Origin of the sequence: Colwellia sp. 20A7, assembly GCF_009832865.1 — a bacterium.
GTDB lineage: Bacteria > Pseudomonadota > Gammaproteobacteria > Enterobacterales > Alteromonadaceae > Colwellia.
Window position 1 is genome coordinate 4,267,694 of sequence record NZ_CP047130.1, and the last position, 57,671, is coordinate 4,325,364.

The 57,671-nt window shown below is 36.3% G+C and carries 47 protein-coding genes and 1 pseudogene (2 of these 48 running past the window's edge); 25 read left to right on the top strand and 23 right to left on the bottom strand.

Going from position 1 to position 57,671, the window contains the following annotated elements; translation table 11 throughout:
* The 11 genes from GQS55_RS18440 to GQS55_RS18490 form a co-directional block, all read left to right on the top strand.
* Positions 1–109 carry the end of an ATP-binding protein gene (locus GQS55_RS18440; RefSeq protein WP_159821962.1) on the top strand. 1,325 nt of this gene lie to the left of the window's left edge, so only the last 109 of its 1,434 coding nucleotides appear in the window; the start codon falls outside the window, past its left edge; it ends in the stop codon at positions 107–109.
* Between the two features lie 34 nt (positions 110–143).
* Complete coding sequence (locus tag GQS55_RS18445) at positions 144–2,564, top strand: DUF748 domain-containing protein (protein ID WP_159821964.1); 2,421 nt, start codon at positions 144–146, stop codon at positions 2,562–2,564.
* A 217-nt stretch (positions 2,565–2,781) separates the two neighbouring features.
* Positions 2,782–5,853, top strand: a complete 3,072-nt coding sequence (locus GQS55_RS18450) for a ligand-binding sensor domain-containing diguanylate cyclase (RefSeq protein WP_159821966.1) — start codon at positions 2,782–2,784, stop codon at positions 5,851–5,853.
* A gap of 232 nt (positions 5,854–6,085) precedes the next feature.
* Positions 6,086–7,567 carry an ATP-binding protein gene (locus tag GQS55_RS18455; RefSeq protein ID WP_159821968.1) on the top strand — a complete coding sequence of 494 codons (1,482 nt, stop codon included), beginning with the start codon at positions 6,086–6,088 and terminating at the stop codon, positions 7,565–7,567.
* Between the two features lie 45 nt (positions 7,568–7,612).
* Positions 7,613–8,278, top strand: coding sequence for a response regulator (locus GQS55_RS18460; RefSeq protein WP_159821970.1), 666 nt, complete (start codon positions 7,613–7,615; stop codon positions 8,276–8,278).
* Positions 8,279–8,528: 250 nt separating this feature from the next.
* Positions 8,529–8,825 (top strand): EF-hand domain-containing protein, encoded by a 297-nt coding sequence (locus tag GQS55_RS18465; RefSeq protein ID WP_159821972.1) that lies wholly within the window; start codon positions 8,529–8,531, stop codon positions 8,823–8,825.
* A gap of 2 nt (positions 8,826–8,827) precedes the next feature.
* A complete protein-coding gene (locus tag GQS55_RS18470; protein ID WP_159821974.1) occupies positions 8,828–9,289 on the top strand; it encodes a hypothetical protein in 462 nt (153 codons plus the stop codon).
* Between the two features lie 173 nt (positions 9,290–9,462).
* Positions 9,463–12,060 carry a CotH kinase family protein gene (locus GQS55_RS18475; RefSeq protein WP_159821976.1) on the top strand — a complete coding sequence of 866 codons (2,598 nt, stop codon included), beginning with the start codon at positions 9,463–9,465 and terminating at the stop codon, positions 12,058–12,060.
* A 102-nt stretch (positions 12,061–12,162) separates the two neighbouring features.
* On the top strand, positions 12,163–13,077 hold the full coding sequence (locus tag GQS55_RS18480) for a polyphosphate polymerase domain-containing protein (protein ID WP_159821978.1): 915 nt from the start codon (positions 12,163–12,165) through the stop codon (positions 13,075–13,077).
* 1 nt (position 13,078) lies between these two features.
* The gene (locus GQS55_RS18485) at positions 13,079–13,696 is read left to right on the top strand and encodes a DUF4956 domain-containing protein (protein ID WP_159821980.1); all 618 of its coding nucleotides are present in this window, start codon (positions 13,079–13,081) and stop codon (positions 13,694–13,696) included.
* A 10-nt stretch (positions 13,697–13,706) separates the two neighbouring features.
* Positions 13,707–14,792, top strand: a complete 1,086-nt coding sequence (locus GQS55_RS18490; protein ID WP_159821982.1) for an OprO/OprP family phosphate-selective porin — start codon at positions 13,707–13,709, stop codon at positions 14,790–14,792.
* Between the two features lie 101 nt (positions 14,793–14,893).
* Here GQS55_RS18490 and GQS55_RS18495 read toward each other — a convergent pair whose 3' ends face one another.
* Positions 14,894–18,211 carry a DEAD/DEAH box helicase gene (locus GQS55_RS18495; protein ID WP_159821984.1) on the bottom strand — a complete coding sequence of 1,106 codons (3,318 nt, stop codon included), beginning with the start codon at positions 18,209–18,211 and terminating at the stop codon, positions 14,894–14,896.
* A gap of 443 nt (positions 18,212–18,654) precedes the next feature.
* On the opposite strand from GQS55_RS18495, the gene GQS55_RS18500 reads away from it, so the two are divergent.
* From GQS55_RS18500 to GQS55_RS18520, 5 genes are all read left to right on the top strand, one after another.
* Positions 18,655–20,790: a TonB-dependent siderophore receptor gene (locus tag GQS55_RS18500; RefSeq protein ID WP_159821986.1), complete on the top strand. Its 2,136-nt coding sequence runs from the start codon at positions 18,655–18,657 to the stop codon at positions 20,788–20,790.
* A gap of 50 nt (positions 20,791–20,840) precedes the next feature.
* Positions 20,841–22,100, top strand: a complete 1,260-nt coding sequence (locus tag GQS55_RS18505) for a PepSY-associated TM helix domain-containing protein (protein ID WP_159821988.1) — start codon at positions 20,841–20,843, stop codon at positions 22,098–22,100.
* Between the two features lie 428 nt (positions 22,101–22,528).
* Positions 22,529–23,773, top strand: coding sequence for an IS110 family transposase (locus tag GQS55_RS18510; RefSeq protein WP_159821990.1), 1,245 nt, complete (start codon positions 22,529–22,531; stop codon positions 23,771–23,773).
* Between the two features lie 340 nt (positions 23,774–24,113).
* A complete protein-coding gene (locus tag GQS55_RS18515; protein WP_159821992.1) occupies positions 24,114–24,728 on the top strand; it encodes a DUF6795 domain-containing protein in 615 nt (204 codons plus the stop codon).
* Between the two features lie 45 nt (positions 24,729–24,773).
* Positions 24,774–25,922 carry a lipase family protein gene (locus tag GQS55_RS18520; protein ID WP_159821994.1) on the top strand — a complete coding sequence of 383 codons (1,149 nt, stop codon included), beginning with the start codon at positions 24,774–24,776 and terminating at the stop codon, positions 25,920–25,922.
* Positions 25,923–26,554: 632 nt separating this feature from the next.
* Here the strand turns inward: GQS55_RS18520 and GQS55_RS18525 are convergent.
* From GQS55_RS18525 to GQS55_RS18535, 3 genes and pseudogenes are all read right to left on the bottom strand, one after another.
* Positions 26,555–27,754 carry an IS91 family transposase gene (locus GQS55_RS18525; RefSeq protein WP_159820673.1) on the bottom strand — a complete coding sequence of 400 codons (1,200 nt, stop codon included), beginning with the start codon at positions 27,752–27,754 and terminating at the stop codon, positions 26,555–26,557.
* A 9-nt stretch (positions 27,755–27,763) separates the two neighbouring features.
* Positions 27,764–28,489: pseudogene (locus tag GQS55_RS18530) on the bottom strand (tyrosine-type recombinase/integrase).
* A gap of 543 nt (positions 28,490–29,032) precedes the next feature.
* Complete coding sequence (locus GQS55_RS18535) at positions 29,033–29,896, bottom strand: YicC/YloC family endoribonuclease (protein WP_159821996.1); 864 nt, start codon at positions 29,894–29,896, stop codon at positions 29,033–29,035.
* A gap of 557 nt (positions 29,897–30,453) precedes the next feature.
* Between GQS55_RS18535 and ppc the strand changes: the two genes are divergently transcribed.
* Positions 30,454–33,015, top strand: a complete 2,562-nt coding sequence (ppc, locus tag GQS55_RS18540; RefSeq protein ID WP_159821998.1) for a phosphoenolpyruvate carboxylase — start codon at positions 30,454–30,456, stop codon at positions 33,013–33,015.
* A 120-nt stretch (positions 33,016–33,135) separates the two neighbouring features.
* Here ppc and GQS55_RS18545 read toward each other — a convergent pair whose 3' ends face one another.
* Both GQS55_RS18545 and GQS55_RS18550 read right to left on the bottom strand, forming a co-directional pair.
* The gene (locus tag GQS55_RS18545) at positions 33,136–33,666 is read right to left on the bottom strand and encodes a DUF6436 domain-containing protein (RefSeq protein WP_159822000.1); all 531 of its coding nucleotides are present in this window, start codon (positions 33,664–33,666) and stop codon (positions 33,136–33,138) included.
* Between the two features lie 20 nt (positions 33,667–33,686).
* On the bottom strand, positions 33,687–35,153 hold the full coding sequence (locus tag GQS55_RS18550) for a methyl-accepting chemotaxis protein (RefSeq protein ID WP_159822002.1): 1,467 nt from the start codon (positions 35,151–35,153) through the stop codon (positions 33,687–33,689).
* Between the two features lie 404 nt (positions 35,154–35,557).
* Between GQS55_RS18550 and rph the strand changes: the two genes are divergently transcribed.
* Both rph and pyrE read left to right on the top strand, forming a co-directional pair.
* Positions 35,558–36,271: a ribonuclease PH gene (gene rph / locus GQS55_RS18555; RefSeq protein ID WP_159822004.1), complete on the top strand. Its 714-nt coding sequence runs from the start codon at positions 35,558–35,560 to the stop codon at positions 36,269–36,271.
* A gap of 58 nt (positions 36,272–36,329) precedes the next feature.
* Complete coding sequence (gene pyrE / locus GQS55_RS18560; RefSeq protein WP_159822006.1) at positions 36,330–37,007, top strand: orotate phosphoribosyltransferase; 678 nt, start codon at positions 36,330–36,332, stop codon at positions 37,005–37,007.
* Positions 37,008–37,123: 116 nt separating this feature from the next.
* Here the strand turns inward: pyrE and GQS55_RS18565 are convergent, their stop codons facing one another.
* The 3 genes from GQS55_RS18565 to bioH form a co-directional block, all read right to left on the bottom strand.
* Entirely contained in the window at positions 37,124–38,026 is a 903-nt protein-coding gene (locus GQS55_RS18565; protein WP_159822008.1) for a putative metalloprotease CJM1_0395 family protein, read from the bottom strand.
* 65 nt (positions 38,027–38,091) lie between these two features.
* Complete coding sequence (locus GQS55_RS18570) at positions 38,092–38,397, bottom strand: hypothetical protein (RefSeq protein WP_159822010.1); 306 nt, start codon at positions 38,395–38,397, stop codon at positions 38,092–38,094.
* A 77-nt stretch (positions 38,398–38,474) separates the two neighbouring features.
* Entirely contained in the window at positions 38,475–39,341 is an 867-nt protein-coding gene (gene bioH / locus GQS55_RS18575; protein WP_159822012.1) for a pimeloyl-ACP methyl ester esterase BioH, read from the bottom strand.
* Positions 39,342–39,397: 56 nt separating this feature from the next.
* Here bioH and GQS55_RS18580 point away from each other — a divergent pair, with 56 nt between their 5' ends.
* The gene (locus tag GQS55_RS18580; protein ID WP_236559697.1) at positions 39,398–40,141 is read left to right on the top strand and encodes a ComF family protein; all 744 of its coding nucleotides are present in this window, start codon (positions 39,398–39,400) and stop codon (positions 40,139–40,141) included.
* Between the two features lie 7 nt (positions 40,142–40,148).
* On the opposite strand, the gene GQS55_RS18585 is transcribed toward GQS55_RS18580, so the two are convergent.
* Complete coding sequence (locus tag GQS55_RS18585) at positions 40,149–42,719, bottom strand: M14 family zinc carboxypeptidase (RefSeq protein ID WP_159822016.1); 2,571 nt, start codon at positions 42,717–42,719, stop codon at positions 40,149–40,151.
* 208 nt (positions 42,720–42,927) lie between these two features.
* Between GQS55_RS18585 and nfuA the strand changes: the two genes are divergently transcribed.
* The 4 genes from nfuA to GQS55_RS18605 all read left to right on the top strand — a co-directional run bounded on the left by nfuA (position 42,928) and on the right by GQS55_RS18605 (position 45,235).
* Positions 42,928–43,506 (top strand): Fe-S biogenesis protein NfuA, encoded by a 579-nt coding sequence (gene nfuA / locus GQS55_RS18590; protein WP_159822018.1) that lies wholly within the window; start codon positions 42,928–42,930, stop codon positions 43,504–43,506.
* Positions 43,507–43,514: 8 nt separating this feature from the next.
* Entirely contained in the window at positions 43,515–43,766 is a 252-nt protein-coding gene (locus tag GQS55_RS18595; protein ID WP_159822020.1) for a hypothetical protein, read from the top strand.
* Positions 43,766–44,116 carry a VanZ family protein gene (locus tag GQS55_RS18600; protein WP_236559698.1) on the top strand — a complete coding sequence of 117 codons (351 nt, stop codon included), beginning with the start codon at positions 43,766–43,768 and terminating at the stop codon, positions 44,114–44,116. The genes GQS55_RS18595 and GQS55_RS18600 overlap by 1 nt, the downstream gene beginning before the upstream one ends.
* 69 nt (positions 44,117–44,185) lie before the next feature.
* Entirely contained in the window at positions 44,186–45,235 is a 1,050-nt protein-coding gene (locus GQS55_RS18605; protein ID WP_159822022.1) for a polysaccharide deacetylase family protein, read from the top strand.
* On the opposite strand, the gene GQS55_RS18610 is transcribed toward GQS55_RS18605, so the two are convergent.
* Genes GQS55_RS18610 through GQS55_RS18630 form a run of 5 tightly spaced genes read right to left on the bottom strand, consistent with a single transcriptional unit; the run spans position 45,232 to position 49,204 of the window.
* Entirely contained in the window at positions 45,232–45,852 is a 621-nt protein-coding gene (locus GQS55_RS18610) for an SCO family protein (protein ID WP_159822024.1), read from the bottom strand. The two genes, GQS55_RS18605 and GQS55_RS18610, sit on opposite strands and share 4 nt — an antisense overlap.
* A gap of 12 nt (positions 45,853–45,864) precedes the next feature.
* Positions 45,865–46,779: a heme o synthase gene (gene cyoE / locus GQS55_RS18615; RefSeq protein ID WP_159822026.1), complete on the bottom strand. Its 915-nt coding sequence runs from the start codon at positions 46,777–46,779 to the stop codon at positions 45,865–45,867.
* A 14-nt stretch (positions 46,780–46,793) separates the two neighbouring features.
* The gene (locus GQS55_RS18620) at positions 46,794–47,816 is read right to left on the bottom strand and encodes a COX15/CtaA family protein (RefSeq protein ID WP_159822028.1); all 1,023 of its coding nucleotides are present in this window, start codon (positions 47,814–47,816) and stop codon (positions 46,794–46,796) included.
* A gap of 1 nt (position 47,817) precedes the next feature.
* Positions 47,818–48,411, bottom strand: coding sequence for a hypothetical protein (locus GQS55_RS18625; protein ID WP_159822030.1), 594 nt, complete (start codon positions 48,409–48,411; stop codon positions 47,818–47,820).
* A gap of 1 nt (position 48,412) precedes the next feature.
* Entirely contained in the window at positions 48,413–49,204 is a 792-nt protein-coding gene (locus tag GQS55_RS18630; protein ID WP_159822032.1) for an SURF1 family protein, read from the bottom strand.
* A 47-nt stretch (positions 49,205–49,251) separates the two neighbouring features.
* Here GQS55_RS18630 and GQS55_RS18635 point away from each other — a divergent pair, with 47 nt between their 5' ends.
* Positions 49,252–49,464, top strand: coding sequence for a DUF2909 domain-containing protein (locus GQS55_RS18635; protein WP_159822034.1), 213 nt, complete (start codon positions 49,252–49,254; stop codon positions 49,462–49,464).
* A 133-nt stretch (positions 49,465–49,597) separates the two neighbouring features.
* On the opposite strand, the gene GQS55_RS18640 is transcribed toward GQS55_RS18635, so the two are convergent.
* From GQS55_RS18640 to gspL, 8 genes are all read right to left on the bottom strand, one after another.
* A complete protein-coding gene (locus GQS55_RS18640; RefSeq protein WP_159822036.1) occupies positions 49,598–50,482 on the bottom strand; it encodes a cytochrome c oxidase subunit 3 in 885 nt (294 codons plus the stop codon).
* A 46-nt stretch (positions 50,483–50,528) separates the two neighbouring features.
* Complete coding sequence (locus tag GQS55_RS18645; protein WP_159822038.1) at positions 50,529–51,086, bottom strand: cytochrome c oxidase assembly protein; 558 nt, start codon at positions 51,084–51,086, stop codon at positions 50,529–50,531.
* Positions 51,087–51,088: 2 nt separating this feature from the next.
* Entirely contained in the window at positions 51,089–52,678 is a 1,590-nt protein-coding gene (gene ctaD / locus GQS55_RS18650) for a cytochrome c oxidase subunit I (protein WP_159822040.1), read from the bottom strand.
* A gap of 3 nt (positions 52,679–52,681) precedes the next feature.
* A complete protein-coding gene (coxB, locus tag GQS55_RS18655; RefSeq protein WP_236559699.1) occupies positions 52,682–53,845 on the bottom strand; it encodes a cytochrome c oxidase subunit II in 1,164 nt (387 codons plus the stop codon).
* Positions 53,846–54,432: 587 nt separating this feature from the next.
* A complete protein-coding gene (lexA, locus tag GQS55_RS18660; protein ID WP_159822042.1) occupies positions 54,433–55,065 on the bottom strand; it encodes a transcriptional repressor LexA in 633 nt (210 codons plus the stop codon).
* A gap of 786 nt (positions 55,066–55,851) precedes the next feature.
* A complete protein-coding gene (locus GQS55_RS18665) occupies positions 55,852–56,616 on the bottom strand; it encodes a type II secretion system protein N (RefSeq protein WP_159821367.1) in 765 nt (254 codons plus the stop codon).
* An 83-nt stretch (positions 56,617–56,699) separates the two neighbouring features.
* A complete protein-coding gene (gene gspM / locus GQS55_RS18670; RefSeq protein WP_159821366.1) occupies positions 56,700–57,185 on the bottom strand; it encodes a type II secretion system protein GspM in 486 nt (161 codons plus the stop codon).
* Positions 57,185–57,671 carry the end of a type II secretion system protein GspL gene (gene gspL / locus GQS55_RS18675; RefSeq protein ID WP_159821365.1) on the bottom strand. 956 nt of this gene lie beyond the right edge of the window, so the window shows 487 of its 1,443 coding nt (coding positions 957–1,443); its start codon lies off the right edge, out of view; the stop codon is at positions 57,185–57,187. The genes gspM and gspL overlap by 1 nt, the downstream gene beginning before the upstream one ends.

Genomic DNA, 57,671 nt, shown 5'->3' on the forward strand with positions numbered 1-57,671 from the left:
TTTAGCAATAGCGAAACAAGCTGTTATCACGCACCAAGGTGAAATTCTTGCTAAAAATAACGCAGATAATGGATTATCTGTTATTATCGAACTTCCTTATTTTGAATAAAATAATATATTAACAAAGACGTATTTACTTATCTATGAACACATCTGCTTCTACTCAAAAAAAGTCACTTTTTTCACATAAATTATTAAAAATAATTCCGGCAATATTTATAAGTATCTACCTGATTATTTGGGGTATTTCATCGCCTCTTAGTAAGTATTTTATTGAGCCTTTATTACAAGAACAAGGATTAACACTATCATCTGAGGCGAGTATTTACTACAACCCCTTTTTAAGCCAATTAACGATTAGTGATTTTGCTCTATACAGCAATAATGCAAATGAAGCAGAAAAAGTACTTTCTTTAAATAAATTAACCGTTCGTTTAACGTTATATCGTTTATTGTTTGACGAAATAGTCGTCAGCGAATTTGAATTAAATGACGTTTATCTTAAAGTAGTCAAAACCCCTTCTCAGTTAATCATTGCGGGTATTGATTTAAATAAAGAAAGCGATACGGCACCTGAAGAAAAAACGCCTGAAACTGTATCAGAGCCACTTCCGTATCAACTGATATTACCGCGACTATCATTAAATAAAGTCAATATTGATATAAATAATAACGAAATACCTCATCAAATAGATATCAATGAACTATTAATTAGCGAAATAAAAGCAAACCTAGAATCTCAAACTGCACGAGTAAGTTTCCAGAGCGCTATAGATGGCACAGCACTAGAAATAGTTGCTGATGCAGTATTTGATAATGGACAAGGTGAAGTTAATAGTCAGTTATCAATAAACGATTACCCAATTCAAAAAATACAGCCTTACGTCACTGAACTCTCTGAACTTAGCGGTTTTCTTTCATTTACAAGTCAGCAAAAAGTAACTATCGCGTCAGATATAGTTACTTTACATGTTAATAAAGCGGAACTGAGTAACAAAGATCTTATCGTTGGTTATCAAGAACAATTTTTTAACCTTAAATACTTTAAAACAAGTATCGATGATTTACTACTTACGCTTAATGGCGATAAGATCACTGAACTAAGTGGTATGAGCCAACTAACGCTAAATGATGCAGAGGTTCATTATGAAAAAACAAGTCAAAAGTTGGCTTATATTAAGCAATTAGCATTACAAGATATTAGCTTTTATTTAACTGACGGCGAGCCGCAAGTAAAAATAGCAAACCTTATTATTGACGAAATTTATGGCTCAAAAAATGAAGAGACAACATACCCACCTATCGTTGCTTTAAAACAATTTAGTGTTAAAGATGTTTTTGCCAATGCAAAACAACTCTCTATCGATACGATAATTTTAGATAGTTTACAAAGTAACTTAATTTTAAATGAAGAAAGTGCGATAGCTAATTTAGTTTCATTACCTATATCAGAAGCCGAACCTGAAAAAGATGAGGTGCTAGAAGAAGTGGTAACAGTTGAAGTTGAAACCTCACCACAAGAAATCCCCTTCATTATTTCATTAAACAAGTTTTCATTAATAAGCGATAACCAGCTAACTCTCATAGATAATAGTGTTGAGCCTATGATGCAAAGTAAAGTGATTATAGACACACTAACGTTAGGTGCATTAAGTAATGCAGCGAACAAACAAGAAGAGCAAACACCATTTGAATTAAAAGGCCGTATTAATAAATATGCGCATTTTGACTTTAAGGGCTTCAGCCTGCCCTTTTCTCAAACACAGAAACACCATTTAGAAGGATCTTTACAAGAGCTTTCGTTGCCAGCAGTCTCTCGCTACATGAAAAAAGCGGTAAATATGGAACTAAAAAGTGGACAACTCAATACTGACATAAAGGTGACGCTAACTGGCGAAGAACTTAATGGCAAAGTGCTTATTCTCTTACGGAGTTTAGAAACAGCCGTAGCAGGAAATGATGAAGCGGGCTCTTTAATTGATCAAGGTGCATTACCTTTTAATATGGCACTTGGTATGCTGAAAGATGGTCATGGTGATGTAGAGCTTGACGTAGATCTATCGGGTTCAACCTCAGATCCAAGCTTTGGTATGAGTAGTATAGTAACGTTAATAACCCAAAAAGCAATTTGGATGGCTACAAAAGACTATGTTATGACTACATTCGTCCCTTACGCTAATGTTGTTTCTGTTGCGATGAGTGTAGGTGAATTTGCCTTAAAATTACGCTTTGATGATTTGATATATCAAACTAAACAAATTGAGCCAAACGAAGCACAGCAAGCCTACTTGCAAGGCTTTATCGCGCTAATGCAAGATAAAGAAAAAACCCGAGTAAATATTTGCGGCATTAGTGTTCCAGCCGATATAAACTTAAATGCCGGCACTAAAGTAACTGATATAAAACACATCAATCAACTAAAAGAGATTGCTGAACAACGAGAAGCCACGTTTAAAGATTATATTATTGAGCATGGTGGCATTGCCTCATCAAGGCTATTATTATGTGCACCTAAAATAGATAGCAGCGAAAACGCACAACCGCGTATAGAGTTGTCTGTTTAATCCCATTTATTATCATAAAATTAGCTCTGTCTTAGCAGAGCTAATTTCTGCGTAAATCAATCTCCGCAAGTATAAATAGTGTCGATATAACTTTACGAGTAACCGTATGGAATATTGATCGTAGATATACCTAGTTAAATAAACTAAGATAATAATATTATTATATTTTAAACGCTCTTTTACTGTTAAAGCTCTTACGTTTAGAGGATATGTTTTATTGTTTTTTATTAAGTTTACCTATTTTATTATTTTTCTTGTTGGCCTTATTACGCCTGCCTTCAGTCATGAGCATTCTTCAAAATTCACTAACGAATATTCTGTTGAAATGTTAACGTCTGAAGATGGTTTTGTTGCGTCAGAAATCTATTCAATTATTCAAGATAATAAAGGGTTACTTTGGTTTGGCACCGGTGAAAATGGTGTTATGCGTTATGATGGCCGTAAAGTTACTCTTTTTGAATTTGACGGTATTAGTACTAACAGCTTATCCCATAATTATGCTGGCAACCTGATGTTAGACCGTGAAGGGAAAATATGGATAGGCACTTGGGGAGGTGGCGCTAACCTATATGAACCTAAGACAGGAAAATTTGAGCACTTTGTTCATGAACCCGAACGAGCTGACTCTATTTCATCTAACCGTATACAAAGCTTACACCATGATAAAGAAGGAGCTATTTGGTTAGGCTCATATGAACATGGTTTAAATAAATACCTTGGAGATAATAGTTTTGAGCACGTTCAAAATATTGAAGGCGTCGACTCGAGTTTATCTCATAATAGAATATGGGATATTGAAGACAACGATAGTAATAGCCTTTGGGTGGCGACTAGCTTTGGTTTAAATTTATATAATAAACGTAATCATACTTTTTCCCATTTTCTCCCTGAGCCAGCCAACTTAACGCCCACAGGCGCAAACGAAATTAGAAGCATTTTAAAGACGTCACAAAATAAAATTTATATTGGCACTCAAAAAGGTCCATTTATATTTGATACAGTGAATAATGTTTTTACCCCCTTAGAAACTTTAATCGATGAAACCTTAGGTCAAGTCAACTCAATGATTGAAGATCATGAAGGTAATATTTGGTTTGTAACGAGTAAAGGCTTATTTCATCAATCACAAACAAGTTCTCACATTGAAAGATTTGAGCTTGAATACAGTCATGGTTTAAGAATAGTTTTTGAAGATAGCTCCCAAACACTCTGGGTTACTAATGAGAATCACGGTATTTACAAAATAATACCAAAACGAAAATTTAAAACTATTAATAGTGATAATTTAACAGCCCCCAATGGCATCATTGTTGATCCTAATGGCGATGTATTAATCGCATCATCATTATCTGCATTGTATAAATGGCATGTATCAGCACAAAAGTTAGAAACATTATCCCCAAATATTTTTAGTAATGAGAATAGTTATGAAGGAAATCGCTTATTCGATAAGCCTATTATGATTTCGGATGGAGTAAACAGCTTATGGCTTGGACAAGATGATGGGTTAGCTAAATTTAACTTCATAACCCAACAAGTTCAATTATTAAAATATCCTCCTTCAGATCCTCATTACAAACAGTTCAGAGAGATACGAGCACTTAACATTGATCGCCATGGAACCCTTTGGATTGGAACATATAAAAACGGTATATATCACTATAATCCATCGACTAAAACCTTTACTCACTTAGATGATTCTTTGGGCCTATCTCACCCTGAAGTATTAAAAATATATAAAGATAATGAACAAAAAATTTGGGTTGGGACCGGAGATGGCTTAAACCTATGGGATGAAGATAATCATAAATTTGTAGTATTTAAAAATGATATAAATAAAACGGGCAGTTTATTAGGAAAAATAGTACAAGATATACATCAGTCCAAAGATGGTAAATTATGGATTGCCACGCAAAAAGGGCTCAATTTATATTTACCTGAAACCAAAACTTTCCAATATTTTGATAAAAACAATGGTTTACCCACATCGTTAATTCGTGCAATTACCGATGATAATATGGGAAATTTGTGGCTAACAACCAACAAAGGAATTTCAAAATTAGATCCTCTATCTGGAGATATTACCAACTTTGACCGCTATAGTGGCTTATTAGGCTTAAACTATTATCCGGGCAGCCTAGTAAAAGCTGATGACGGAACATTATTTACCAGTAGTCAACGAGGAGTTGAGTTTTTTAGTACCTCACCTATTGAAACAAATGATTATGAATTTAATATTGTTTTAACGGGTTTTAATAAAATGGGAAAGCCCATAAAGCTTGATACCCCATACGCTTATGTTACCGAGATGCAACTGTCTTATCGTGATTACTTTTTCTCTTTTGAATTCTCTGTTTTAGACTTTATTTCTCCTAACAAAAATATGTACGCTTATAAATTGGAAGGATACGATGAAAACTGGATTGATATGGGTAATAGAAATATAGTTTCATTTACTAATTTAGATGGTGGTACTTATAAATTATTAGTTAAAGCAACAAACAGTAGTGGTAAGTGGGGTGATAAAATATTATCCATTGATCTTATTGTATCTAACCCTCCCTGGAAAACGTGGTGGGCTTATAGTTTATATGTATTAGTCTCTATTCTAACTATATTTGTCTTTATTTATTTGAGAACACGACTACAACAGAAAGAAATTGATATTCAGAAAAAATTTGTTGTTGTACTTGAGGAGCAAGTCATGGAAAAAACGGCATCATTGAACGCCCAAGCTAAAGATTTAATAGCAGTAAATAAACAATTGAAGATACTTACTTATCAAGATGGGTTAACCGGTTTATATAATCGACGATATTTTGATAAGAGGTTAAATGAAGAAATAAGCAGGCATCACCGTCAGCAACAACCCCTTTCTCTTATTATTGGCGATATAGATCACTTTAAACTTTTTAATGATTTTTATGGTCATCAAAAAGGTGATGATTGCCTTAAAAAAGTAGCACAATGCATTATTGATAATGTGGCCCGTATCACAGATGCCAATTGTCGTTATGGAGGCGAAGAGTTTGCCATTATTCTGCCAAACACCGCTGTTGCAGAATCGACACTTATTGCTGAGCGCTTATGCTCAGCCATAGAAAATATGAAAATTATCCATGAAAAATCAAGAACTAGTGAATTTATTACATTAACACTAGGCGTGGTAACTGTACTTCAAGAGCAAAAGACATCCGTAGACTCAATCGTACTAAGCGCCGACAAAGCCCTTTATCTTGGCAAATCCAATGGTAGAAATAACATAACTCGCGCTGAGTATAAGTCATAAAAAAAATTGATAAAATAGGTTCTTTATTTAACTTTCACTATTTCTGGGTTATGCACATATTTTGCACATTGTTTAGTTATGCTTATACATCGCTAAGTTATTTTAAGCCTTAGCAGTGTATAAGTCTTAAGTTATGCTTAAACCTTAAGTTATGTTTAAACATTATTGATAATCACAAATATTGCAATGTCACTCGTTATTTATCCAGATTAGATTAGGATCTTCCTTTCAAATGAAAATTCAAAATAAACTATTTTTGATCTTATTTAGCTTTAGTTTTTTACTCGTCACTTTATTAGTCTTCCTAATGCAATGGAGCATTGGCAAAGGCATGATTAACTATGTAAATACCAAAGAGGTAGAAGCGCTTAAACCCGTGGTGATAGAGCTAGCTAAAGAATATCAGATAGAAAATAACTGGGTTAGCATGACTGGACGTCATGATAAATTTATTCGTTTAATTTCAGAACAACTTGCTGCAAGCGAATTTTCCCCAAAACAAAAAAAACGCTCATCTGAACACTTAGCTTTTCGTCAACCTCCACCAACTCGTCCTTCATCAGAGCAAGGTTCTCGTCCACCTAGAAATGACTTACATGAAGGAAGAACACCACCACCATCGCGAGAAAATGAAGCCTTTTATGCTTTACTTGATCGCAACCAAAATCTTGTGGTTGGTAGATATATTGAGGAAATAGATTACAGTAAAACAGAAATAGTAGTTAAAGAGATTATCGTTGGTTATTTTGCTGTTTCTAAGCGTAATCAGCTTACCCAAGGCTATGAAGTCGACTTTATTGAGCAACAACAATATTACTTATGGATTATAGCCCTATTTGTTATGAGTTTAGTTGCTTTAGTAACTCTGCCATTAGCTCGGCATTTAGTTGAACCTCTAAAGCTAATAACTCAAGGAATGCACAAACTCACCCAAGGTGACTATCAACAATCTATTAATTTAAACAGAGAAGATGAACTTGGAAGACTAAGTAGAGATTATAATGAATTAGCGCATTCTTTGGCAGAGAGTGAAACGACTAGAAAGCGTTGGTTAGCTAATATATCCCATGAACTACGCACACCTGTAGCTATCTTACGTGGCGAATTAGAAGCGATGTTAGATGAAGTGAGACCATTGAATAAAAAAAATATTGCTTCAGCAAATGACGAGGTAAAGCATCTTCAGCGATTAATTGATGACTTAAATTTACTGACCAGTGCTGACATTGGCGGTATGCGCTATCGTAAAAAAAATGAAGAATTAACACAGTTAATGCATGGCGTGATAGATAAATATCGTAGTTATTTGAATGATGCTAATATCACACTTGATATTGAAATCATTGAACAAAGTATTAATGTTTACGTCGATAAAACTCGCCTTTGCCAATCATTTGAAAATATTATTAATAATGCGATCAAATATTCATCCGCATCATGCTTTAAAATATCCTTGAGCATTGAAAATTCTCATCATCACTCAAACGTATTGATTAAATTTGAAGACAATGGTGTCGGCGTAGACGATATTCATTTGAGTCATTTATTTGAACATTTATACCGTGTTGAAGATTCTCGAAATAGAAAAACAGGCGGTTCAGGTTTAGGTTTATCGATATGCCGACATATTGTCATGGCACATCAGGGAGAAATTACCGCTGAAAACTCGCCTCTTGGTGGTTTAGCTATTATTATTAAGTTACCTATAGTTTAATAATACATAATATACTTATACTTATTCCTGCTTTAGAGTACTAGAATGTCAAATTCAATATTGATTGTAGAAGATGAAATTAAGCTTGCAGAGCTATTAGCTGATTATTTCAAACTAACAGAATATGAACCTCATTTAATTCATCATGGCGATGAAGTTATTGATTGGGTAAAAAAACACCAGCCTAGCGCAATTTTACTCGATATCATGTTGCCAGGTAAAAATGGCATAGATATATGCAAAGAAATTCGCCAATTTTCGAATATCCCTATTTTACTCGTTACTGCAAAAGTTGATGAAATCGATCGATTATTAGGACTAGAGTTAGGTGCTGATGACTATATATGTAAACCTTTTAGCCCGCGTGAAGTTGTTGCTCGAGTTAAAGCCGTTTTAAGAAGAACCCAAACGATTCAATATGCTACTGAGATATTAAAACTTGATGAACATCGTTTTACCGTTGAATATCATAATCAAGAAGTAACACTAACCTCGGTAGAGTTTCAATTATTAAAACCTTTGGCTAACAAACCAGAAAGAATTTTTACCCGTGAACAGTTAATGCAAAACATGTATTCGGATCAACGCATTGTAAACAACCGTACAATTGACAGTCACATTAAAAAACTTCGCAAGAAGCTTGCTGATATTAGTGAAGGAAAAGACTGGATTCAATCCGTTTATGGCACGGGTTATCGCTTAATGTTGTAGCTTACTTGAAACTATAAGCTTTACAGTATTAATACCGTGCCTTAATTAACGGAACTTCTGCGTAATAAATACCCTTTTAATTTTGTTATATTAATGATACCAATTCTAAAATTTCCTCTTTTCTTGCACATTATTTGCTATTTCTATTGTTAACATTACTTTGAAAATTAGCGTTGAACAATAGCTTTACATAGTAATTTTGAACATGGTTATTCACAATAATAGTAACCATGCAGCAACAGGAGATCTTATGAATATATATATCAAGCAGGCAATAGTCGTTACATTATTAGTCTTAGCCTCAAGCCAAGTATTAGCAAAAAGTAATCAAAACAGTGAAGATAGACCATCTCGCCCTACTTTTGAATCAATAGACAGTAATAGTGATGGTGATATCGATTTTGACGAATTTTCATCTCATGAACTGCCGCATGGTGATCATCAAACTGTATTTGATGAAATGGATACTGACAATAATGGCGTAATCAGTAATGAAGAATTTACTAATCATAAACCACCAAGACCAAAAGGTCGTAAGGATAATTAATAATGATTAATAACATTGGCTCAAGCATGCAAATGCCACAACAAAGAACTGAGCAAAGTTTAACTGAAGAGCAACAAAGTATCCTCACCGAAACGTTATCGCAATATGACGCGGAAAATTTGAGCGAATCAGATGCCCTTAGTATTGTCGAGACTTTGTCACAAGCTGGCATTTCACCTAGTGCCGCAGTTGAAAAATCTATGTCTGATTTAGGTTTTGATGCAAAAAGTATTGGTGATTCAGCGAAAGTATCTGAAAGCGGTAGCAGACCACCGCCACCACCGAAACAAAGTACGGAAGAAATCACTTCAATGGTTGATTACTTAGCAGAGCTGATGGAAGAAAAGTTAGCGGCAAGTAACAGCAACGAATTAAGCGATGAAGATAAGGAATCTATCTTAACGCAAGTTTTTGAAAAATTTGATATTGAAGATGGTGAATCCATTATTAATACGACTGCATAAAATTTAATTAGCTTGTTTTATTTCGTGTTGTTCTGAAAAAAGCGTTGCCCTTATAAAGGCAACGCTTTTTTTAGTTTTGTCATACTATTGTAATATTCCTCATTTGTTGCACATTGTTTGCACCATCACTTAATAAAGTGTACTTCTCGTATGATTTTTTAAGAAGCTAACAAATGAAATCCTCATATCTCTTATCTTATACTTTATTACTCAGTAGTAGCTTGTTATTCGGCTGTGGTGGTTCAAGTAGTGAAGATGATTCCACTGAAAGTGACCCAACCGAAGTAACACAACCCTCAACTTCTTCAAGTTTGATTATCAATGAAATTGTTGCCAGCGCAGCAGATGGTGGTAACGACTGGATTGAACTTTATGCACTTGAAGGTCCTGTCGACTTATCAAGCTATAGCATTGTAGATGATAATGAAGAACACAATGCTCAGGCTTTGCCTGATATCACACTAGCACAAGGTGACTTTATTGTTATTCAAGCCATTGATGAAGCCGACACTCCACCTAGCGATGGATACTATGTAACTTTTAAACTGGGTAGTGATGATGCTGTCACCTTATTTAAAGATGATGTGCAAGTAGATCAACTAGACTGGGAAGAAGACGATGCACTCGAAGGCACTAGTTACGGATTATTCGTTGATGGTTCGGGTAGTGAGCAAACGTTATCACCAACCCCTGGAGAGGCTAATATAGAATACACTGCCACTGAAGTAGTTATTCGCGATGTAATACTTAACGAAGATGCACCACTACGTATTAATGAAGTTGTCGCTAATGATAGTGACGGAGGTTATGACTGGTTTGAGCTTTATGCTACTGGAGATACTGCTGTTTATTTAGGTGACTACACCATAGCAGATGAAAATGATGAATTATTTTCTCTGCCTGGCATAACACTCAATCCAGGAGAGTTTTATCAGATATATGCAACAAGTGATGAAGTCGAAAATAGCGAAACCGTTAACTTAAAATTAGGTTCAAGTGACCAATTAAGCTTGTATCAAGGAGACGATCTTGTTGACCAACTTAAATGGAGTAAAGGACAAGCATTAATTAATTATAGTTATGGTCGCTTCCCTGATGGCAGTGATGGTACTCAAACACTAACACCTTCACCTAGAACCAGTAATAGCACTGCACTTCATGGACCATTATTAATCAATGAGATTATGGCAAGTGATATTGATGGCGGTAATGATTGGTTTGAACTATATAACAATGGCAGTACAAATATTTCTTTAGCCGATTATCAAGTCCTTGATGAAAGTGATGACATTGATCCTGTAACTCTTCCTGATATTGTTTTAGCGCCTAATGAATATATTGTTATTTACGCAACAGATGAAGATCCTAATGATTATTACGTTCCTTTTAAACTAGGTAAAACAGACGAATTAAGTCTTATATTAAATGATGAAACCGTCGACTATATCGATTGGGACGATAGTGATGTTATTGCTGGCTTTAGTTATGGATTAAGTGATAGTTCAAGTACTAGCGAAACTAGTTGGGATAAAGACTTTTTAACGCCAACACCAGGCAGTGAAAATGAACTATCAACAGCATTTAATTCAAATATTGTTAATAATTTATACATTAATATCAGTACCGAAAATTGGCAGGATATTTTATATAACCCACTTGACGAAGAATATCATGAAACCAGTATTACCTTTAACGGTGTAACATTAGACAGTGTTGCTATTCGTACCAAAGGCGGCTCAAGTTTAAGCAGTGTTGCGCAATCAAGTAGTGATAGATATAGCTTTAAACTTGATATTAATGAATATGTTGACGGACAGAAATTCTTTGGTTTGAAAAAGTTTACCTTACAAAACTCTTTCAACGACCCTTCTTATATGCGTGAAGTGATTGCCTACGAATTACTGGATGAGATGGGTGTAGCAACACCAAAAAATTCTTATGTTAACTTCTACGTAAATGGTGAATTATTTGGCTTATATCTTATGGTTGAAGCGATTGACGGTGAATTTTTAGAAAACAACTTCGCCAACTCGAATGGTGACCTTTATAAGCCAGACGGGACTGGTAGCGATCTTATCTGGATAAATGATGATATTAACAGCTACAGTGATATTAATTTACAAACCAATGAAGATACCACTGACAACGGCGCCTTTATCAACTTTGTTGAACAAATGGATAATGGCTCTACTGACGTAATTGATACTGATAGTTTACTTAGATATATGTCGGTTAGCGTTGCCCTATCAAACCTCGATAGCTATCACGGTACTTTAGCGCATAACTACTACATTTATGAACAAGATGGCGTATTTAGTTTCCTACCTTGGGATTTCAATGAATCTTTTGGCACATTCTCAATGAACTGTAATGCAGATATGAGAGAGCTTTATATCGACGAGCCAACCAGTGGTGCTCTGGCTGATAGACCTATGATTGCTAATGTATTCGCCGATGATGACAGCTTAGCTATTTACCATGAATATTTATGGCAATTAATCGACGGGCCTTTATCGAGTGGTAATTTTAGTGCACGTGTCACAGAAATTGCGGACTTAATTCGTGAGCATGTAGCTAACGACCCAAGTGCTTTTTATGGTGAAGCTGCATTCGAGCAAAACCTTAATTCGACAGTGAGTAACTTCTTTGGCTTAACCGAGTTTGTCGACTACCGTGTAGAGAATATGACTAAGCAATTGCTAGGTGATCTTCCTTCAACCAATAATGGTAGTGGTTTTTGTAGTAGCTCAGCTGGTGGTCCACCGCGTTAAGGCTCAATAATAATTATAGTGACAGAAGTGAGCATCGCCATATAACGCTCAATTCTGTCTCTGTATTCCCATCTATCACTATTAATTTTGAGCGAGAAACCAATGGAAACTATGCAACCTAATTTTGATCATGGTAACAACAATGATTTTTTTCAAAACCCCGATTTACATCTAAAAAACAAAATAAATCTTGATGAAGAGAGCGTATTAGCAGATACAAAAATTTCGCCCCATCCATCGTTAGAAGAAGCATTAAGTTTATTTAACAGTCATGGACTTAATGACCTTGATGCGGCTAATTTAATGAATAGAGTGGATAGTAAATTTATTCTGCCATTAGCATTTTTACCTGATTTACTTATACAGTTAAAAAGCTCATATACCGTACTTGAAATAAACAGTAATCGAGTTTCTAGTTACCACAATCAGTATTTTGACACACCCAATATGTCACTGTACCACGATCACCATAATGGTAAATTAAACCGCTATAAAGTACGTCGTCGTCGTTATGTTGATACGAATACTGAATTTTTAGAAGTAAAACTAAAAAACAATAAAAAACGTACTATCAAAAGTCGAATTAAGCTTTCTGGTGAAGAAAATGAGTATGCTCGATGTGCGCAATTTATTGATAAAAAAATGCACATCAACGTTAATACCTTAGATATCAGCCAGCAAGGTGGTTACAAGCGTATTGCACTAGCCAACGAAGCACAGGCAGAACGACTAACGCTAGACTTTGAACTTTGGTATCAAGACCGTAGAGGAAATAACAACGTTAAACTTCCTGGTTTTTTTATTGCAGAGCTTAAACAGAATAAAAAGTCTAAACGTTCAACTTTTTATCAACTAATGAGCACCAATAATATTTTTCCTACTTCTTTTAGTAAGTACTGTATTGGCTGCGCATTGCTATACAACACGTCAATAAAATCGAATCAATTTAAAGCCATTTTGTCACATATAGAAAAACTTAACCGCATTGAGCAAACTTCATTTTTAAAGAGTAATTAGTATGACTGAATTAGACATCATTTTTATCACCCGTTTTTTCATAAACTTAGCGTCATTATTTCTATTATGTTACGCCTGTTATTATCGTGTTAACAAAAACTCAACCGTAGCAAGTTCCTTTGTTTTATTTGGTGTGGGTATTTTTGTGATCACTTACCTTCTGCATGGCGTTGATATGTCTATGGAGTTTTCTTTCGGACTATTTGCTGTTTTCACTATGCTCAGATACCGAACTGAATCTATTTCTATTAAAGAAATGACTTACTTGTTTTTAGTAACCGCGATTGCTTTATTAACATCGGTTGGTCAAATGAACTTAATGGATTTAATGACACTTAACATTGTGATTTGTCTCCTCGCTTTTGTAATGGACTCCAAACTATTTAGCAAAGGTTATCTAACACAAAGTATTTGTTATGAACGTATAGAAAATATAACGCCTGCAAATAGAAATATATTAATTAACGACTTAAGGATAAGAACGGGGTTACAAGTTGAAACTGTAGAAATTGAACATATCGACTTTCTGCGTGATACCGCTCAATTAATGGTGAGTTATAGCCCGCAGGCCCGCAATGCGGCTCATGCAGCTTCACAAACTCTAATTAAAACAAGCTAGAGGTAATACTATGAACCAGACTCCCTTACTTGCAAAATTAATAACATTTACATTATCTTGCTGTGTACTTAGCCCAATATTACAAGCAAAAAGTAATGATGTTGATATCAGTGGTTACGTTATGATTGATCATAATGATTTTGACGATTCCTTTTTAGAAAATGAGGGCGAGCCAACAAGCGAAACAGCTATTCGTCGCGCTCGACTTAGCTTTAAAAATAAAATTAATGATAATTGGAAAACAAAACTACAATTAGGGTTTTCCGATGACACAGCAGAGATTAAAGACGCGTATCTAAAATATAGCGGCTGGCAATGGGCGGATCTTACCTTAGGACAACAAAAAGAAGGCTTTGGCTTAGAAAAGTTAACCAGTTCACGTAACACCATGATGATGGAGCGCAGCTTAGTTACCGAAGCCCTTAGTCCTGGACGTTCTATCGGGGCCAATTTATCGGGTGATTTCTCATCGTTTACATGGCAACTTGGTTATTTTAGACCCGACGAAACTCAAAGTAGCTCAGCCGTAACAGGGAGATTGACTTGGCTTCCTTGGCAACAAGATAATAATCTGATTCACCTGGGTGTCGCATTTAGTGAGCGCGATCTTGATGGGAGTGAATATCGTATTAATGAACCCCTTGAAGTCAATTTTTCTGACTCTTTATTTGAGGGTACAGATCTATTAGCTGAAGATGTTTCTTTACAAGGAATAGAATTTCTATGGCAACAACATGGTTTTACGACAACGGCAGAATGGCAGAAAGCCCGAGTAACTGATGTTAATTCACAAGAGTATGATTATGAAGGTGGCTACTTACAAGTAAGCTATCAATTGTCGGGTGACAACCGAGAATATAAAAAAGGTGAATTGGGTAGTGTTGTTACACCGGGCTGGGAATTAACGAGCAGATATAGTGAATTAGAATTAGTTAACGAAGCAGAGAAAGCACAAATTTATTCAGTCGGCGTAAACTATACCATGGACAAAAACCTTAAATTCATGGCTGACTATATAAAAACCAAGCAATTGAAAAACAGTACTGAATTTGACGCAGGGAATGCTATTACTTTAAGAGCACAATATACTTTCTAATTTCAAGTTCATTAATTACATAACGTTTTAACTAGTAGTGAATACTAGTTAAAACGCATTCAAATTGGTACAAATATAGCGTAGTTAGGTTTACTTATATGCTAACTTAACGGCGCAAGCAGCGAACTTAGAATATCATCAGTTAAACTCAGTTTGTTATCACTTACTTCTTCCGACAATAATGCTTTAGCTAACTCTGCTTTATTTTTTTGTATTTTTTGAATCTTTTCTTCAATTGAATTTTCAATAATATACTTGTAAACAAAAACAGGTTTATTTTGTCCAATACGATAAGCTCTATCTGTCGCTTGATTCTCTACCGCAGGGTTCCACCAAGGATCAAAATGTATAACCGTATCTGCCGCAGTTAAGTTTAAGCCAACACCACCTGCTCTTAAGCTAATTAAAAATACCGGTACTTCACCTGCTTGGAATTTATCAACAACTTCTTGTCTGTTTTTGGTTGATCCTGTTAACTTAACATAACCAATATCTTCTTTTATTAATTCATCTTCTATTAACGCCAGCATACTGGTGAACTGTGAAAAAATAAGTATCTTACGACCTTCAGCAATTTGCTCAGGCAGTGTTTCCATTAAGTAATCAAGCTTAGCTGATTGATTAACCTTGTCAGCCCCTTTAAGAGACAACAATTTAGGATGATTACAAACTTGTCTTAGCTTTAATAAAGCGTCTAATACTTCAATTTGACTACGCTTTAAGCCTTTATCAGCAATAATATCTTTTAAACGACTATCCATTGCTAAACGTACCGACTCATAAAGTTCAGCTTGTTTGCCTTCAATACGTAAAGTCTGAATAATTTCTGTTTTCTTCGGTAATTCAGTTGCTATTTTGTCTTTAGTTCTACGTAAAATAAACGGCTTAATACGTTGATTTAATAACTGTTTACGCTCTTGTTCACCATGTTTCTCTATTGGCGTTCTAAAAAGCTTAGTAAACTGTTTTTGTCCGCCTAAAAATCCAGGCAGTAAAAAGTTAAATTGTGCCCAGAATTCGCCTAAATGATTTTCCATTGGCGTGCCTGTCAAACATAATTTATGTTTGGCTTTAAGCAACATAAACGCTTGATATAATTTAGTTTTGGTGTTTTTTATATAATGCGCTTCATCAAGAATTAGGTAATAAAATTGTTGTTCGCAATAATGTTCTAAATCTTTAGTTATTAAAGCGTAACTGGTTATAATAATATCAACCGATTGTTCAAGCCCTTCATCACCTTCAAGACAACCAAAGTGCTGTTTACGTTTTGTACCATGTAATATTTGATAAGAAAGCTCTGGTGTGAATTTCTCTATTTCATTTGCCCAGTTAAAAATAACACTTGTTGGCGCCACAATTAATACAGGTTTAGTCATTCGACCTTGCTGCTTTTCAATTAATAAGTGCGCCAAGGTTTGAATGGTTTTTCCTAGCCCCATATCATCGGCCAAAATACCATTTAATTGATACTCTCGCAAAAACTGCAACCAATTTAACCCTTGATGCTGATAAGCTCTTAACGTTGCATTTAAGCCTTCTGGTACGGTAACTGAATCAACTTGTTGAAAGTTTTTCAATTTATCAGCAAGTGCTCTTAACTTAGTTGTGCCTGTTGCTACCATTCCTTGATCATCTAACATTGATAAAGTTTGATGACTTTGAAAACGTGACAACTCCATAGTGCCGTCTTTGTTTAACGCATTAGGCATAAACAATTCAATAAATTGTTTTAAAATTGGTTGTACACTTTTATAGCGTAAAGCAACAAACTCACCATTTTCTAAATCAACATAAATTGGTGCATCAGGCTCTATTTGCAGTTCTTTTTCTTTAGCATCTGTTTCACTATCATCTATTTCCTGATTAAAAAGTGCGGATCTAGGCAACTGCTCAATCGCGCTAATCAAAATAGGAAATGCTGGCATTTTTTTGCCATCAATCGTTAAGTTTAGTCCTAATGAGAAAAAATCATGATCACCAGTTTCAATTACTTCTGCATCAAATACGCTATCGGTAGTTAGTGCTTTATAATGAAAATCGTCCGTAAAAGTTATATGCCACCCTAATTCTTTCAACAAGGGTAGTTTTTGATCTAAAAAGCGATGCCAAAAATAGCGACCTTGCATTAACATTAAAAATTCAGCTGGTTTTTCTTTTTTTAAAAAACCTTGGTGAGTATAAGCCTTACGCTTAGGCTGAGTTAAAAAATGCAAGGTATCTAGTTTATCAATAACCGATTGTTCAAAAGATAAATCACGATAAAGCTTGGTGTTATTGTCAGGGTCACTAACAGTAGCATCTTCATTATGCGGATTAACTAAATGGCCTTGATAAGAAAAATTAACTTTGACATAGCCCGACTGAGGCTCTGCTCTTGCAGGTGTAGAAAAATGTAAATACACCTCAGGCTTTGTTAATTCTTGTGAAAATTGTGTTTTAGGCTTAGGTAAACGCTGAACAGCATCTCCCAAAGACATGGATAATTTATTCATTACCCAAGGTAATTTATCTTCTTCAAAAATAGGAGAATTAAGTAAATCAGCTTCAAAATCACATTGCGTATTGGTTTTAATTTCTCCAAAGCAATTATGTTCTTCATCGTAATAGCACAGTGGTTGTGCTTTAATAATATGTATACTCGTTGAAGGCTCTTTTAAAACCAGTTGTAGAGTATGTAAGCTGTTATCTAGTGATAACCATTGCCAGTTTGCCTCTAACGGCTCACCTAAAGTAATCGCTTGATCTAAGTCATAATTGGCATGCCAAAAACAACGATTGGTGTTAATAATACGTTCAAACAAATCAAAATATTTAATATTTTCACCAAATTGATTCGTTCGCATCAGTTCAGTAAGAATAGCAACATCATCATTATTTGCATAAGAACTATTAATGAGAGAGGTTGTAGAATATTCACTAATAAGTGATTTGCTCCAGCCACCACTTTTCTTTGGCCGCGTAGACTTAACTTCTAAGGTAAGGTAGTCGTCTTCGTTATAACTGTTTGGTTGTAAGAAATAGACGAGTGATTTTTGTTGGCTATTAGACTGATAACGACTCGGTTGTGCTTGAAAACGATTAATCCATTTTTCAATAACTTTCTCAGAAGAAGCGGTACTACTCTCATCAAAGTTCTGCAGAATGAAACACTGGGCTAATGCCGCGCCATGTTTACAATCGCGGCCAATATAACAATCACAATAACTGGCAATAACACCCGACTTATTATTAAAAATTAAACGTGTTAAATAACTGTCCTGACGAGAACGTTCACTAAAAACGACACCTCGAATAGTTTCTCCATCAAGGGCGCAAGTTTTAACACCTTTGTTTTGAAAAATCCTTGTTCCTTTTTTCCACTCATTCAGGGTAAAATTTTGTTCAAGTAATTCAGGTGTAAATGTATTGTTAGTCATAAATTTTTATTATTAACTCTTCGACTTAGCCACACTTATAGAAAAGTGTCTTTGAAATATGATGTTAATTTTCCATGTGATATATCATGGTAGCACTAAAGCCTTAGAAGCATCTAGTCCCCCATTATCATACATGTTGTATTGTTATTCAGTATAATTATCGGTTAAGTGGCCAATTATTTACCACTTGCCAATCAAACGCTACTCAAAAAAAAATAAGTCAATTAAAAACATATGGTTACAATTTTTACATATAAATACCATCACAAAAGTAAGCATTACTATGTAAATATTTATGCCGACAAAACGATCAACCTAATGTAAAAATCGTCTATTAATACTGATTACTTTAAAGTATATACACTATTTAATTGCTTATAATAATGATAATAGTTACCATTTACACAATTATTACCAGTGATTTTGTTCTTTAAGGCGTTGTGATGTTTACAAGAAAAAAAATATTAGTTTGTTTATCCCTGTCTACTTTTATCATTTCAGATAATTTATCCGCTGCAACAAATGAAAAAATTGAGACAATTGAAGTTGTTGGCCGAGCGCAGCAGTTTTACCTAGAAACTGAAAGTAAAATTGGTACTAAAACTGACTTATCTTTACTTGAATTACCGCAATCAGCACAGGTATTAACTGAACAACTTATTATTGACCAAGCTGCACGAGATATTACCGATCTTTATCGTTCTATTGCTGGTGTGAGTGAATTTAGCTACTCAGGTGTAACTTTCCGTGGATTTCGTGATGATGCTAATGTGTTTTACGATGGCGTTAGAGGCGACCCTTATTCAGGTTTTGGTGTACCACAACTTTTCAATGTTAATCGTGTAGAAGTGCTTAAAGGTCCTGCCTCAGCACTGTACGGTGGCGGTGAACCCGGTGGTATGATTAATTACGTCACTAAAAAACCAAGTTTCAATGATAAGCGTATAGTAAAGCTTACCCTTGGTGATAACGCTACACGCGGTGCATCATTAGACTTAACCGGTGGATTGTCGGAAGATGTTGCTTACCGATTAGGTGGGTTTTACGAGCAAGAAGATAGCTTTAGAAATAATGCTGACGCTAAAAACACCGAAATAGTCGGTGGTTTAACCTTTAACCTTGCCGATGCAACGACATTAACAACCAGTGTTGACTGGATTAAACAAGACTTAGGCGGTAATCGCTTACGTGGTGTACCTACCGATGATCAAGGTAATTTCCTTGTTGATCCATCGTATAACGCTAACGAAAAATTCGACTACCAAAATATGGAAGCCTTAGTGTTACAAGCAAACTTAAATCATTATTTTACTGATGATTTTTATGTTGATACAACATTTCGTTATTTAGATAACGAACGTGACCAAGCATATCATGAGTCTCGTGAATGGGTAGATGTAAACGGTGATGGTGAAGCAAATATTGACGACCAAACAATTAAACGTGAATACCGTAAACAATACCGTGCCAATAAAGAAAGCAGCTTAACGACAGATTTTGTTTATTTGCTTGATACAGACAGCATAGATCATCAGTTATTATTCGGGGCAGATATTCATCACGTTGACACAGAATATGACTATTTACGTGCTCGATACGAAGCGGATGGCGTAGAAAATCTTAATATTTTCACACTAAATTATGGCTTAACAGACCCTTCAACATACAACTTAACAGATCAAGGTGGCGACGGTGTCAATACTGATCGTTATGGTATCTATGTACAAGATGTGATGAAATTTAATGAACAATGGACATTTATAGCAGGTCTTCGTTACGACAATTTTAAAGAATATAATCAAGCCACAGGTTATAGCTACTCTGACCATGGTGTAACACCACGCGTTGCGTTAACGTATCAACCACAAGAAAACTTATCTGTTTATATCAACTACTCTGAGAGTTTCAATCCTGTATCTTCAAGCGATCAAGAAGGCGTTGCTAGTGAAGGGTTACTAGAGCCAGAAACAGGTAAACAAACAGAAATTGGTATAAAAAATTCGTGGTTCGACGGAAAAATGATGAGTACTTTCGCTATTTATCGCATTAATAAGCAAAATGTAGTGATGTCAAATCCAGATGAAAATGCCGGTGATAGCGGAATTCCTGAATTACTTAATGTTGGAGAAGTAGAAAGTAACGGATTTGAATCCACCTTAGTCGGTGATATTAATGACAATATCACGATTACAGCTAACTATGCATACAACGACACTTCGGTTATTAAAGGTGTCACTGGCGATACAATTACTAATGCCTTTGGTGATGGAAGCAAATTTACTAACGCACCTAAGCATCAAGCAGGATTATGGACTCGATATGCAATAAGCACTATTGATTCATCAATTGCCTTTGGTGTAAATTATGTTAGTAAACAATATAGTTTAGATGGGCAAACGGTTAAACCTTTTACCGTGTTTGATATGAGTTGGACAACAAGATGGGACGATTTACTGCTAAGCATTAATATCGATAACCTACTAGATAAAGAATATGCTGTTAGCGGTTTCAGTCAGCGTAATGGCCACTTTCCTGGAAGTCCGCGCAGTGTTATCGGCCAATTAACTTACCAATTTTAATCCCTTAAGGAAATGACGCTTAAATTTATTTAAACTCACCCTTCTATTTTATGACACAAAAAAATTGGTTTTCGCTACATCACTGGGCAGGCTTTCATTTAAGTCTGCTGCTTTCTTTTGTGTTAGTAACCGGAACATTCGCAACCATTTCAACTGATTTAGATTGGTTAACTAACTCCGCTATTAGAGCTGAACACCAAGTAACCGATGACCAAAAATTAAATTGGCCAGCATTATTAACGCGAGTTAATTATCACTTCCCTGAAACCAAAATAGACAGTATTAATAGGCCTCAATTACCATGGCATAATATTGAAGTGATCGCGCGTGATATTGAAGGTGAACGATTTAGAATTTATCTCGATGCATTTGATCATCGCATTACAGGTGAAGGTCTATGGCTTAATTGGCAACGCTTTTTTCGACAGGTACACCGACATTTAATGCTACCGACCCAATGGGGGATTACTATTGTTGGTCTACTAGGCCTAGCAATGCTATTACTATTCATTACTTCATTTTATATATATCGACATTGGTGGCGATATTTCTTTGCATTTGGTCGTATAAAATCAAGCTTCAATGCAAGTAAAACATTAGCACCTGCCACAACACCACGAAAAGAAGCCAGTACAAAACGCCTATTTTGGGCTGAATTACATAAACTTATTGGTTTGTGGAGTTTATGGCTTGTGTTGATCATTAGCCTCACTGGTACTTGGTACTTAGCTGAAAAATGGGGGGCTAACGCTAGTTATCCAACCATAGAAAATAGTGTAACAACAGTTTCATCAACTGATATAACGTCATCATCAACAACAGCATTATCAAAGGCTGTTGAATATCTATCAACGCATAATCCTCACTATATTATTAACCAAATACGTTTTACTCCTGATCAACAACGGATTGAAATTGACGGACAAGAACATGCTTTATTAGTAAGAGATCGTGCTAATAAAAAAGTATTTGATAGCCTTAGTGGTGAGTACATTGGTGGCCGAGAAGGCGATAAGTTAAATTGGCACCTTCGAATATCTGAAGCCGCAGACCCACTACATTTTGGTACATTTTCAAGTTGGATATACCGGTATGTTTGGTTTGTCTTTGGTCTTGCCTTAAGCTTTCTTAGCTTTAGTGGCATTTATATGTACTTCTTACGATTAAGACAAACCGGAAAATTGAAAAACGTAGAAGAAACGAGTGCTTTGCGCATTTTATGGCTTAAAACTCACTGGGTAAAATGGCCTTCTATTACTTTACTGATTATTTGTACTGCTCTCGTTTTTATCGACTTTGTTATTCGCTAAACGTATAAAATTCTAGTTTATCCATATATCTTGAAACTGAGGAATAATTAACTGATTTTTGAACTCAACTCAGTGTACTATCCCAGACATTAATCATATCATAAACAGTCTATTCATTGACTCATCTGATGGCTATTCAGAACCTAAATCGGTCAAAAATAATGGCTATACTTACCTAAAGTTAAGTCGGCTAGGATACGAATATAGTCCTTTCAGTCTGAATAAGTCTATAATTAGGGTGTTCAGATCATGTGCCTATTTCATACGAATATTGATACGATATCATTTCGATGGTTACCGCTTTACTTTCGATGTCATAGGGACGCCTTAGCTTAAAAACGAATACTCAGGGCTTGCCCATAAACGCTATCTATATCGCTTTCGAAAAGCTTTGGCATACATGCTGACAATAACAATTGGAGGTAATTATGACTAAGTTTTCAGTTTATATTGGTATTGATTGGGCAAATGATAAGCACGATGTATGTGTTCAAGTGGCTAATTCAAGTACACGAAAGTTTGAAGTAATTAAGCACTCACCTAAGTCGATCAACGAATGGATAAGCAGTCTTCATAAGCAATACAAAGGACAAATAGCTGTTGCTATTGAACTATCCAAAGGGCCTATAGTTTACGCACTTCAAAAGTTTGATTTTGTCACTATTCATCCCGTTAACACTTCAATGTTAGCTCAATACCGTAAAGCTTTTTCACCCAGCGGTGCAAAAGACGACCCAACGGACGCCGAGCTTGCTTTAGATTTAATGCTGAGATATCCCAATAAAATTAAAGCATTAAAAATGGAAAGTGAATCGGTTAGGAAGTTGACGTATCTAGTCGAACAGCGTCGTAAGTTAGTTGAAGACAAAAGGCGGTTTAGCAACCGATTAATCATTACACTTAAAGAATATTACCCTCATTTACTCGATTGGTTTTCACATCGAGGGTCTGGGATGTTTTGTGATTTCATTACACGTTGGCCCAACCTACAAAAACTTAAAAGAGCTAGAGCTGATACATTGAAAAAGTTCTTTGGTTCATACCCAGGACGCACTGCGGCATATAGCGTTAAGCGTATTCAGTCTATTAGTGAAGCAGAGCCACTCACGCTCGATAACGCAGTCATCGAGTCGCACCAACTGCTTGCAGTTGCATTAGCTAATCAAATGCTTGTTGCTGTGAAGGTTATTAAGGTCTTTGATAAAGAAATTAGTGAGTTGTTTAATGCTGTGCCTGATGCAGAGCTTTACAACTCATTGCCGGGTACTGGCCCATGTTTAGCACCTAGGCTATTAGTGGCTATTGGGGAAAACCGTAGTCGATTCAATAGCGCATCGGAAATTCAAATGTATGCAGGGATAGCGCCCGTAACGGTGCGTAGTGGTCAAAAGAGCTGGATCCATTGGCGATATCAGTGTAGTAAATTTACTCGCCAATCATTTATAGAGTGGGCGGCTAAAAGCATAAGGCAATCTTATTGGGCGGAAATTTATTATCAGCAGCAAAGGGAAAAAGGTAATACCCACCAGGCAGCTGTGCGTTCGTTAGCATTTAAGTGGATACGGATCGTATATCGTTGCTGGAAAACTAAAGAGCCATACAATGAAGCTAAGTATTTAAAAGCATTGAGCGACAGGAATTCCCCATTACTTTTTAAAGAAAAAGCTTGTTAAAGGTCTCAGGGCGTAGAGCAGACGTTAGATAAAATACTTAATTCACTGTTTTATCTTTGTAAAGTCAGTCAAAGATTTAATCTCGTCGTTGACCAACAACCAATACCCACGCGTAATTCTCGCCTAGATAATTATTTGTACCATTTTGGTGAACTCTTCATATTAGTTATAGGGACAATGTTTTGCTTAACACTGCATGAATTATTAGTTTGTTATCCTGATTGCTTTATATATTACTACTGAGCAAACTTATATTATAAGCGACTTATTGATTTACTTTAAATAGCTTAATATAATCTTCAACCTATTATTAAGCATAACGTCAAAGGAGGGTGTTATTATGTTGAAGGATCAATCGTATCGTAAATTACTTTCTCCTATCAGCTTATTTATTCTGTGTTTAACCCTTATAGCTCTATTTATTTACTCTATGGAGAGTCAAGCCATGTTTGGTTTTTTTAAACGTCATACGGTAGAAATGTCCCCAGAAGTACGTGGTCGTATTACCGACGGTGGTAAACCTATCGTGGGGATGCAAGTCGCACGCAGCCTTTCGTATGAAGGGTATGAAAAAGGAAAAGAACAATTAGAGCATACTTTTACCAATGAAAATGGTGAGTTTTCTTTTAAGCCTATGATAATAAAATCTCGTATGCCCGGTGATTTGTTTGGTCAGAATATGTTAGTTAAACAATCGGTTTATGTTGAGCGTGGTGAGGATTTATATTCATTATGGTTCACTCGAAAACCTTGGGATCCAATACAGCCGATGTCTGATTTATTGTTACAACTTAATGCTGACTTACAAAATAAAGAAGTACAGCATCAAATAGATACAACAGATTTCGGTGGAATGCCTTCTCAAGGAGTCATATCTATTTGCTACTGGCAAAGCGAGTTAATTTCGACCTATTACAATAATGAATTAATTACCTCATACGCTGAAGTTAATTAAAGCAAAATTATTACTTTTTATAAATACATAACGTAAGGAAACATTATGACAGCAATATCACCACGAGTGGCTTCTGATCTAGCTTTAGTATCATACAGTATAAAAGGTCCTCTAAATAAAAGTGATAAATTAATACTTAACCCTGAAACAAAAAGCAATTTTAAATTTAACCTATCTAAAAATGTTCATAAAGGCACTTCGGGCGGCTTTTTTTGGCGTCAAGAAACAGGTTTTGCTTTAATTGGCCAAGGACATAGCACACTACACAAACAAGATCATGTTGTTGCTTTTCGAGGAACCGACTCTTTAGCGGATGCACTGACAGATGTTACTTGTCATAGTACTAATAGCGATAATAGTCAGGCAGTACATACGGGATTTCAACGCAGTTTTGCCTCGTTAAGACCTTCTCTTTATGACTACTTTAATCAACCCGAAGTCAGAAAGCAGCAAGGCATTGTACATTGTGTGGGGCATAGTTTAGGTGGCGGTTTAGCAACATTGGCCGCAGACTGGATAAAAACAGAATTTAAGAAAACAGTTTATTTATACACTTTTGGCGCGCCGCGCGTAGGCAAAAAAGACTTTGTCATACACCACAGTGCTCGTGTTGATAAAATGTTTAGATGTGTACACGGAGCCGATCCCGTACCTAAAGTACCGCTGTGGCCGTTTTATCATGCGCCATTAAATGGTAATGAATATGTATTGTCTCGCGCTCAAGGTATCGACACTTCAGCTCATTCAATGATAAAAGGACCTGCATATATTAAAACGGCGAACCACAGTAGTTGGGATGGCTTATACCGCCAATCTGCAACTTCGGTTAGCCAACGGGTAGTACTCAATTATAACAACCGTTTGCATACTACATACTCTACTCATTGGGCTGATAAAATAGCCGCAGCGGTAATGATAGACGGTGGCGCTACCGGTATTATTGCCAGCCTACAAGTTGCTGGTACCGCTATTGGCACTGTTTACGATGTTATGGCGCGCACTCTCGCGGATATTGCAAAAATAAAAACAGAGCAAACAGAGCCATTAAGAGGGTTGCTTGCGTGCATGTTAGCTTTTGCAGGCAAAGGTGTCAGTATACCTATTGAGTTCACCGAAAAATTTATTCGATGGGTGTTTAGTGTCACTATCGGCCGTTTACAAAAAGCAGCAAGACAAGCAATCAAGCAGAATTAACAGGAGGCTCTATCAAAATAAGGTTATCAAGGACATGGGCACAAAGCCTCTTTTAGGTCATGTGTTACTATTTTCAGGTGAATATGGCTCGATTCCAATTGTACTTATAAATTTATTCGGTGAGTATTTGATATCACGTTAGGTCGATTAACTAAAACCGCTAAAATGGTACTAAAAGCAACATAGTGTTCATTTGGATAATTGCATAAAAAACCGCCAATAACATATTTTATCGACGGTTTTTTAATTTTATTTTTTCCCTTTTTAGGCTCAATGAACTGACGTTAGTAACTCAAAAGCTAAGGTCAGCTGTTGTTTAGGTTTGTTAGATACCAGTCGCGACAAAACACCATAAGATCCACAAGCTTCACTCCTCAGACGGGTGTATAACAAACTCCAGAGAACGAAACCGCGTGACACAAACACTTACTATGGGGATTGCTATATCGTGGTTGAGGGTTTTATTGGGTAATTTTGAATTAACGCTTGATGTTGCTTGGTTTTAGTTGGCATAAGCGACTTATTAACGAGTAAAAACTCAATGAAGTATAGCGCCATATTCGCTATTGTGGTGTTTTTGGCAAAGCGATCCCTTATCAACATTCGATAATATTAACACTTATTTCTATTTGCTAATTTACACGCTTGATTGGTGGTGCGCGAGGCTTCAACTGACAAAGTAGAATCTCACTAATAATCATTGGCCCACTACATTTTGGGCAGGTAAATACAATACCTTTTGCAGGTGGAAGTGATTTACCCTCAACTAATTCCCTTGTGGTTACTTCCGGCACTTTTACATTGAGTAGGCCCTTAATTTTAGTTAAATTCTTCTTACAAGTCGTATTTGCAATCAAGCCATAATGTCTAATACGTTGAAACCCTGAAGGTAAAGCATGTAATAAAAAGCGCCGTATAAATTCACCATGGCTTAATGTCATCGTTCGGTATCGCTTTGACGCTTTAGCACGATAGTTTTTACAACGAAACGTGACATCCTTTTCATCACTTTTAACCAAGCGACTATTGGATATGGCTACGCGGTGTGTATAACGAGCAAGGTAAGCGAAAACAGCTTTAGGCCCTGCAAAAGGTCTTTTAGCATAAACGACCCATTCCTTTTTTCGTAATGGCGTAAGCCATTGCGTAAACGACACTTCATCTTCAAGCTGCTTACTTTTACCAAAGAATACCAGTTGGTTTTGTTGATAAGCTTGCGCTAATTTCTCAAGATATAGTCGACGAAACAATCGAGATAACACACGAACAGGCAGGAAGAAGCCTGATTTACTCGATACCCATTTCTCCCCATCAAGAGACAAACCACCGCCTGGTACAATACCATGCACATGTGGATGATGAGTCATCGCAGATCCCCATGTATGTAGGACAAAAGTAACCCCTAATTTAGCGCCGAGTCGCTTTTCATCAGCGCCTATCGTTAGAAGCGTTTGTGCAGCAGTTTTCAGTAATAAACCATACATTATCGACTTGTTGTAGTAGGCTATGTCTGCGATTTCTTTTGGTAAGGTAAAAACCAAATGATAATAATCGACAGGTAGTAGTTGCGCTTGTCTCGCTTCAAGCCATCTTTTTGCTGAGCTTGCTTGGCATTTTGGGCAATGTCTATTACGACATGAGTTATAAGAAATATGCGTCTTATGACATGATTGGCAATAAAGTTGATGGCCACCTAACACCTCTGTTCGACAATTTTCAATGGCTGACATGATTTTCAATTGACTGAGGTTAATATGTCCTTGATTGTGTTCACGCCATTGTTGACCATGATGTCGAAATATATCAGATATTTCTAATTGAGGACGAGTCATGGTGAATACTCACGACTTGTCCTTATCTTTTGTCTTATCCTTGTTTTCTAAAGCATCAAGTGGACTGATAACTTCGCGTAATAAGCTTGTTGCGACCTGAGCATATAAAGCCGTGGTACCTAATTTAGCATGCCCAAGCAATACCTGTATGACACGTATATCAACATGCGCTTCAAGTAAATGTGTCGCAAAGCTGTGACGTCAGGTATGCATCGATACCCTTTTATTAATACCAGCATTATTGGCTGTAGCTGTACAAACTCTAGAAAGCTGACGACTCGTCATATGATTAATTGGATTAAGTCCTGGGAACAACCAACCTTCACGGTGCATTTGCCCATGTTTATTAGCAAACAACCACCATTGTCGTAAATGCGCGAGTAGCGCAGGAGATAACATAGCGTATCTATCTCGGCTTCCTTTACCTTGTTCAACGCGAAGCACCATACGCTCACTGTCTATATCTGAGACTTTAAGCGAAACAACTTCGCTAACGCGAAGCCCCGCACCATAAGCAACAGAAAATGCAGCATGGTATTTGGGGTGAGCAGCGCTTGCAAGAAACAGCTTTATCTCTTCTAGACTTAAAATAATAGGTAACTTACGTGCGACCGAAACAGTGGTTAATTTGGTGAGTAGCTGTGGTTTATCTAACGTAACATTATATAAAAACCTTAAACCAGAAAGGGTGCTATTAATCGTTGGTCCTGTTGCGCCGTCTTTAACTAAAAACAATTGGAACTCGCGTAAATTGTCACGGGTAGCATGTTCAGGTGAATGTTTGTGTTTTCACAAAAACGATTTAGTGCTCGGACATAATCTATTTGTGTTTTAGCTGTAAGATTACGGATAACCATGTCTTCAGTGAAACGTTGGCTCAGCTCAGGATTAAAATAAGTAGAAAAAATCATGTTAAAACCCCTCGTTAATTGAGACGAAATGCCTCAATACTAAGAGTAGAAAAGAATATGAAAATTAGAAGGTAATACAGAGCTAGCCAAGTACGCCATTACCGCGGAGCGGTTTAGTTCTTTGGCTAATATTTGTCGTAATGGGCAGCTAATGCCGAATGTCCACTTTGTCGACTTACCATCCTCAAACTCTCAAATCAGCTTTATAAAGTGTTAACAATTAAACCTGATCATATTTGATCAATTTATTAGCGACTAGCTTTTTTAAGTGTGAATCATTGTTAAACCTGACACAAACATCCATAAAGAAAGCCTCGATTATCGAGGCTTTCTTAGAAATATAGAACTAAATTAAACTGAAAAAAAATTATTCAATATTTGCTATCTGCTCTCGCATTTGTTCAATTAATACTTTTAACTCAACTGCACTAGCAGTAATGTCGGTATTAATCGATTTTGAGCCAAGGGTATTCGCTTCACGATTAAATTCTTGCATCATGAAGTCTAAACGACGGCCTTGAGCGCCACCCTTCTCTAATATTTTTTTAGTTTCGCCAACATGACTATTTAAGCGGTCAAGTTCTTCGGCAACATCCATTTTTTGAGCAAGTAAAACTAACTCTTGTTCAACGCGCCCTGAATCGAGATCAATCTTCGCATCAGTAAATTTTTCAATAATACGATTACGCTGCCAAGCAATAATTTCAGGCATAAAGTTTTGTACTTTATTAGCTTCTGTGGTTATTGCATCTAAACGTTGAGCTATCATACCTTTAAGGTTTTCACCTTCACTAGCACGTGCGGCAATAAAATCTTTAAGGGCTTGATCAAAAGCGGCAAGTAATTCAGCCTGAATAGCAGACATATCAGATTCAGGGGCTTCCATAACGCCTGGCCAACGCATTACTTCAAATGGGTTTACTTGGCTGTTAAGTGTTTGCTCATTAATCCAATTGGCATGTTGTAAAAGTTGTAGCGCAAGGTTTTCATTTAATGCTAATTCACTTTTATTAGCTACATTGGCATTAAAACGTAAATTACATTCAACTTTACCGCGATTAAGTTGTTTACGAAAACGTTCGCGTAACACAGGTTCTATACCGCGAAACTGTTCAGGTAAACGAAAATAGGTTTCTAAAAAGCGTTGATTAACTGAGCGAATTTCCCAAACGGCGTTTCCCCAATCACCTTTAACTTCTACACGAGAGAAAGCAGTCATGCTGTAAATCATAGTTAACCCTTGTTCATATTGTTACAAATAAAGGTAAATTATGCCTGAGCTTGTTTAATCTAGCTAGAGCTTCACTTAGTTAAGCTTATTATTAAAATCACAATAATACCAATCTCACTAGCTATCTGATCATTTCTACTTGCTAAAATCACCAACTACATCGTTATTTATTTAATAATTAGAACAACTAGTTATTGAAATAAATGCCTTGTATTAGGCAATTTTTTCTACGTATAAAATTGTTCACCTAATTAATGAAACTGGTATAAGCTAAAGCCAACTAAAACAACTTTGATTTCAATAAATTACGACACTACAGCAAGTGATTGTAATATCGCTTGTTTTCAGAAGATATAATGTTGCATTCTGCATAATGTAACCTTATATCTATATTTATTATAAAAATTATATATATGTTATCTTTGTTATAACTTTAATTTTGATGATAATGATAATATCAATTAGTGTTTATTACTTAACCTCGACTCTATTTTGTAATTTTCCAAGTCAAATAGAGGTTACTTCTTTAGCCGTAAACTAATCATTAAGAGGACTCTATGCTAGAACCTATACAACAAAATGTACGCGACTTAGGTACCCTATTAGGTAAAACTATTGCTGTAGATCAAGGTCAGCAATGGCTACAAAGAATAGAAACTGTGCGTTTAGAAGGCAGAGAAATAGCTGCTGGCGATGTTGCTGCTATCGCTGCATTACAAGAGAAATTTGCTAATAGTGGTGAGAAAGAGCTGCTTATTTATGCTAGAGCTTTCAGTCAATTTTTAAATTTATTAAATGTAGCCGAACAGCAATACACTACAAGTGAAGAAGGTTTGAGTGAATTAGATCTTGCTCATCCACTTGAAGACCTTGAAAATCATATTACTAAAGTTAGCCCTGATGTAATCACAGCGGCACTGAAAAAATTAAAAATTGAGCTAGTACTAACGGCACATCCTACAGAAATTAACCGTAGAACCTTTATTCACAAATACAATCAAATCGGCCAAGCGTTAAATACGCCCGATAATGCATTATCTCCTCGCATTGAAGAGTTAATTGAACAAGCTTGGCACACTGATGAAATTAGACAACAACGCCCAAGTCCACTCGATGAATCCCGCTGGGGCTTAAATAATATTTCAGACAATTTTTGGTATGCTATTCCTCATTTTATGAGAGAGCTAGATGATTTTTCTTATAAAGTCACTGGCCAGCGTTTACCTGAAGAATATACACCGATCACTATGGCTAGTTGGATGGCAGGTGATCGTGACGGCAACCCTTTCGTTACCGCAAATTTAAGTAAAGAAGCCTTAATTAATGCTAGGTTAATGGCATGTACGTTATATTTACGCGATTTTGAAGCGCTCTATTTAGAGCTTTCCATGTCAAAAGCAACGACAGAATTAACGCAAGCAGATACCAATTCACGTGGTCCTTACCGACAACAAATAGTACCTGTAATTCAACTGTTAAAAACCTCTATTGAACAGTTGAAAGAGGGCTATACAGAAAGCGTATTATCAAACTCTGATCAATTACGCCAGCCATTACAAGCATGTCGTAATAGCTTACTAGCAGTAGGGCTAACCAATGTCGCCAATTCGTTAATACTTGATTTAATTCGTAAGGTAAATAGCTTTGGTATTTCGTTAGTTAAACTCGATATTAGACAACATAGTGAACGGCACGACAGTGCATTAGCTGAGGTAACAGAATTATTAAACCTTGGCAGTTACACCGACTGGGACGAAACCAAACGACGTGAGTTTTTACTCGCCGAACTTAAAAATCCACGCCCTTTATTACCAAAACATAATTGGACCGCAGACACACAAGAGGTATTTGATACTTATGCATTAATTGCCGAACAACCTGCAGAACTTTTTGGTATTTATATTATTTCAATGGCGAGTCAAGCTAGTGATGTTTTAGCGGTTAAATTATTACTTAAATCCTTAGGTGTACAATGGAATATGCCAATAGCGCCATTATTCGAAACACTTGATGATTTAGATAACGCACCACAAGTCATGGCAGAGCTATTAAGTATTGAAAGCTATCATAATACTTGTGATGGGCAACATAACGTAATGATTGGTTATAGTGATTCATCTAAAGATGCAGGCGTGCTTGCTGCAACTTGGGGTCAATATAAATGCCAAGAAAAACTCGTTGAGGTGTTTTTTGAGAAAAACATCGAGCTAAAATTATTTCATGGTCGCGGTGGTACAATTGGTCGTGGTGGTGGTCCAGCTCATGCAGCAATCGCATCACAACCTCCAGGTACATTAGATGGTGGATTACGTGTAACCGAGCAAGGCGAAACTATCAGACATAAATTTGGTACGCCAAACTTAGCTAACCGTAGTTTACATTTATACGCGTCAGCCATTTTAGAATGTTTAATTAATCCACCGCCAGTGCCAACACAAGCATGGCGAGATATTATGGAGACAATGTCTGAGACAAGCTGCCAAGCTTATCGTAAATATGTACAAGGTAATGACGACTTTGTTAAGTACTTCCGTCAAGCGACACCAGAGCAGGAGCTGTCGTCTTTACCGTTAGGGTCACGTCCAAGTAAACGTAAGTCAGATGGCGGAATTGAATCGTTGCGTGCTATCCCTTGGATTTTTGCTTGGAGTCAAAACCGCTTAGTTATTCCTAGCTGGCTTGGTTTAGGAACTGCGATTAAAGAGGCTTATCAAGACAACGAAGCTCTCATTAAAGAAATGTTACAACAATGGCCTTACTTCAACTCTCGTATTTCATTAACTGAAATGGTCTACTTTAAATCAGACAGTAAAATGTCTGCCTTATACGACAATTCTTTGGTCGATAATTCACTTAAATCTATGGGTGATGAATTACGTGAGCAACTTGTACAAGACAAGCGAACCGTCTTGGCTATATTGGGACAAAATGAAGCCTTAGAAAATGACCCTTGGAACAAGAACTCTTTTGAGCTTCGTCGTCCTTACTTAGCACCTTTGCACCTTTTACAAATTGAAGCCCTTAAGCGCTTAAGAGCACAACCTGAAAATACAGAAAACGAAAAAGTATTAATGGTGAGCATGGCGGGTATTGCTACAGGAATGCGTAATACAGGTTAAATTAAAATAGTTGCTTATTGGTAACCTATATTTTATCAAAAAGGGCATAGTGTTCACTATGCCCTTCTTTCAAAAAATTATAGATAATAATTAAGCTTAGCTTAATTAAGTTAAGTTAAGTTAAAGATTACAATAACAGCCCTTGGCATTATTCATAATTAAATTAGCATTAAAGCCTTTAACATAATTTTTTAGCACTATATCAACAATAGAGCTCCCTGCTGAGCATTCAAGACCTTTAGCATAAGGGCCTAAATAAATTAACTCTCCATACTCATCTAAAACTAATACTGCTGGCGTTGATGGAATAATATGACGTTGTTTATCTGAAAGTTCTATATTTCTTATTTCAAAACCATTCTCTATAGAATACTGATTAGTCGCTTTTTTATGATCTTCGCTATAAACAGCACAAGCGCAATCTTGACTGGTGAAATGTATGATAGTTTTCTTAGACAGCTTATTCTCTAATACTAAATCTGATTTTATTTTATTAACAATGCCCGCCGAATCTCCATTTAATCTGTTTTCTGGATCAAACAAGCTTAAGCTGTCATAGAGGAAATATTTGGCAGCAATCACAACAAAAATCAACCAAACAATAAAGACGATATATTGATATCGTCCCACATTATTATTTACTTGGCTCATTAAATTAGTAATTTATACAATTAAGAAAAGCGTTTCACACTATCATTCAGCACAAGAGCTGAGTGATTAATATGGTCTGATTCTTCTTTAAGTTGTTCTATACCTTTTACATCATCTAACGCAAGGTTTTTCATGTTCTCTGTATTCTGAGAAATACCATTAATCACGGAAGATTGTTCTTCAACTGAGGTAGCAACTAATGTGGCAATATCAGTTGAATTAGTAACCAAGGCAACAGCACTCAATATTTTTTCACTCGTCATTTCTGAGATTTTAATTATTGAATTTACCGCTTCAATACATTGGTGCATAGATTCTGTCGATGATTTAGAAGAGCGATTAAGTTTTATCAATGTATCGGTGATTTTATCGGTACTTTCCTTGGTTCGGTTAGCTAAAGCTCTAACTTCACCTGCAACTACAGCAAAACCTCTACCTTGCTCTCCTGCCCTAGCAGCTTCAATTGCTGCATTTAATGCCAATAAATTTGTTTGATCGGCAATACCAGTAATTTCATTCAATACAGTGGTAATCATTAAACTGGATTCTGCTAACGCTTCTATTTCGGTATTCGTTCGATTAAGTGATGAAGCAAGCTCATGATTATGTTGATTTATATTATTAATATTGCTGTTTGTTTCTTGCGTTAAGTCATTGACTTGATTCATTTGATCACTCAACTCTGCCGTTTCATTGGCAATTGAATTTATAGTGCCGACAATTTCGTCAATAGAAGAGGCTATCATGTCCGTTTCTTGCTTACGCGAAGCAGCAGATAGTGTTAATTCTGCTTGAGTTTTCAGTAAATTATTTGAATGGTCAACTAATTCACCGGTTTGATTTTTAACTTCAGTAATCACATTTTCGAGACGTGATAAAAGTTTATTAAAACTGCCTAATACTTTATTGCTTTTATCATTCGATCTAACGGATAAATCAATCGAGTCTTCGTGCGCGGTTAATTGTTCGGTTACTGTTGATAACTCTGTTCCAACAAAACTATCATCATATAAAGCTTTAGCAATAAACGCTGCAATAACAGCTTCGACTATCGCATAAACGGCATGAATAATAACGGTAGAAAACATCATCCTGTCTTGGTCAAAGATATATATAGGCATATTATTGCTTTGCATAAAATAAAATGAAAAATGATGAACAGCAATGACAATAATGGCTGAAATAAACACCCGCCAATCTCTAAAGATTACCAATATAGCCATTAAAATGAATATTTCGAAATGGACTTCGATCAAGCCGTTCAGTTGATGAATATGTAAAGCGGCATAGATCATCGCACCAATTGCTGCAGTATGTTTGGTTAATGTGGCTTCTGGCGCTGTTTTTATCAGCCACAAAACAATTAAAGTAGTAGGTAAACCTATAACAAGTGCTGCTAAGAAAGTATTGTAGACAAACGCTATCGCGAGTGATTCTAAAAAAAGAATTGAAAATAATGCTGTAAAAAGTTTACTTGTATTAGTCATAAATAATTACCTACTACCTACTCAAAAAATAAAAAATAAAAAATAAAAAATCATTTAATATAGTCAACTGTATAAATCCATATAAAACAAAGACCCAAATAGAACCTAATTAAAAATTTACGTTACTTTCAGTATAGAGTGTTTCTATAAAATGGAGAATACCTTCTTTTAAATAAAAAATTCTATTCTTGCCAATAAAATAAAAATACTTTATTCGGTTGTCGTAAATAACCCTTCGATTGCTATTAAAATTCAAGCCAATATATTTTCTTCGCTAATTAACTATGCCACTGCAAATAGCTTCAATAAGCAGGCCAAGTTTTCATTAACTATATTTCAAATTCGCCCTTGCTGCATTATAATAGCGACCTTAATAAATAGAATTTACACTTTAGGAATACAACATGCGCCCAAGCGGTAGAACATTAGGACAAATTCGTCCAGTAACTATAACTCGTCAATTCACTAGTCATGCAGAAGGTTCAGTATTAATTGAATTTGGCGATACCAAGGTTATTTGTACTGCCTCGGTTGAAGAAGGGGTACCGCGTTTTTTAAAGGGTAAAGGAAAAGGTTGGATTACCGCTGAATATGGTATGTTACCTCGCTCTACTCACACACGTATGCGCCGCGAAGCATCTACAGGTAAACAAAGTGGTCGCACGTTAGAGATTTCTCGCCTAATTGCCCGTGCTTTACGTGCTGCTGTAGATTTAAAAGCTTTAGGCGAAAATACAATTTCTGTTGACTGTGATGTTATTCAGGCCGACGGTGGCACTCGAACAGCTTCTATTACAGGTGCTTGTGTAGCACTTGTTGATGCGCTTAACTATATGCGCGCCAAAGATATTATTAAAACTAATCCACTTAAACATATGATTGCCGCTGTATCTGTTGGTATTTATAAAGGTGAGCCAGTATCTGATTTAGATTATGCTGAGGATTCAAATGCTGAAACCGATATGAATGTTGTTATGACTGACACAGGTAAGTTAATTGAAGTTCAAGGTACAGCTGAAGAAGAACCTTTTAGCTTTGAAGAAATGCAAGCGATGTTAAGTCTTGCTAAAAACAGTATTAATGAGTTATTTGAATTACAAAAAGCAGCTTTAATTTAAGGCGCTTGGTTAATTTAAATCACTGAATTCAAGCCACATGTCAGTAGGAAAGAATAAAATGAAAGATTATCAACGTGACTTTATTGAGTTTGCTTTAGAAAAACAAGTATTACGTTTTGGCGAATTTACTTTAAAGTCTGGCCGCACCAGCCCGTATTTTTTTAACGCAGGTTTATTTAAAACCGGTGGTGATTTAGCTCGTTTAGGACGTTTTTATGCTGCAGCATTAGTCGATGCTAAAATTGATTTTGATCTAGTATTTGGTCCCGCATATAAAGGTATTCCTATTGCTACAACAACGACTGTTGCATTGTTTGATCACCATAACGTAGATGTTCCTTATTGCTTTAACCGTAAAGAAGCAAAAACGCATGGCGAAGGTGGTTCATTAGTAGGTGCTGAGCTAAAGGGTAAAATAATGTTAGTTGATGATGTTATTACTGCAGGTACTGCTATTCGTGAATCTATGGAAATTATTAAAAGCCATAATGCTGAACTGTCGGGTGTATTAATTGCGCTTGATCGCCAAGAAAAAGGACAAGGTGAATTATCTGCTATTCAAGAAGTTGAACGTGACTTTGGCACGCAGGTTATTTCAATTGTAACGTTGGCCGATGTAGTAACCTTCCTTGAAGAAAAGTTGGCAACTAACTCGGAACATGCTCAAAACACTAAGTCTGAGCTAACAGCTAGCTTGGCTAGTATTACTCAATATCGCCAAGCTTACGGTATTTGATTTTTTAGCCATTTAGTAAAAAAAAAAGCCTACACATCTGTAGGCTTTTTATATTTTAATGAGCGGGGTTCTTAACGACTTACCAACAATAGCTACATACAGAGTTAACGGTGTAATTACGCTGTAAGTTCAAAGTTGTATGTTGGAGCCTTTTCATAGGCTTTTGTTATATTGGAATAAAAGCTTTCTATTCTTAATGAACGCTGAGTAATAACGTCAGATTGACTATTTGACGATGAAGTTTCTATTACCGCAGTGTTATCACTTTCTTTAGTATTACTTGTTGTTTTCGCTGCGTCTTCTTCATTGGCTAACTTTACCAATAATTCTGATTGTGCTGTAAGTATTTGCTGCGTGGCAGCGCTTGCTACACTTCTATCTTGTGCTGAAGGACTCGCAGGGGCTAAAGCCGCTGAGTACACTTTTTGCATTTTAGTAATCGTTGCCCGAGGATCACCACTCACCGGCGCTACATCAACCGAGACTTCTCCCGATACCGCATACTTTTTACCATCAGGTCCTTGTTCGTAAGAATAGCTTGGTGAACCTGCAATAGAACCACCTACAGCAGCATGTGCAGCTTCATGCGTTCGAACTTCTTGATCTCTTGCCTTTAGCTCACTAATAACTCTTTCTTGTTCTAAGACTTGTTCGGGGGTTTGATCTTCATTACCATCAACCGAGTCTCCAACGTCTGATTTGGACGCATCTTGCGATTCAGTAGTTTGCTCGTTTGCTTGTTCTTGTTCTGTATGGCCCTGATCATTTTGCCCGGTAATACTTGAATTTGCTAACTCTGCTTGTTCTGTAATACTAGCAAAATCAATATCAGCATTATTTTGAGCGGGTGTTCTACCACGCTCTTTATCAGATGCGACCCCTTTCTCTGCTGATGACTGACTGGTCGCAGCTGGTTGGGTGATAACTTCACGTTGGTTATTTTCACGGCGCAAGCTTTCTGTGTGCGGATTAAGCACAGTTGGTATAGATAAATTTGGTACTTGCGGGGTAATGTTCATAATTAAATTATTCGAGACAGTTAATAATTTACAAGCAACTCAACGTTTAGTGAATATTTGTTAAGTTACGCGGTTACGTCAAGTAATGTTCCTAAGCTTTCATCTGCAGTTTTTATCACTTCAGTTGCAGACTTAGCTTGATATTCGGCAACTTTCAATTCAACTATTGATTGATTTAATTCAGGTACTTTATTCGCATTATTAAATGACTCACTACTGAATGTAGCAGTATTTTGACCATTCACTTCACTGATAGAAGAATCATGGGCTGCAGTGGTTTCAGCAACAATATCTACCGCTGCTTGATTTGCCATCTCAGTGGCTTTTTGAAAGCCTTGTAAACCAGAATTAAATGCTGATTGAATTTCCATTAAATCTACCTCTCTAGATCTTATAATAACCTTATTTACACTGACTAATTATTAACCAAAACACTAAAAAAGTAAAGTTAATTTGGTTTAACAAAATTAACTTCTAGCCGATTAATAAGCCAGTGAGTAAGTACTACTGTAAAATCATCAAGATGTGAAATAAATGGAGCATGAGAAGCCTGTTTAAAACGATGAAAGTCACTGGCAGGCGCCAGTTGTGCAACTTTATCAATGACAGCCTTAGGAACAAGACTATCCGCGTCACCATATAAACGAAGAAATGGTTGCGTTATGCTGCTTAGTTGCTGTCTATAATCACTACTTTCTAACAATATTAATGACTGCTCAAGTGTTGTTTTATTTGCCATATCATATTGAAAAACTAACTCACTAATTTTATTAATATCTTGGCGAATATGTGGACTTCCCATAGCTTGAATTTTTAAAAAGTTAGTAATAGTTTTCTGGATATCCACTTGTAATTGATGATGAAAACTATCAAGAACCTTTGCCTTAATACCTGGCCATATCAATTGTTTTTCTTCTTTTTCTTGACCTTTTTCTTCCAAAAAATAGGGAGAACTGGCAATCGTCACTAAACCGATTACTTTTTCCGGATAGTTTATTGCCATTTCAGTGGCAATTAATCCGCCTAAAGACCAACCTAAGTAAACGGCGGACTCTGTAACGGTATTGGCAATATACTGACAAATATTATCTATCGAATAAGGATTTATTTTTTTGTTAACATTATTACCAAAACCGGGCAAATCAATGGTTATTATATTAAAATCATTAAAAAAGCTATCAGGCAAACTATCTATAAAGGGTTGCCATACTGCTGAATTTAATCCCCAACCATGAAGGAGCACCAAAGAAATTTTTTTATGGCAAATTGAAGGTTGTGTCTTAGGAAAAATGGAAATATTGAGAGTTTCTGCCATGCTTATCCTTAGTAGAATTAATGAATGCGCTTTATTTTACAAAATGGAAACTAGCAATGGAATGGAAAAAAAGAGCACAAACACTCTATCAATATCTTTTATCCAAACTTGGTCAATGCGATTTATGTGGTAATTGCTTGCACGACTCAAGTCTCACCCAACAAACATTACTATGTTCATCGTGTCTTGCTGATTTACCACTTTTTGATCAAGCGATTATTCAAGGTGATTTACTTAATTGGCCAGCAATAAATAAAGGATTACCAAAAATAAATTTTGACCATTTAATTTGTCTTTCACCTTATTTACCTCCTTTCACTCATTGGTTACCCCAACTAAAATATCAAGGACGATTTGAACTTGCCACGCTATTAGCAAACTTACTTGCACAGCAATGGGAAAAACAAAAATTAACAGAGTTAATAGCACCTGTAGATCTCATTCTAAGCGTTCCTTTGCATATTAATAAGTGGCAGGTTCGTGGTTACAATCAAGCTCATTTACTTGCAAAACCTTTGGCCCAATCTTTACAATTACCTTACGATGAATTTGCCTTAATTCGCACTCAGAACAATACTAGCCAAGTTGGAAAAACCGGTAAAGAAAGGCGCAAGACTTTAGCCAATGCTTTTACATTAGCTAAAGAATTACCAGGTAATACCAAACATATTATTATAGTTGATGACGTGCTTACTACTGGCAGTACGGCCAATGAAATCAGCAAAATATTAAAACGCGTTGGTGTTAATGAAGTAACTATTGTAGCGGTTTGCTTGACCTTACCTAATACAAATAATTAATCCATGCTTACCTTGTTGGTGTATTAAACGCTTTAGCAAAAAATAAGCTATTCGCCAATAATTTTGCGCTGCCCAACCAATAACCACGAAAGGCTAATACATCAGCCGTAGCAATAACACGACCTTGCCCATAATTATGCGCAACAAGCGCTGAGTTATCCGCGATAAGATTAACTAAGTTATCATCTGTATAACCGCTTAGCAGTGGAGATTTATTATATTTTGCGACCGTAAGAAAAGGTTGCTGTCTTGAATTCATAATTAAAGTGCTATTTCTAAATAAGGGTAACTTCTTATCAGTATAGCCAAAAGCAAGAGGATGCGATGTATCAAGCTCTGTAGCAAAAATAGCACCAGCTATACGTTTTTTCGCACTAAGTTGTTCTTTGTCTTGATAAGTTAGTCCTTGGCTATTAAATAATTGATCAATCTCTTGTTTCCCTACAAAGTTAACAGATAATATATTTTGTTTAGCTAGCCATTGTGCGCCACTTTTTTGAGCAAAAACGACCCCCCCTTGTTTTAGCCATTTTTTCAATTGGCTAACATGACTATCTGAAAGAACTTTATAATCACCATTAACTAAAATTAAATGACTATAATTTGATAAATCAACCGTTGTTAAACGAGAATGCTCAATAATACTGACTGGAATTTGTAATGTTTCATCAAGGTAATAGCGAATTTCGCCTGCTTCGTATTGAGAGATACCGTTACCGCCTAACAATAGTACTTTCGGCTGTTCTAAAGTTTTAAATGAATTACTCCCAAAATCTATGCCTTGGCTAGTTAAACCGCTATTAATCGTTACTAACTCTATATTAGTTTCATTTGCTAGCTCAGCTAAGCTTTCACGCCAATTCGACGTTTGTTGAATCCCAGCAGGAATAATAATAGTACCACGTGAAAAAACTCTTTTTTTACCGTCAACTTGGCTGACAAATTCACTTGTTGCTACTTTAGTTTTTATCTTTTTATTTTGTAATTTATTTAATAACTTAGGTGCTAAAAAATGATGCCACTCAAATGCATACGCATAATCTGTATCATTAGTAGATGACTTGCTTACATGGAGAATATCATTTGAAGACCAAGGTTCTTTTTTCAGTGCTAAACCTCTAGTTTTATCGAGTGATTGAAAATCAATATTCATTGCTAGCGGCATAGTCCAGCCGGAAACATCATAAAAAGTATTATCTGGAAAATCAGTTTCTTGGGTAAATAAAGCTTGAATAACTCGATATTGGCTTTGTGCTATTGGTACATAATAACTTGTTTCTTTAGCATAATTTTTTTCTTTGTAATTAAAGTCTTCTGCTAGTTGATACACGTTAATTTGATGCTGTGTTAAATTACCTAGTAGAACATTTAAACGATAAGCATCTTGCGATTCGCTAAGTAAATAACCAGTAAACTTTTCTTTTTTAGCTTTTTTAATCGCTTGTTGATAAAAGTCTTGTCTATAGTCTTTAAGCACTTGACGGTTTTCCCATGCACCTTCAATAGTTGAAAGCGATGTTAAAACGTGATTTTGAATACCATACTCAAACGTTAACAACCCATTAATAGTATCTTGCTGCATACCTCGAGAGCTAGCTTGCTCAAATAAAATACCAATACCGGCATTAATATCAGGATAAGTTGAACCTTTCCCATAATAAAAATCATCAAAACTTTCTTCGCTGTAATATAAGCGTTGAGCCGAATCTAATGCTTTTGCATGAAATTTTGCGAGTGTTTGAGTTAGCGTCACGTTTTCTGTAGGTGTTAGAGGATGTGTTCTGCTTGCGATACCTGGTTGAAAAAAGTAACTGCTGTTAGCGCCCATTTCATGATAATCACCTAACACATGAGGTTGATATTGATGAAAATACTTCAGTCTGTGTTGACTTTCTTGTTGCGTTAACAACAACCAATCTCGGTTAAGATCAAACCAAAAATGATTAGTTCGGCCACTAACCCAACCTTGGTGATGTTCAATAGTTTCAGGATCACTATTACCTGCGGAGCTTCTATAAGTAGCCGCCCAATTAGCAAATCTATCCATTCCATCTGGGTTAATGCTCGGCTCTAATACAATGATCGTATTAGCTAGCATAGTTTCAATACTTTTTTCTTCACTAGCCGCTAAATAATAAGCCACGACCATAGCTGCATTGGCACCACTAATTTCATCGCCATGGACACTATATCCTAACCATATGACCAATGGTTCATTGTCATTATTTGATACTTGGGTTTGGTAAGGTACACGCCTTTTTTCCAGAAGTTCATCTAAATTAGCTAAATTTTCAGGGCTTGAAATAGTAACTAAAAATTGCTCACGTTGCTGTGGAGTTCTACCGATAGAAGTCATTTTTATACGCGTAGAATCTTGCGCTAGCGTATTAAAGTATTGCTTTAATTGATCATGTCTTATGTGACGTTCACCTATTTCGAAACCTAACGTTGTACTTGGTAAAGGGGTACTTGAATTAAATGTAGCTTGCTTTGGTAAATATTCTTGTACTGGTTGAGCGAAAGAAACCCACGAAGGGATAACTAAAATAAACAAGGTAAAAATACGATATAATGACATAATAACTTCCAATTTGATGAACCTAGCTAAAATAGCAAATAAAAGCATAAAAATCATTAGCGCATAGCAATATTGCAAAGTAAAATACCTATACTTGAGTAAAACGCTCAAGTATACTCAAGCTATTGAGTCCTCATTAGCATCAAATATGAGATGGCTTGATTATATTTCCTGTTTCAAACTGAAGAGCACAAGCGAGTTACGTATTATGATCACTATATCCCCTACCGCCCAAGAGCATTTTATTAAGCTATTATCCCAACAAGCAGAGGGGACACATATTCGTGTCTTTGTTGTTAATCCGGGAACCGCTAAGGCAGAATGCGGTGTATCATATTGCCCTGCTGATGCTGTAGAACCTGACGACATAAAACTGCCATTTGAGGGGTTTTCTGCCATGGTTGATGCTGACAGTAAAAGCTTTTTAGAAGAGGCTGAAATTGATTTTGTTACTGATCAAATGGGTTCTCAATTAACCCTTAAAGCACCTAATGCAAAATTACGTAAAGTTGCTGACGACGCACCTTTATTTGAACGTGTTCATTACTTTTTACAAGCTGAAGTTAATCCGCAATTAGCTGGACATGGTGGCGAATGTACTTTAGTTGAAATTACTGATGACGGCTATGCCGTATTACAATTTGGCGGTGGCTGTAATGGTTGTAGTCAAATAGATGTAACTGTAAAAGATGGTATTGAAGCTCAACTAATCGAAATGATGGGTGACGAAATTAAAGGCGTAAAAGATGCCACAGATCATGAACGTGGTGAACACTCTTACTATTAAATTAGTTTATGAATAATTTAATAGCTAAATTAGGTCAAAACCCAGCACGTAGTCTATCTATTTTTTTACGTGGACTTGGCCTTTTTAGCGTAGGTTTGTTATTTATTGCTATCGGTTATTATTACCACCACTTATGGCAGGTTGTCGGTCTTATCATTATCGCTTTGGGCTGTATAATAACTGCCTGGGGGTATTTAGGTATTTTTGCTAATCGATGGTTTAATATTCTAAATAAACGTAAAAATAAAGAATTTTATTAATGCTCCACCTTATTCAGAAATACTGGTGTCATATTACAATAACGCTAGTTATAGCTATTACCACATTGTCACTTTGGCCAGCATCTTACTTACCTAGCGTACCAGGTACTGATAAAGCACATCATTTTATTGCTTATGCTGCATTAGCTTTACCCGCAGCGTTAAGACACCCTAAATATTCTTTATATTTTGTTCTTAGCTTTATTACATTTAGCGGTGTAATTGAATTAATTCAGCCTTACGTTAACCGCTATGCTGAGTGGTTAGATTTATTAGCTAATACTATAGGGCTTACGTTTGGTTGGTTGTTAGCAAAAATAATACTATTTTTTACGCAAAAAAATGCTTAAGTAGTCTATTACTAGTCATTTCGGTAAAAAAACGGTATTTTAGGTTATCAGTGCGACAAGAGACACCTCATGAAACTTAATTTTATCACCTTATTGTTATTACTTTTTCACTCAACTAGCTTTGGTGCTGTTATTTTACAATACCATCATGTTAGTGAAACCACCCCTAAAAGTACCAGTATTACTCCCGCTCAGTTTAAGGTGCACTTAAAATACCTGCAAGAGCATAGTTTCAATGTTATTCCTTTATCGCAAATGATAGAGAAGATTAAAAGCCAACAACCGTTAAAAGATAAAACAGTAACCATTACATTTGATGATGCTTACCTTGATATCTTAACGAAAGCTAAACCATTACTTGATAAATTTAATTACCCTTACACTATTTTTGTTAACCCAAGTGTTATTACCCAAAGTTCATCTTCTTATCTCTCATGGGACCAACTTAAAGCCTTAGGTGATGAAGGAGTTATTATTGCCAATCACGGTTTTACTCACGATTCCATGACCAGAGTTCCAGATGAGGTTACACAAACTCAATGGCTAGCTGAACAAACTAAACTACTGTTAAAAGCTGAGGCAATAATTGAAGATAAAACAGGCCAAAGTTGGCGGTATTATGCATACCCTTATGGTGAGTATAGTCCCGCTGTACAAAATTGGGCTAAAGAGAATGATTTTGTTGCCTTTTCACAACAATCTGGTGCTGTTGGTTTAGATACAGATTTAACCAGTATACCGCGCTTTCCTGCTTCAATGCCTTACGATGAAATATCAGCGTTAAGAGATAAACTTAATTCGTTGCCCTTTACTATTAAATTAGAAGGCAAAGAGGCTGAAACTATCTTTGAGCACAAACAAATTTCACAAGTCACTTTTACCATTGAGACTGATGATTTTTATAAATCTGGCTTAAACTGTTATATTTCTGGTTTAGGTAAACAAAAAGTAGAATGGCAAGGTGATAATAGCTTTACCATCAACTTTAACGGAGACTTGCCCGTGGGCCGCGTACGCTGTAATTGTACCGCCGCGAGTATAAATAACCCAGGGCAATACTATTGGTACTCGAAACCATGGTTTATTTTACAAAAAGGCGGAGCCTGGTACGGACTTTAATAAAGTGCGACTATTTTTTGATAGTCGCTAAGTAATTTCTCACTATCAATGGCCGGTACTTTGCCAACTTCTTGCTCAGGCTTAAATATAGAAGTGATGTTTCCGTCAGGGTTGATAAGCACTATTGAAGCGCTATGATCGACCAAATAGCCTTCCCCTTCATCGCTAATAGCGTACATTAAACCTAGATTACGTGCGAAAGGAAATAGAGCACTATGCTCTCCCCTTAGTGCAATGAATTCATTGTTAAAATAAGGTATATATTGGTTTAATTTTTCTTGAGTATCTCTATTCGGATCAACAGTTACTAACAATACTTGGCTGTTGTTTGCTATCGCTTTTAAATCATCATAAATGAAACCTAAATTCTGTAATGTAGTAGGACAAATATCGGGACAAGACGTATAGCCTAAAAATACTAATGACCACTTATCTTTTAATTGAGCTTTAGTAAATAACTGACCAGTGTGATCCGTTAACTCAAACGGCTTAATTTCTCTAGGCTGTTGATAATATAAAGCATGTTCGGGTTGCTCTACATTATTGATTTGTTTAAACGCCAAGACTCCAATAACGGCCGCAATAAAGCCGCCAATATAGATTATATAATTTTTCATACTTTAATTTCTCTAGCCTACTGGCAATAAATAATGATCAAGTAATAGAATAATAAAGAGTAGCATCAAGTGGATGATCGAGAACTTGAATGTATCCATAGCCGTATTTTCATCAGCATTAAATTTAAGCTTCCACGCATAAGCAAAGAAGATACCATTAAGTACTACAGCACCAATTAAGTATAACCAATTACTCATGCCAACTAAATAAGGTAACAAACCAACAATAAACAACAGCACGGTATAAAGTAAAATTTGGGTTTTAGTAAAACTAACACCATGCGTCACAGGTAACATTGGTATATTCACTTTCGCATATTCATCTTTACGATGAATGGCCAGTGCCCAAAAGTGCGGTGGTGTCCAAGTAAAAACTAATAAAACCAATAATAGTGCATGTGGATGAATCTCATTTGTCATAGCTGTCCAACCTAGTAACGGCGGGATGGCACCAGCGAGACCACCAATAGTAATGTTTTGTGGAGTTGCACGCTTCAAATATAGAGTATAAACAAAACTATAACCCACCAACCCTGATAATGTTAAATAAGCAGTTAATGGGTTAACTAACCCGTAGAGTAAAACAAACCCCAATAAGGCTATGCTAAAGGCAAACACGATTGCATTGTTAGTGGTAATTCGCCCTTCAGGTAAGGGTCGGTTATGCGTTCTTCCCATGATAGCATCAATTTTTTCATCAACAATGTGATTAATGGCAGCCGCTGCAGATGACAATAGCGCGATCCCTAACATGGCTGGTAACAATAGTTGCCAAGGTAAACCTCCAGGTACAGATAAACTCATGCCAACTAAAGCAGTCAATACTAACAAAGCGACTACTTTTGGCTTAGTAATATCATAATAAGCTCGCCACCTAGGAATCGTTATCGTAGGAATTTTTGTATCATTGAGCACTTCATCAGACATTATATCTCCTTACCTTATACTTTTCGGTATAAGCGATAAGTTAAATTAATAAGCGTTAACATTAAGCAGGCTGCTACAACATTATGCGCAACAGCAATACCAAGCGGTAATGAGAACACAATATTAGAAATTCCAAGTAAAATTTGGCTAGTTAAAGCGACACCTACCAGTAATGTTGACACTTTAAGGACATTAGTTTTAGACCTAAGGTAAATCATTACCATCAGCCAAGTTAAATACACCGTAGTAATAATAGCCCCAAAGCGATGCGTCACATGTATAGTGACACGTTCATTATGAGGTAGGTGACCAAACTCATAACTTTCCCTTGCAGGAGGTACTAAGTCAAAAGAGTCTTCAAAAGTCAGTTGTTCTTGCCAACCAGGCTGACAAATCGGTAATTCGACACAACTTAACGCAGCATAATGAGATGACGTCCAACCTCCTAACCCTATTTGCCCAACTAAAACAACAATACCAAGTAAAGCGAAACCACTATATTTCTTTACTGATACCTCACTGACACTTATTTGAGTTTTGCGTAAACGTAAATACAATAAAAATAGTAAACACAAGGTAGTAAAACCACCAAGCAAGTGAGCCATAACCACAATTGGCATTAGCATCATGGTTACTGTCCACATTCCTAGTGCCGCTTGAAAAATAACAACCGCTAAAATAAGTAAAGGCAGGCGAAAAGGTGTTTTGTGATGACGGTTTTTAAACGACAAAAAAGCGATAGCTAGAATCAATAAGCCTAATGCTCCTGCAAAATACCGGTGAATCATTTCATTCCATGCTTTGTGAGGCTCAACCGGGCGTTCAGGAAACGCTAATTCAGCTTTCGCAATTTGTTCTGCCGTTTTAGGTACATCAAGTTGACCATAACAAGTCGGCCAGTCTGGGCAGCCTAATCCTGCATGCGTTAATCTTGTATAAGCACCTAAAGCAATAACAACAAACGCTAGCAAAATACTTAGAAAAACTAACTTTCTAAGTAGATTGTTGTGTTGGTTATCCAATGCTATATTCTTCATACTAACCAACCTTTGAATATTTAAGAATCTTTTTCATATCCGCTAAAATCTGTTTACCAAAATGCGGTAATTGTTCAGCTTCGTTAGGTATTTCATGGCTCATAAAAACATTACCAAGGGGGTCAACCAACCATACTTTTGACTCAGTAATAAACGCTTGTGCTTTACTTGGTGTTGCCACTAGCTGCCATTTACTTTGTGAAAGATGTTGAAGTTGATCATTTGACAGCACGGTCTGATATAAAGCAACGGGAGTTACTCTAGGCATATATTTACCTAATGCCACATAGGTATTATGAACAGACTCTAAGGTATGTTGACAGTTTTCCTCGCAGTTTTGAGGAAGGTTATAAAGAATTAGCCACTGATGTTCAAACGCTGAGTTATCGATTCCTAATTTATCGAGCGTTAACTCATCAGTTAACAAAGTCCCTTTATTAGTTACACTTTTTGCCAACCACTCACCATCTAAAGCAAGCTTAGCCAATATAACGGGCAAAACAAAAACAACAATCATTAATAAAAAACTTCGACGATTACTTTTTTTGATGGTTGCCTCTTGAGCAACTGACACTTCATCCTGCACTGAGTTCATACTACTTCGCCTTACTATTATTGTTATTATTACCCTTACTTACATTAAACTTAGCCCATAACATCAAAAGAAACCAAGCTATCGCCAAACTAAACCACTGAAAAGCATAAGCACGATGTTTTTCTGGTGGCATTACTATAGGCTGCCAGTTCTTTTCAAAGCCTATTTGCTCATCTTTATCTAAATAAACAACAAAAGGTAATAGCTCACGATTGATTAAAGATGAAAACTTATCCAATTCAATTTGTTGTACCCTTAGGGGCCAACTTGCGTTAGAAAATGATTGCTCTTGTAATTGAATACCAACTTCTATTAAACGAATATGCCCTTTAAATTTATATTGCCCACTCAAGGCTGATACATTCGGTATTTCTTGCCTATTTATTGATCCTTGTACCCAACCAAGACTTACCAATACTGCGTGTTTACTTGTTTCTGCTACTTGGTATACCCGATACCCTAAACGCCCTTTACTCACTTGGTTATCTAATAAGAATACTTGTCCTTCATCAAAGCTTCCTTCGATGTATACGGGGAAATCGTTGATTTTATTTAAAGAACTTCCATTATTTGAGAGGGTTAAAACCTGACTTAGTGAGATTGGTTTTTGAGCGCTTAGATTTTCAATCTGTGCTAATCGCTGTTCTTTTTCTAATGCCCTACTAATTTGCCAAAAGCCAAGCTTTACTAATGTTGAAAAAACAAGCAAAGTAAACACTAGCCAAAGTAAATTATGCTTACTAAAATAATTTGATCGCTTTTGATCAAGACTTAAAGGTGTACTACTTGGCATCAAAAATAAAATCCTTACAACAAGTTAATACTTAGGATATTGAGTGTATGTTATTTAAAATTATTATTATCACACTTATGCTATTCATGGTTTACAACCTATTTCGTGCTTTATTTATTATGAATAAAAAGCCTGATCCAAACCAACCTTCTATGACTAAATACATTGGCCGGAGATTAATGGTCTCCGTAGCCATAGTGGTTTTGATACTAATAGGGTTACTCACCGGTCTAATTACACCAAACCCAAGACCTTATTAAAGTTTATGTTTTTATATTTTTTGATAGGTAAATACTAAGATAAATCCGTTAGAACAAAGCGAAGGCACGAAGTTGACGCCAGTCAATGAGTACCTTCAATGCAGTTATTACCGATTTAGCAAAGTATTTAACATCACAAAATGTAGACGAAGAGAAAAAGTAGTACCCACACTACGTCAACAAAATGCCAGTACCAACTTGTTGCCTGAAATGCAAAATGATTTTCAGGTGTAAAATGTCCTTTTAACACTCTAAAGAACATAACAATTAACATAATGCAGCCTAGCGTTACATGTAAACCATGAAACCCAGTTAACATGTAAAAGGTATTACCGTAGATCCCACTTGTTAAATACAGTTGCATTTCTTCAGAATAACCATGGGAATACTCTAAAACTTGCAGACTAATAAAGGTCAAACCTAAAATAATAGTAAATCCTAACCAAGCTTTTAGTTGTGATCGCTTATTTTTTTCTAACGCAACATGGGCAAAATGCGCGGTAATGGAAGAAGTTAATAATAAGATAGTATTAATTAATGGTAATCCATACCATCCCATAGCAGTAGTTTCAGTGCCTCCAGGTGTTTTAATTAGTGGCCAACTAGCAGTAAACTCTGGCCATAAAACAGCCGCTGTTTCCGCATTATTTCCAGCACCATCTAGCCAAGGTATAGAAAAAATACGTGCGTACAATAATGCTCCAAAAAAGGCGGCGAAGAACATAACTTCAGAAAAAATAAACCAACTCATTCCTTGCCGAAATGAATTATCCATTTGGCGACTGTACTTTCCAGCCATCGATTCATTAATAACATTACTAAACCAACCAACTACCATATAAATTACTAAAGCAATTCCCGCTAGTAGTAAATAACCGCCATAACCACTAACTTCATTTTTAATATCAGTAACATAATTAGCAGCACCGACAGCAATCATAAATAATGCAACTGCACCTACAATTGGCCAATGGCTTTGTGATGGTACGTAATAACTTTCATATTCTTTGGTTGTCATTTTTATTACCTCTTTACTCATAATATTTATAAGCGTGATAAATAGTTTATGAGTCTTTTTTTTCAGTAATATCATACAAAGTGTATGATAATGTCAGGGTGTGAATATCCACAGGCAAATCAATATCAACATAAAACTGTAAACCCATCTCGACTTCCTCACCACTTTTTAATGGTTGCCGCTCAAAACAAAAACATTCTATTTTTTGAAAATATCCAGCGGCTAAGCCTGGCGAAACAGAAGGGACTGCTTGCCCAGTAATATCATGATTCGCTTCATTTTTAGCAAAAAAATTAACAAATTTCATCTCACCTGGGTGTACAGATATTTCATTAATCATAGGTTCGAATTGCCAAGGAATCCCTTTCGCCATTCGAGTAATAAATTGCACCTTTATTGTACGTGACGTATCAATACCATTATCAGAATAAACTACGGCTACATCATTGGTCTTACCGTTTAAGCCCGTAATATCACAAAAAACATCATACAAAGGCACAAGTGCAAACCCGAAACCAAACATAGCAAATACCATGAATACTAACTTTTTAATAACTTTACTGTTATTCGGTTTAACCGGTTTTTGCTCTGTATTTTTGCTCATAACTAATCCACCTTAGGCGGAGTACTAAAGGTATGATATGGAGCAGGGCTTGCCACGGTCCATTCTAACCCCTCTGCGCCATCCCACGGTTTTGCTGGTGCCTTATCTCCACCTCGAATACACTTAATAACAACGGCTAAGAAAATCAATTGTGATAAACCAAAAGCAAAACCACCAATGCTGACCCATTTATTAAAATCAGCAAATTGCAATGCATAATCCGGAATACGTCTAGGCATGCCAGCTAAACCTAAAAAGTGCATTGGGAAGAAGAGTAGATTGACTGAAATTAATGAACACCAGAAATGCCATTTAGAAAGGGAGTCGCTATACATGTGCCCTGTCCACTTAGGTAACCAAAAATACGCTCCAGCATAAATAGAGAATAATGAACCGGTTACAAGTACATAGTGGAAATGCGCGACAACAAAATAAGTATCGTGGTATTGAAAATCTACAGGAGTTAATGCCAACATGAGGCCAGAAAACCCACCAATAGTAAACAAGATAACAAAGGCAATTGAGAACAACATAGGTACTTCAAAAGTCATTGAACCACGCCACATTGTTGCGACCCAGTTAAATACTTTCACACCTGTAGGCACTGCAATTAGCATAGTGCAATACATAAAGAACAGCTCACCAAATAAAGGCATACCTGTAGTGAACATATGGTGCGCCCAAACAATGAATGACAACAGTGCAATTGAGCCAGTGGCATACACCATAGAGCTATAACCGAATAACTTTTTACGAGCAAAGGCAGGAATAATAGTTGAAACAATTCCAAATGCTGGCAAAATCATAATGTAAACTTCAGGGTGTCCAAAAAACCAAAAAATATGCTGGAACATGACAGGATCACCGCCCCCAGCAGCATTAAAGAAACTGGTTCCGAAATAAGTATCAGTCAATACCATAGTAACAACACCCGCTAACACCGGCATTACAGCAATGAGTAAATAAGCCATAATGAAAAATGTCCAAACAAATAATGGCATTTTCATATAGGTCATACCCGGTGCACGCATATTCATAATAGTAACAACAATATTAATTGCCCCCATTATTGAAGATATACCCATGATGTGAACAGCAAAAACAAAAAATGCCGTGCTACCATTTGAATATGTTGTCGATAAAGGCGCATAAAATGTCCAACCAAAATTGGGCGCACCGCTTTCCATGAAAAATGAACTAAGAAGAATGGCAAATGCAAAAGGAAGAATCCAAAAGCTCCAGTTATTCATCCGCGGTAATGCCATATCCGGCGCACCGATCATCATTGGTAACATCCAGTTAGCAAAACCGGTAAATGCCGGCATTATGGCACCAAAAACCATTATTAGGCCATGAACGGTAGTTAGCTGGTTAAAGAAATCTGGTTCAACTATTTGTAAACCTGGCTGAAATAACTCAGCACGGATCACCATAGCTAAAGCACCGCCAGTTAATAACATGATAAAAGAAAACCATAAATAGAGAGTCCCTATATCTTTATGGTTTGTCGTATATAACCATCGCTTAAGACCTTTCATTTTATGATCATGATGCGCATCATCAAGCGATTCATCTATTGTATGTGTTGTCATCTCTTACTCCTCGCTTGCCGCTTTAACATCTGAGCTTTGTACTAAATCGCCCGTTTCATTACCCCAAGCATTACGCTCAAATGTAGTAACCGCTGCGATTTCTTTTAAACTGAGTTGTTTACCAAACGGAGGCATCATACCTCTGCCGTTAATGACTAAAGCTAAATGCTCTCCAATAGAGCCTTGAGTAGCAACAGCACTCCCTTTAAGTGCTGGAAATGTAGGAGGTAAGCCTAAACCTGTAGGCTGATGACATGCAGCACAATGAGCTAGATAAACAGTTTCACCTAGCTGCATTAATTCTTCTTTACTCATAGACGAACTTAACGAGGCTTTTTCTGCATTTTCAGCTTGGGCAGTCAATGCCTGTTGTTCATCCAACCATTGATCATAATCTTCGCTAGATTTAACTTCGACCACAATCGGCATAAAGCCATGATCTTTACCACAAAGCTCTGCACATTGACCGCGATAAATTCCAGGCTCGTCGACATTAGTCCAGGCTTCATTAATAAAACCTGGATTAGCGTCTTGTTTAACAGCAAAGGCAGGAACCCACCAAGAATGGATAACATCATCAGAAGTAATTAAAAAACGAACTTTTTTATTTGCGGGAATAACTAGAGGTTTATCGACTTCAAGTAAGTAATCTTTTCCTTTTGGAGCACCATTACCATTAAAGCTACCGTTTTGATTTTCATATTGTTCCCGCGGGGTTGATAATACGGAGTAATATTCAATATTTTGATCAAAGTATTTATAATGCCATTTCCACTGCGAGCCTGTAACTTGAATAGTAACATCAGAATTATCATTATTTTCCATGTCAATCAAGGTACTAGTCGCAGGAACAGCCATTGCGATAAGAATAACGACCGGAATTGCCGTCCAGAGTATTTCTACTTTGGTACTTTCATGAAAATCAGCAGCTTTTGCTCCTTTTGATTTACGATGGAAGATCATCGACCAAAACATCGCCCCAAAAACAACAACCCCAATACCAGTACATATGTAGAGTGCTAGCATATGTAAATCATACACCTCCCTACTAACTGCCGTTACGCCTTTAGTCAAATTTAACTGTGAATCTGACCAAGCTGAACTGGAAAATAAGCTTAGACAAACAAGACAAATTTCCGTCCACCAACGTTGATTACTTCTATTCACTCAACCTCTCCCCTATCAATATCTATTTTGTTTTAAATAAAAGTGATGTAATTCACTCTTTAAAACAAAATATAAAAATAGAAAACAGAAAAGCAGCAATGTACATCAAAAATCATTGAACTGATGATCTGTTAATTTAGTTATTATTATTTTCTAATTAAGCACTTAATTTGAAATTTATTAAATTAACTGACGTAGAATTGCCAACTCAAATTACACAATAGTAAATATTAAGTTTAGGTATCGAATTAGCGCATTGACGTCTTTTTTTTATTCTTATTCAGTTTCTTGCTAGATACTTTGTTCGATTCATCTTCTAGAATCGCTCAAAACTTAACCTAGGTCAAATGATAATTTATATAAAAGGCAATACAATCAATAGAGTAACTACTCTAAGCTTTCTCTACAGCTTGACTAGTATAGTCTGGGGGAATTTTGGCTATTGATATAATCAATACTAATCAATTGATTACTTAATAACCAAACATGAGATATGTCTTAGTTTATGGAATAGAATGCGATATGATATTGATGCAAATTGCTATTACGATGTAGTAACAGTTTAGGATAATATAAGTAAATAAAAACTACATCCAATTGCCATTACGAATAACACCAACGGCAAGTCCTTCAACATGAAAATCTTGAGAACTAAGATCCACTTTGATCGGTTCAAAGTCTTCATTTTCGGCTTGTAAATAGACGATATTACCATCACGTTTAAAACGTTTTACTGTTACTTCGTTTTCTACTCTAGCAACAATAACTTGACCATTTTGAACGTCAGTCGTTTGATGTACTGCTAATAAATCACCATCTAAAATACCAATATTTTTCATGCTTTCACCATTCACTCGCAACAAATAGTTAGCAACAGGATGAAATAGATCACCACTCATTTTGTAATGTTCTTCAACATGTTCTTCAGCTAAAATAGGTTCTCCCGCAGCAACTCTACCAATAATAGGAAGTCCATCCTCTTCAATAAATTGCTCTGATAAACGTATTCCACGAGATGTGCCAGGCAACATTTCAATATAGCCTTTCTTTGCTAATGCTTTTAAATGTTCTTCCGCCGCATTCGCAGATTTAAAACCAAAAAAAGTTGCTATTTCGGCTCTAGTTGGTGGCATTCCTGTTTCTTGAATTTTATCTTTAATCAAATCAAATATTTGTTTTTGACGATTAGTTAACGGTTTTAATTCACTTACTGCTGGCATTAGCGTTTCCTTTCGAGGTAAAGACCTGTATTTATTCACAACTGTCATTATATACAGCCAACTAGTAAACGCAAGGGGTTACTAATAACCTTAGGATCATATTCTTAGAATATGGACTTAAAATTATCAATATAATTAACGTGATAGGAGAATAAATGAGTATAAAACCTGATCATTTACTTTAAGATTAAGCTTGATAAATACACATACGTATTTATCAGTTTTATTTGAACAAAATAATTTTGGGAAAGCAGAAAACAAGTTAATCAATATTAATTGAGTGCCAATCCAGAAGAGAATGCGAGTAAGCATTTGATCTACAAAAATAAAAGATAGTGGCTCACTTAATTATAAAGTGAGCCACTAATCAAACTAAAAAACTAAACGGTAGCTACCACAGCTATCAGGCGTACCTAAAAAGGTAAGGAATGACGAGAACTGTCGTCATTCTGAACTTGATTCAAAATCTCAAGTGTTAAGTCGTATAATTTTTGAGATTTAGTAGCTTAATAACTATTCAACTACACGTATGGGATTCCGTATTAAGACACCTACGGAGTGACGACGAATGTCGCCTGTTCTTATTATTAGGCGAATAAATTCGCCCCTACGGTGATGTCGTTCACCTTTGCCTAACAATGTTTTTTGTTAAGGCGTATGTAGGGTGAATGTAGGGGCGACTTCAGTCGCCATCCTACCGACTATTCAACCACATGCATGGGATTCCGTATTAAATGACCTACGGAATGACAAAGGTGGTGACCTGTGTACTAGTTAACGAAAAAACTAAAACACTAAACGGTAGCGGCCACGGCTATCTGGCGTACCTAAAAAAGGTAAGGCGTCGTTAAGGGCGGCTGGAAACTTAGGGCCTGGTGTTAAATATCCCTTGCCAGATGCTTTGCCATTTTGACCAACTGATGCGGTAAAGGTTAAGCCTAAATCATTTTTTGGTGACATCACTAAGGTTAATACCCCGTTTGCACAGCTAATGTCAGCGCTAAGTTGACCTAATGGCACTGTTTTATCTAATGCAGTAATACCGGCTTTCGACCACGCGCCATTACCGGTTGCACTAATACATTGGTTGTTTTTAGTGAGGTCAATTTCTGCTGATGATACTGTTAACTTAACATCACCTTGCGCTAGCATCGGTAAAGGCAGTGGTAGTTGCTGTGCAACGTCATTAGCACTGACTAATAAGTTAAGGTTTGTTAATGTCGCTTTATCTGACGACAGTGCTAAGTCAAACTGACCCTCAGGACCTGCTTTAAATGAATCCCCAAAAGTAATAGATAGCTTCGGTGTTAAACTCAATAAAGACCAAAAACTGACGCGTGCTTCCACTTTATCAATCGGTGCACCGTTAATCATCGCTTGGTTAATATGAGTATGCCAAACACTGCCGCTCACCCCCGATAGATAAATACTATTCATCACGTTTTTAGGTAAGGTCACATGCTTTAATACAAAGGCAGTGGGTAATGTTGCGATTAAAAAGCCAATATAAGCGATTAAAAAAATAATCCCCATGGCAATCTTATTTCTCATTGATTATCTCAGTCTTGGTTGTTCATTGATTGTTTCTTGCTGATTAACTCAGTGGAACACGTAAAATTAAAAAGAGTACTCGCTTAGTGCTTACCTAGCTGTAAACGACGCACTCGTACTTCGCCTTGGTTATCACCTTGCGATAGGTCAATAGCTTGCACTTGTAACCCTTCATTATTCGCTAAGCTCTCTAACCAGAGTAGTAACTGGGTAAATGGGACACTATCAAGCCACACCAGTAAAATCTCACCTTGAGGCTGCATACGTGTAATGGTCAGTTGTTGACGCTCTGCCGTGCGATTAACGATACTTGATAAACTACCACTGCTTTGCTTTACACCACCGACTGATTTCGCGCTTTTATAACGTGCTGTGTTTTCTGTTACCCATGTTAGTAGCGCTTGTCTGCTCTCAAGTCTTGTTTTGCCATTGGCAACATTATCATTGAGAGGTTGCCAAATGAGGCTATACAGTAAAAAAAGTGAACATACTGCGCCAACGCCCATCACTAAACGTTGCTCACGTAAGTTAAGCCCTTGCCACCATGTTTTAAGTGAAGCGATATTCATTACGAGCCTTCCTTGCTAACAATACTAAAGGAGCCAGTTACTTGCTCACCCTGATTATTCTGTGCACCTTGTTTTACCTCAACGTTTGCTAAGGCTAATGCATTTTTAAATTGTTCAAAGTGCTGATAATCATCAGCAATGGCTTGTAACCTAAGCTCTTGTCTTTTACCGTCAAACTTTAACGACTCAGGTTTTAAGCTCGGGACTTTAGCAAAGGCGGGTTGTACTTGTGCCAACATCGATAAAAAGCCAACTTGCTCAGTTGCACTACCCAAACTTGATAACTCTCGGCTAAGCTGTGATTTTATTGTGCCAATACGAACACGTTTAGCCCCAGGGAATGCTTGCTGATATTGTTTAATAATTTGCGCTTCAATGTCTGCTTGTTGTGCTGAGAGTTGAAATAACTGTGCACTTTTATAACCCACATTTAACAATAAAGCACAAACAGCAAATCCTGCTGCCCAAAGCCAATTATTAATATGC

Bases quoted from the DNA above. Each gene is read 5' to 3' on its own strand.
- GQS55_RS18570 (WP_159822010.1), bottom strand. From the start codon at position 38,397: ATGGAAATTCAATCAGCATTTAATTCTGGTTTACAAGGCTTTCAAAAA.
- GQS55_RS18505 (WP_159821988.1), top strand. From the start codon at position 20,841: ATGACACAAAAAAATTGGTTTTCGCTACATCACTGGGCAGGCTTTCAT.
- nfuA (WP_159822018.1), top strand. From the start codon at position 42,928: ATGATCACTATATCCCCTACCGCCCAAGAGCATTTTATTAAGCTATTA.
- cyoE (WP_159822026.1), bottom strand. From the start codon at position 46,779: ATGTCTGATGAAGTGCTCAATGATACAAAAATTCCTACGATAACGATT.
- GQS55_RS18625 (WP_159822030.1), bottom strand. From the start codon at position 48,411: ATGAACTCAGTGCAGGATGAAGTGTCAGTTGCTCAAGAGGCAACCATC.
- GQS55_RS18475 (WP_159821976.1), top strand. From the start codon at position 9,463: ATGAAATCCTCATATCTCTTATCTTATACTTTATTACTCAGTAGTAGC.
- GQS55_RS18515 (WP_159821992.1), top strand. From the start codon at position 24,114: ATGTTGAAGGATCAATCGTATCGTAAATTACTTTCTCCTATCAGCTTA.
- GQS55_RS18610 (WP_159822024.1), bottom strand. From the start codon at position 45,852: ATGAAAAATTATATAATCTATATTGGCGGCTTTATTGCGGCCGTTATT.
- GQS55_RS18445 (WP_159821964.1), top strand. From the start codon at position 144: ATGAACACATCTGCTTCTACTCAAAAAAAGTCACTTTTTTCACATAAA.
- GQS55_RS18605 (WP_159822022.1), top strand. From the start codon at position 44,186: ATGAAACTTAATTTTATCACCTTATTGTTATTACTTTTTCACTCAACT.
- GQS55_RS18665 (WP_159821367.1), bottom strand. From the start codon at position 56,616: ATGAGAAATAAGATTGCCATGGGGATTATTTTTTTAATCGCTTATATT.
- GQS55_RS18520 (WP_159821994.1), top strand. From the start codon at position 24,774: ATGACAGCAATATCACCACGAGTGGCTTCTGATCTAGCTTTAGTATCA.
- GQS55_RS18510 (WP_159821990.1), top strand. From the start codon at position 22,529: ATGACTAAGTTTTCAGTTTATATTGGTATTGATTGGGCAAATGATAAG.
- bioH (WP_159822012.1), bottom strand. From the start codon at position 39,341: ATGGCAGAAACTCTCAATATTTCCATTTTTCCTAAGACACAACCTTCA.
- GQS55_RS18645 (WP_159822038.1), bottom strand. From the start codon at position 51,086: ATGAGCAAAAATACAGAGCAAAAACCGGTTAAACCGAATAACAGTAAA.
- gspM (WP_159821366.1), bottom strand. From the start codon at position 57,185: ATGAATATCGCTTCACTTAAAACATGGTGGCAAGGGCTTAACTTACGT.
- GQS55_RS18470 (WP_159821974.1), top strand. From the start codon at position 8,828: ATGATTAATAACATTGGCTCAAGCATGCAAATGCCACAACAAAGAACT.
- GQS55_RS18495 (WP_159821984.1), bottom strand. From the start codon at position 18,211: ATGACTAACAATACATTTACACCTGAATTACTTGAACAAAATTTTACC.
- GQS55_RS18565 (WP_159822008.1), bottom strand. From the start codon at position 38,026: ATGAACATTACCCCGCAAGTACCAAATTTATCTATACCAACTGTGCTT.
- GQS55_RS18535 (WP_159821996.1), bottom strand. From the start codon at position 29,896: ATGATTTACAGCATGACTGCTTTCTCTCGTGTAGAAGTTAAAGGTGAT.
- GQS55_RS18525 (WP_159820673.1), bottom strand. From the start codon at position 27,754: ATGACTCGTCCTCAATTAGAAATATCTGATATATTTCGACATCATGGT.
- GQS55_RS18480 (WP_159821978.1), top strand. From the start codon at position 12,163: ATGGAAACTATGCAACCTAATTTTGATCATGGTAACAACAATGATTTT.
- ppc (WP_159821998.1), top strand. From the start codon at position 30,454: ATGCTAGAACCTATACAACAAAATGTACGCGACTTAGGTACCCTATTA.
- GQS55_RS18550 (WP_159822002.1), bottom strand. From the start codon at position 35,153: ATGACTAATACAAGTAAACTTTTTACAGCATTATTTTCAATTCTTTTT.
- GQS55_RS18600 (WP_236559698.1), top strand. From the start codon at position 43,766: ATGCTCCACCTTATTCAGAAATACTGGTGTCATATTACAATAACGCTA.
- GQS55_RS18460 (WP_159821970.1), top strand. From the start codon at position 7,613: ATGTCAAATTCAATATTGATTGTAGAAGATGAAATTAAGCTTGCAGAG.
- GQS55_RS18580 (WP_236559697.1), top strand. From the start codon at position 39,398: ATGGAATGGAAAAAAAGAGCACAAACACTCTATCAATATCTTTTATCC.
- GQS55_RS18465 (WP_159821972.1), top strand. From the start codon at position 8,529: ATGAATATATATATCAAGCAGGCAATAGTCGTTACATTATTAGTCTTA.
- GQS55_RS18455 (WP_159821968.1), top strand. From the start codon at position 6,086: ATGAAAATTCAAAATAAACTATTTTTGATCTTATTTAGCTTTAGTTTT.
- GQS55_RS18635 (WP_159822034.1), top strand. From the start codon at position 49,252: ATGTTATTTAAAATTATTATTATCACACTTATGCTATTCATGGTTTAC.
- ctaD (WP_159822040.1), bottom strand. From the start codon at position 52,678: ATGACAACACATACAATAGATGAATCGCTTGATGATGCGCATCATGAT.
- pyrE (WP_159822006.1), top strand. From the start codon at position 36,330: ATGAAAGATTATCAACGTGACTTTATTGAGTTTGCTTTAGAAAAACAA.
- GQS55_RS18490 (WP_159821982.1), top strand. From the start codon at position 13,707: ATGAACCAGACTCCCTTACTTGCAAAATTAATAACATTTACATTATCT.
- lexA (WP_159822042.1), bottom strand. From the start codon at position 55,065: ATGCCAGCAGTAAGTGAATTAAAACCGTTAACTAATCGTCAAAAACAA.
- rph (WP_159822004.1), top strand. From the start codon at position 35,558: ATGCGCCCAAGCGGTAGAACATTAGGACAAATTCGTCCAGTAACTATA.
- GQS55_RS18620 (WP_159822028.1), bottom strand. From the start codon at position 47,816: ATGAAGAATATAGCATTGGATAACCAACACAACAATCTACTTAGAAAG.
- GQS55_RS18485 (WP_159821980.1), top strand. From the start codon at position 13,079: ATGACTGAATTAGACATCATTTTTATCACCCGTTTTTTCATAAACTTA.
- GQS55_RS18595 (WP_159822020.1), top strand. From the start codon at position 43,515: ATGAATAATTTAATAGCTAAATTAGGTCAAAACCCAGCACGTAGTCTA.
- GQS55_RS18630 (WP_159822032.1), bottom strand. From the start codon at position 49,204: ATGCCAAGTAGTACACCTTTAAGTCTTGATCAAAAGCGATCAAATTAT.
- GQS55_RS18640 (WP_159822036.1), bottom strand. From the start codon at position 50,482: ATGACAACCAAAGAATATGAAAGTTATTACGTACCATCACAAAGCCAT.
- GQS55_RS18500 (WP_159821986.1), top strand. From the start codon at position 18,655: ATGTTTACAAGAAAAAAAATATTAGTTTGTTTATCCCTGTCTACTTTT.
- GQS55_RS18585 (WP_159822016.1), bottom strand. From the start codon at position 42,719: ATGTCATTATATCGTATTTTTACCTTGTTTATTTTAGTTATCCCTTCG.
- GQS55_RS18545 (WP_159822000.1), bottom strand. From the start codon at position 33,666: ATGAGCCAAGTAAATAATAATGTGGGACGATATCAATATATCGTCTTT.